This window comes from Gelidibacter maritimus (assembly GCF_014062315.1).
Classification (GTDB): Bacteria; Bacteroidota; Bacteroidia; order Flavobacteriales; family Flavobacteriaceae; genus Gelidibacter; species Gelidibacter maritimus.
Genome location: NZ_JACGLT010000021.1, coordinates 1 through 57671, shown reverse-complemented (window position 1 = coordinate 57671; position 57671 = coordinate 1). Strand labels below are relative to the sequence as shown.

The following is a 57671-nucleotide window of genomic DNA, read 5'->3' as shown; positions in this document are numbered from 1 at the left end:
TGCCCAAAAGATCTATTTGGCCGTTGCAGAAAAAGGCCATCAATCCGAAGAACTTTTTACAAAACTGGCCAACAGTTATTACTTCAACGCTCAATATGATCAAGCTGTAAAATGGTATGGAAACCTTTTTGAACTTAATCCAAACCCTGAAAATGACATTGTCTATCTCCGTTATTCCCAAGCTTTAAAAGCTATGGGTGATACTGATAAAGCCTCAGAATACTATGACGTTTTTGCTTCCAAAAACGACCACGTAACAGGAAAGAAAGCTCGAAATTACGCCGATATCATCGAGCAAAATTCGGGAAGATATGACATAAAGACCTTGCAAAAGGTGTACGATGAAGAGAAGATCTCATTCGGCTACTTCAAGACTGGAAACACCTTATATTACGCCTCAACAAACGATACGAAAACGCTTTTAAACAAAAGAAGCGCCTGGGACGGTCTTAGTTTTTTGTCACTTTACAGTATCGAGCTCGATTCGCTGAACCAAGCTCTTGGCCATTCCGAAAAGCTTACCGGGAGCCTGAACAGTAAGTTCCATGAATCGTCACCAGTTTTTACCGCAGACAATAATACGATGTACTTTACACGGAGCAATATCACAGCCAAAAACAGAAAGGACGATCAAAAATTAAAGATCTACAGATCAGAAAAAATCAACAACAAATGGCAGAAAGCTGAGGAACTGTCCATCAACAGTGATCATTTTTCCACCGCACACCCGGCATTGAGTCCAAATGGAACAAAGCTCTACTTTTCATCGGATAGACCTGGAGGCTATGGAGCGTCAGATCTCTATGTGTCTACTATAAATACCGATGGTAGCATTGGTGAGCCGGTAAACCTGGGCCCCGAAATCAATACCAGGGGTAAAGAGACCTTCCCGTTTGTTTCTGCTGACCATGAACTGTATTTCTCGTCCGATGGCCATTTTGGATTGGGTGGTTTGGATGTGTTTTATATAAAAATTAAAGAGGACGGTTTTGGCAATCTTTTAAATGTTGGTGCTCCGATCAACACTTATGCCGATGATTTTGCGTTTGGCATCGATCCGTCCACTCGTAGAGGATTTATAAGTTCCAACCGTGCAGAGACTGAAGGTACGTTTGTTTACGATAATATTTATACCTTTTTGGAAACAGCGCCAATCATTGATGTCTATTTTGCACAGATCCAAGGTTTGGTTACCGATAAACAAACCGGACAACCAATTGAAGGTGCCAATATCGTGTTGACCGATTCTGACAATAAGATCTATAAGCAGGTTCTCACCAATCACCAAGGCTTTTATACCGTTGAAACCGATAAGTTTGATTCATATTTCGTGAAAGCAACCAAGGAAAGGTATGATTCTGATGAACATTTGTCCAAGGCAAATTTGGCGCATCAGCGCATCGACTTCCAACTGCAGACTAATGAAGTTCCTTTAGCTACAGGAACCGACTTGGCCAAGGTGCTGAACATTCCAATCATTTATTTTGATTTTGATAAATCAGATATTAGAAAAGATGCCCAGGTAGAATTGGAGAAGGTTTTGGCTGTACTTGACCAGTATCCTAACATAAGACTGGAGATTAGGTCGCATACTGACAGTAGAGGAAATGATGCCTATAATCAAAAGCTTTCCCAACGTCGTGCAACCTCCACGCTTAAATACTTGGTTGATAATGGCATCCCGGAATCGAGATTGCAGGCCGTAGGATTTGGAGAAAGCAGATTGGTGAACAAATGTAGCAATGGCGTTCCATGTTCTGCTGAAGAGCATCAGGAAAACAGGCGCTCTGAGTTTATTATTATAGATTAGAAATAGTCCCGCAGATTTCGTAGAGATGAGAATTCTGATAGGATCATTTAAAAGATAGAGTGAACCACTGTTATTAAGCACAAATTAGAATTTTTGGAATATATCTTAGAAACCGAAGCAATGTCTTCGGTTTTTTTGTGAAACACTTGTCTTCCGATTGGCAGGCAAATCCCAAAAGCGATGCGCATTGGGTTTTGATGGTTGAACCATTCCCGTTTTTGGTCGGAATCCAAACCCCTGTCTACTGCGGCAGGCAAAACCCATAAACAAAGTACAACTGCGTTTGATGGTTGAACTAATTCTTATCTTGACCGAAGATATTTATTTTTGAGACACAATCAATTTTGCAATAAGCCCTATATTAGCAAATAAACCAATTTACCTTGAGTACTGTAAGCGTTTTTATTTCCGAGAATATTAAAGAGCTGTTACAGTTTTTAAGAAGCATCAGTTTTTCAAAAGCCATCCGGGTAGGTATCGCTGTTACTTTACCTGTACTTATAGGTCTTAGGTTTGGATACCTTGAAATTGGATTGGCACTGAGCTTTGGTGCCTTTTGGAGTTCGCCAAGCGATGTCATTGGCAGTTTTAGACATAAAAAGTTTGGCATTCTTATGTCTGCAACATTGATTATGATAGTCAGTTTCATTAAGGGTTATCTAGATGTCGAGCTCTGGCTGTTACTTCCCATATTGGGCTTGATCACTTTTGCTATTGCTTTAATTTCGGTATATGGTTTCCGAGCATCGCTTATCAGTTTCTCTGGTCTAATGGCTTTTGTATTGAGTTTTTCGCTCGAATCCGAATTGGAAATTTATCAGTATGCCTTGTTGTTGGGAGCTGGTGGACTTTGGTATTTGCTGCTTTCTAAGGTGTGGTATCGTATCAATCCAAAGGCTGAAACAGAAGAGTTTTTATCCGAAACATATTTACTTACCGCAGAATTTATAGAAACAAGGGGAAAATTGATGGATCCAAATGAGGACCATGAAAAATTACAGTCTCAATTACTTAAACTACAAAGTGATTTAACCACGAACCATGAAACCTTACGGGAAATTTTGATCCTTTCCAGAAAGGCCTCTGGTTGGTCAAATTATCAGAATAGACGCCTGTTGATATTTGCCCAATTGATAGAAATGTTGGAAACGGCCATTGCCAATCCGGTGAATTATGATCGGATGGATGCGCTCTTTAGAGCACATCCGCAATATGTTAAAAGATTTCAAGACCTGATCTTTGAAATGTCTGCTCAATTACGGCTAATGTTCGAAGCAGGCAATGATTCGCGGAAACTACCGAAGAATGCGACTATGAACCAGTGTTTTGAAAAGGTGAGACATGAGGTGGCCTTACTTCGGGAGACTGAGTATTACGAAGAATATCTTATGCTTCAAAATCTGCTCGGGTATCAAGAAAAACAATCGGAAAAACTTAAAAGAATAAAATGGCTTTTAGGAGACCATGAACTTGCAGAAACCGATTTAATAGATAGGAAAAAAGCCAGACGCTTTATCGTACCCCAAGATTATGATCCGTCATTATATTTTAGAAGCTTTAGTTTCAAATCGGCTATTTTTCGGCATTCCGTTAGATTGGCGGTTACCGTAATGATCGGATATGCGCTCGGGTCAATTTTTGCCTTTCAGAATCCCTATTCTATTTTATTGATTATTATTGTTATCATGCGGCCCAGTTACGGACTCACGAGAAACCGAGCCAAGGACCGTATGATTGGGACACTTATTGGTGGAGCAATTGCTTTTGGCGTGGTTTTTCTCATACAAGACCCCTATGTGTACGCCATTATGGGCATTATTTCTTTGGTAATTGCCATTTCCTTGGTGCAAAAAAACTATAAAGCTTCAGCAACTTTCATCACATTGAGTGTGGTCTTTATTTATGCCATTCTTATCCCTGATGTCTCAAGTTTAATAAAATTTCGCATCTTGGACACCCTGGTTGGCGCGGGACTGTCTTATGCTGCTCTGCTGTGGCTGTGGCCCACTTGGGAGTTTACGGACATCAAGGATAGTATCATAAAAAGTGTGAATGCCAACAAGGATTTTCTTAATAAAATCACCGCATATTATCAACTTAAAGGACATATTCCAACCTCCTATAATATTGCACGCAAACAAGCTTTTTTAGAAACCTCAAACCTTAGTTCTGCCTTTCAGCGCATGACCCAGGAACCCAAATCCAAACAGCGAAACATAGATAAAATCTACGAACTGGTGGTCTTGAACCATGATTTTTTGGCATCAATGGCCTCATTAAGTACTTATATAAAGCATTACGATACGACTGAGGCGTCCGAACGTTTCATAGCTGCTACAGAAAAAATAGAGTATAATTTAGAGCGAGTCGTCCAATGTTTACAAAACAAAACCTGCGATGGTATGATAATATCTCCTGAAAATAAACGTTTTTTTGAAGCTTCAAAAATTATTAACTTAACATCTAAGGATAAGGAAGCGTTACGTGGATTTCAAGAGGCCCATCTGGTTTGGGAACAATTGGAATGGCTTTATTCTACCAGTGGTCAAATGCTCAAATTAACCGAATCTATGGAGCTGAATTGATGACATTACAATTTTTAGTTCGTATTATATTAAATACCCATAAACATTTATTAAAAGTCTGAATCCAAGTTTTAGCTGAGCATTGGACTAATTTTGAATTACTTTTGTCACATCATTGTTAATATGCTTTTATATTTGAAACAATAATTCGTTCCATGATCCAAAATATACAATCAAAAATCAATTTGAGTTTATTCCTATTTCTGTTTTGCGTGGGATTTTCACAGCTTGTTTTTGCTCAAGAAAATAAGCCGAAAGTGGCGTTGGTTTTAAGTGGAGGAGGAGCAAAGGGGATTGCGCATATTCGCACGCTTCAAGTATTGGATTCTTTGCATATTGTGCCAGACTTAATTGTCGGCAACAGTATGGGGAGTATTGTAGGAGGACTTTATGCGATGGGATATTCAGGCGATAGTATTGCCAGCCTTACAAAAAATGCAAATTGGGAAAAATTATTGGGGGGAAGAGTATCACTGAATAAGGTAGGTGCTGAAGAAAAGAGCGAGTATAATAAGTACTTGATTGAATTGGATTTCAAAAACGGGAATATTAATACCGGTCTTTATATTCTTAACGATCAGAATTTAAGAGAGTTTATTTCGTTTCTTGCTGTTCCAAGTTACGAAATTGAAGAGTTTGATGATTTGCCCATACCTTTTAGAGCGGTTGCCACTGATATTATAAATGGAGAAGAGGTTATTTTGGACCATGGGTCTCTTGCAGTTGCCATGCGTGCCAGTATGTCAATACCAGGGGTTTTCTCGCCAGTACGACATAAAAATACACTTTTAGTAGATGGTGGATTGCTCAATAATTTTCCGGCAGATATTGCTAAAAACTTAGGTGCAGATATTATTATTGGGAGTGATGTTGGATCGGACCCCAAGACGATTGAAAGCTTAACTAGTATTAGTGCTTTATTGTTTCAAGGAACAATGATGAACAGCAATAAAAAACGGCCCGCAAATCGTGAACTTTGTGATATTCTCATTGATCATGCCCCATATTTGACCCATACTACATCAGATTTTTTCAAAGCGAATGCAATTTATGAAGAAGGAAAAATAGCTACAAATCAACAAATTGATGCGTTGGTTGCTTTATCTGAAAGACTGAAAAATTATGAACAAAGAAAACATGAGCTCCCAGCCACTAAAACTGAATTTGTATTTGATAGCATAGTCTATCAGGATATTAGTCAGTCAAATTTGGCGCTTGTTAAAGCCAGAACTGCCATACAGCCTCATAAGGCATATACAATTCAAGACATTGAAGATGGTTTAGGTAGAGCCATGGGAACTACAATTTTTAAAGATATTGAATTTACGCGGCTTAGGGAAGATGGTAAATTTGGCCTTATATTAAAAGGTGTTGAAAAATCAAAACATCAGCTTAAAGGATCTTTACATTTTGATGGTTATCGTGGTGCGGGACTTATCATGAACTATACCGGTAGAAATATTATAGGTGACGCGTCACGATCGCTCATAACCTTGGATATTGCCAAGCAGCCAAAAGCGAGAGTACAATACCAGAAGAATTTTGGTAGTGATCGGGATTGGTGGTGGAGAACTGAAGTTTTTGGTCAACTTCTTGAGCAAAAAATATTTCTTGAAGGAAAAACAGTTGATGAGGTCAAATTAAATTATTTTGAATTTGACAATCAGATTAATAGAAATTTAAGCTCATTGAAAAGTTATGTGGGCTTTGGTGTCAAACATAAATACACCCAATTAAAACCAACCATCGATCCTGAAGTTAAAAACAATATTCTTAGTTTAAAAAAATATAGGTTTTCAACTTATGAGTTCTATGCACAATTTAACTATAGCAATTTAAATGATGTGCTATACCCAACCAATGGCCGTCATATTCAAGCTGTTTTGTCAAGGGCACTGCACAATAATATCCATGTCACCTATATAGATCCTAATGTAATGGTATTAGATGTGCCTAGCAACAACTATACAAAATTGAGTCTTGGATTTGAAGAGCGGGTGCCACTTGCATCTAATTTGACAGGAATTGTCAGCCTGAATTCGGGTTTCCTATTTGAAGGTTATAGCAAACAAAATGAGTTTTTATTTTCAACCTTTGGTTATGGCGCTAAATATTTTTTAGGAGGAAATATTATCGATCCAAGACGCGACAATTATACATTTTCCGGATTGACGGAAAGCGAGTTGGCCGTAAGTCAATTTATAAAGGTTGGTTTTGGGCTTCAAATAAAGTCGATTAGGAATTTATTTTTTACGCCACATTTTGAAATCGCTTCTGTAGGTTACGGTACCTTTAATGATTATTTACCCAATGCTTTTTCTGCCAAAGGGAAGTGGGAAAACTACGATGATCCCAGTTTATTGGCTTCGGTTGGAACAATGGTTTCTTATAAATCAATTCTTGGGCCTGTAAACTTTGATCTGTCATGGGTGAATAGCACCAATAACCTCAGATTTTTTATTGGCATCGGATTTCCTCTAAATCGCTCTAATTGATAGGACCATTATAGTCTTCTCTGCAAAAGGATATAATTAGTGTCACATTTTTATCCGTCGTAGTGAAAGTGTTCATCTTAAACAATATTCATTTAAAACTCCGTTTCTTGGCCCACTAACTTCCATCCAGCCCGGGTAACTTCCAGTTTCATGATCAGATTGGTCACCAAGGTTTCCAATAAATTTTCTTGATTGCCAATGGTTGCTACCTCAACTTGAATAATAATCTCTTCAGGATTTGTTTCTATAATATCTCTATTGATCGAGCGAAGAAGTAATTGGTCATTGGTTTCAATATGGCTTAACACCCAAAACCGAACGTTTGATTCAATATTTAAAGAACACTGAATAGAAACTTGATAATAGGTTTCTTTAACTTTTGTTTTACGGTATGCTGAAAGTTTTGATAATCGCACACTTATAGGTCTGAGAATCAAATGGGACAAAACAACGGCAGTGGTAGTCACTATTGCTCCAGCGAAGAATCCCATCCCGGCTAGGGTTCCCACCGCAGCTGAACACCAGATAGTGGCTGCGGTATTTAGACCTCTCACACCAAATCCATCTTTCATGATAACGCCAGCACCGATAAAACCGATGCCGGTGACTATCTGTGCCGTAACCCTTCCAGGATCTCCTCCTGCCAGACTATGTAGATCTAAAGATAATAGTACATAAGATGCTGCACCGATGGCAACTAAGGTATTAGTCCTTAATCCGGCATCTTTTTGCTGCCACTGTCGTTCAAAGCCGATAATCCCACCCAACAAAAACGCGGCACCAATGCGAAAAATGTATTCGGTTATCTCCACAGATCCATCCATATAATTACTTTATTATTGTTCAAAACCGATATCATGTAAGGAATATGATGATGTCATCCATTTAAATTCCCAACACGAAAAACGAACCACAAACATAGTCATAAGGTGCCATAACTCAAATATCAACTCAATGACTTTTTAGCAAAAAATGAAATAATGATCCCCGGTATTGACAACGCAATGGCAAGGTAAACTAAACTCATTGGAGAGTAAATCCCGAGTAATAGTCCCGCAACAGAAGATGCTATCATAATGGACAGGTTGAAGACAGAAGACTGAACGGATGTGGCCACGTCTTTCGCCGTTTCTACCTGTCTACTTACCGCTGCCTGCAACAGAGTAACCAAAGGTCCAAAAGAAACTCCCCATAAAAAGAAAGCAAAATGTCCCATCCCGGTTGTGCTTCCGAACATTAGAAAAATAATCATAGAGATGATCAGCAAGGCAAACATGGCTATGGTAAGCAGTCTTAAGTATTTATCGGTATATTTTATGGCCAACAGTACAGAAATCAAAGAGCCTATGCCAAAAAACAATAAGGCACTTTCAACACCTCCTGCCAACTGAATTTCATCAACCAGACTTGTGATATACACATAAACGCCATAGTGTGCTATAACGCCAAGTAGGGTAAGCAATAAAACGATTAATACTTCTGGTATCTTTAAAAGTGCGAATGGCGATGAGCTTTTCGTCAATTTTTCACCTGGAATGGAGGGCAATGCAAAAAAGCTGATTAATGCGATAACAATAATAAAGACACCAAGTCCAATAAATTCGGTTCGCCAGCCATAATCATTTCCTATAGCGGTCATGATCGGCATACCCACACTGATACCCAAAGTTGTTCCTGCCATAATTACGGCGATGGCTTTTCCGTGGTCCTTTTCATCCACCAATCGCATCCCGTAGGCTGCAATCATTGGCCACATAACTCCGGCACAAATACCACCAATAACCCTCAAAATAATGATGATGGTGTAATTGTGGACAAGTCCGGCGATTATATTGGAAATGGCAAATCCTCCAAGCAAGATCATCAACAAATATTTACGGTTGACTTGCATGGTCAAAGAGATGAGTGGGATAGCAAAAATTGCAGATGCGATGGCATAATAACCCACTAAGTTTCCTGTTTGCACCTCGCTGATATTCAAATCGGACATCATTAATGGGAGGACGCCTGAAGGCATCAATTCAGACAGTATTCCTACAAAGGTAACTGACGACATTAAGAACATGATCAGCCACGGAAAAACACTTTTGGCTTGTTCCGTAATATGTTGTTTACTCATATAATTTATTTTGAATGAAATTAAAGTTGCCTTGACCTTTTGGTTTTTTCAATAATAACTAAGAGATCTCGGCAACAACCTTCTATTTAATTTTTATATCGCAGATTTAGAAGAGGTTGCATACTCTTTTGTAAACACACAATTGGTGGTTGTGTAAACGGTAAACATGCATTTATTACAATGAATACATCTTCCCTCAAGTTGTGATTTATCTTTTAGTTTATTTACTAAATCCGGCTCGCGTAAGAGTGCTCTTCCCAATGCCACAAAAGAAAAGTCATGTCCCATGGCAATTTGCAGGTGTGAATAGTCATTAATCCCACCGAGTAAGATTATTTGTGCATTTTTTACGATAGGCTGAAATTGTCTGGCTGACTCTAACATGTATAAATCTTCGTACGGATACTCACCCAGCATTTTTTTTCCGAATAGTTTTACGCCTAACTTGAATATACCTGTTTGAGTTGCTGCCATACCATCAATATCTGTATCCCCGCGGAAAAGGTACATTTGTTTATATACGGATGAACCCATTGTTAGTTCAAAAGCATCAACAGCTTTTGTTTGATCAAGAATTTTTACAGTTTCTGTTGCTTCATCCAGCCAGATAGATCCTTTAATACCGTCATCCATTGAGATTTTAACAATAATTGCAACGCGATCTTTAATGCGTTCTTTTACGGCAAGAAGAATTTCCTTTGCAAATCGGGTTCGGTTTTCAATAGATCCTCCATACTCATCTTTTCGCTTGTTAATCCATGGACTAAAAAAAGCAGAGACAATATATAGGTGACCAAAGTGAAGTTCTATGGCATCAAATCCAGCATCGGCGGCAACTTCGGCCGCATCAGCAAATTGCGTAATAAGTTTCGAAATTTCTTCTTTGGTAACTTCTCGACAAACTTGAAAACTTGTCGGATTCATAAACCGAGAGGGTGCTATCGGTTGCACGCCAGTGATACTCTTGTGTGCAACCGGCCCGGCGTGACCAAGTTGGGCAGAAACCATTCCGCCTGCATCATGCATTGCTTGGGTAAATTTCTGAAGACCAGGAATATTTTCACGAATCATTAAAATTTCTCCGGGTGCTGCAAATCCTTCAGAAGATATAGCACAGTAAGCTAAAGTAGTCATCCCGGTTCCGCCTTCGATGAAACCACGATGAAAATCAATGAGAGACTGTGTTACTTTTCCTTCAGGGCTTCTACCTTCACTTGTTGCTGCCTTTATGATCCGATTTGGTAATGTTATAGGTCCGAGTTTTGCAGGTGAGAAAACATCTGGAACCTCATTTGATTGTGATAAATTATTCATTTAAATAGTCTTAAGTTTATTTGTGAAAATAGATACAATTTTAGAAACAAAGCATTTTAAAAGCTCAACGGGATATCATAAGCCATCTCTTTACGACGGAATAGGAAATCACCATTTCTAACCGATGCCAAGACGTCTACTCGTTTACGAATTGCTTCATATACGGTTGATTCATTAAGAACAATAAAGTTGGCCGCTTTACCTACTTCTAACCCGTAACTATCATGTATGTTTAAACAACGGGCGCCATTGTAGGTGATCAAATCAAAAACGATCTCAATCTCTTTTGGAGACATCGTTTGCGCCAAGTGGATGCCATTGTCAAGAATGTTCATCATATTCCCATTCCCCATTGGATACCACGGATCGTTAATGGAATCTTGTGCAAACGCCACATTAATACCTGATTCCATAAATTCTTTTACTCTGGTCAATCCTCTACGCTTTGGGTACGTGTCCTGACGTCCTTGTAAATAGGCATTTTCTGTAGGACAGGAAATAAAGTTCATCTTACTTTTTTGGAATAAATCCATCATCCTAAAGGCATAGGAATTATCAGCTGAACCAAACGAACAGGTGTGACTTGCTGTGGTTCTGGTGCCATAGTCTTCCATAAGGACAAGAGCGTTCAATAACTCGACAAAACGCGAATGGGTATCATCAGTTTCATCACAATGCACATCAATCATTTTATCGTATTTTAGAGCAAGACGGACAATATCGTGCACCGATTTTTCTCCGAATTCTCGTGCAGGTTCATAATGTGGAATTCCTCCCACGACGTCAGCTCCCATTTTTAGCGCTTCTTCCACTAATTCAAGTCCGCCCTTATACATGTACATCCCTTGCTGTGGAAAGGAAACAATCTGAATATCAACAATGTCCTTCAGCTCTTCCTTCATTTCCAACATGGCTTTTAGTGCTGTAAAGTTTGGATCTGTCACATCAATATGGGTACGGATATGTTGTACACCTTGAGAAACTTCATCTTTAATTCCTTTCATCGCCAATCGTTTTACACTTTCTACTGTGAGCGTTTCCTTGAATTTAGGCCATAATTCAATGGCTTCAAACAGAGTGCCTGAGCCAGCTCCTGCCTGTCCAAGTTCAGATAAGGTATAGACATAATCCAAATGCAAATGCGGATCGACATAAGGTGGTAAAACTAGTTTGCCTCCAAGATCAATCTCTTCGTCGCATTTTGGTAAATTAGCCCCGATCTGGTTAATTTTTCCATTTTCCACGATCATTTCGGTTGCGGCATCATTGCGATAAATTTTCGCATTAAAGAATTTTTTTTTCATTTTATATTTATTTGAAGTGAATATTACTTTTTGTGATTAGGATTGGTTCAATCCCTAATCGGCTTCAGTTAAGAAGCTTCAGTGAATTGTTTGATAATCTACAGCTATAATTCCAATATAGAACTGATCTTGGTCAGTGAAACTAAGATTATCGAAAGGTTTTTGGGTTTTAACACACAATAGTAGGATTGGATTTTTCCCAGCAGTGAGTTTTAATGCCCCGAGGTTCTTATTCTATCTAAAAGAGATTTTCAAAAAATCAGTCAAATTGGAATTGACCGTGGCAGAATGATGATAATATGAGGTGGTTTGGGAATGAAAAGTGCCATCCTGCGAGTCCATATCATTGCTATTATTTAGATAACCGAGTAGAAGTGGTGGCTATAAGCTGTGACGAATAGAAATTCTTCGTCACAGCCTTAAATATAAAGTTAATTGGACATAAAAGTTGGTTGAATGTTTAAAGTGTGATGAAAACAGAACGTCTTTCAATATTCTGAAGATTTCTTGTTTTGTGGCCTTTACCTTCAGTATCATCCATTAACAAGATGTCGCCACCTTTAAATATTCTTTTCTTACCCAATGAGGTTTCAATTTCAATTTCGCCATCTAACAATATGATGTATTGCTTTTGAGGTGCATTATGAAAATCATAATCATAATCTGGCTTTACTGTCCTAAAAACAATGTCCTTAACGGGAATTTCATCAGAAAGGAAACCAATTTCACCATCATTCTTTAATGGCATTTCAATATCCTCAAATTGACTGTCTCCATTTTCATCGCTATAAACTTTGGTGATTTTAATCATGGCTTAAATTTTTAATAATATCAACTAAAAATTACGCGGTTGGCTTCTTCCACCTCATCTGGAGAGATGGTATGTGGACGTCCGTCGTGTACCTGCAGAAAAACCTTGGCATTCATTTCTTCCAAGATATGAACACTTTCATGGACGCGTGATAACGGGACGTGGGGATCTGGATTTCCAGTCCCGATAAACACCGGAGTGTCGTTAAAATCACCAGAGTAATTCTCCAGGTTTATCTTGTCGCCAATTAGTCCACCGGTAAATGCAGCAACACCACCAAATTTTTGAGCATGGCGCGTTACAAATTCCAAGGTCAGACATGCGCCTTGAGAAAAGCCTAGGAAGTAAATATTTTCTGCGGTTATACCTTGCGCTGTTATGTCATCAACCATGTCTTTGAGTAAATTAAGAGCAGAAGAAAGCCATGGTTCATTTTGCTCAGGATTGGCCATGAAGGAGTAGGGGTACCAGGTATTATTTGTGGCCTCCGGGGCAAGTAATGCATATTTGTCCACATTAAAATGCGATGCCAGACCTAAGATATCCCGAGCATCGGCACCCCGACCGTGGACCATAATTAAAGCTTTATCGGCATCTTTTAATGATTTTCCCGCTGACTGTATATTTTTCTTGTGCATAATTTTATTTACATTTTAAGTTCTGGAAGTGCCTTTTCAATTTTATCTCGCATTGCTTTATATTGATCGGGCAATTGGAGCGAGCTTCCAAGATTTTCTACCGTTTCATCCGTTGCAAATCCAGGATTGTCCGTTGCAATTTCAAACAGAACCCCTCCCGGCTCACGGAAATAGAGGGAAAAGAAATAGTCCCGATTAATTTTCTCGGTGATATGTAAACCCCTTGCCACAACTTTTTCTCTCATTGCCATCAATGTTGCTTCGTCTTTCACCCGAAAGGCCACATGATGATTGGTGCCTCCAGCATTTAAACCTCTCGGAGCTTGTGGCTCTTCCAACAGATCTACCAAAGCTGCATTTTCTACTGCATCGGTTTGATATCGGGTTAAATTTCCTTCGTTTTTGATCTTTTTATAACCAAATACTTCGGTCAGGATAGCGGCCGTGGCGGTGATATTATTTAAGGTCAAGGTCACCGTATGAAATCCTTTAATGGCAACATCGGTTGTAATATCAGAGGCTGCATAACCTTTTCGATCATCCTGGTGTTTTGTTTCGATTAAACTGAGATATAATCCATCTGGATCTTGAAAAGTCAGGTGTTTTTCTCCGAACCGTTCACTGAGTTCTTTATGATTTACATTATGTTCTTCAAAACGGGATTTCCAAAAATCCAGGCTTCCTTTTGGAACGGAGTAGCCGATCTCTGTGGCCATCCCAGCGCCGTTATGGCCTTGTCTAACATTTGCCCAAGGGAAAAAGGTGAGAATGGTTCCTGGGCTGCCTACTTCGTCTCCAAAGTAAAAGTGATAGGTTTGTGGGTCGTCAAAATTAACGGTCTTTTTGACCAATCGGAGCCCAAGCGTTTTGGTGTAAAAGTCATAATTGCGTTGAGCGTCGCCAGCAATGGCGGTAATGTGGTGTAATCCTAATATATTGTTCATAATTTTTAAATTGTTTCTTTGGTTAAAATTTCGGTGTTGGGTACGGAATATATTCATCCTCTTCGCCTTCAATTTTAGGGAAGGATTGATTCTTCCATTTCTCTTTGGCTTGTTCAATACGCTCTTTATTTGATGACACAAAGTTCCAATCTATAAAACGTTCTTCTTCAAATGGCTCGCCGCCAAAAATATAAATGGTGCTATTTTCCTGAATTATAAACTCACAAAGAGTACTGTCTTTTGCCACAAGCAATTGTTTCGGCTCATACACATTCCCGTCACTTTCAATAGCGCCTTCAAGAATATATAAACCCGATTCGCCAAAAAGCTCATGACCAATATTAACAGTCTGTTGTGTTTTGCTTTTTATCTCCAACATAAACAGTTTGCTAAAAACAGGCACTGGCGATTGTTTGCCGAAAGCTTCGCCTGCCACGAGTTTAAATTGTAAATCGCCTTCTTTCCAGCTTGGGATTTCTTTTTCTTCAATATGAGAAAACTGCGGATCCATCAGCTCAAATTCTTTTGGTAATGCCACCCAAATCTGTAAGCCATGCATGTATAATTGAGAGTCGCGTAAATATTCTGGAGTTCGTTCTGAATGAACAATACCCTTTCCAGCGGTCATCCAATTGACTGCACCTGGCTTTATTTCTACTGCATTGCCCAAAGTATCTCGGTGCATTATACTGCCCTCAAATAGAAATGTAAGTGTAGAGAGTCCGATATGGGGATGCGCCAGTACATCAAAATTTTCACGTTCACTTAATTTAACGGGCCCCATATGATCGATATAAATAAACGGTCCCACCATGCGTTTTTGTCTGAACGGTAATAGACGTCCTACCATAAATTTTCCTATGTTGGCAGCTCTTTCTTCTATTATCAGTTTGATATTTGACATAATTAAAATCTGTTAAAAGTTATTCCCATCAGTGGGTATCGAAACCCTGAGTCTTCGAATATACAATTTTCTGATGGAAATTTATACATATAATTTCCGACATTCAGGTTTTTGAATACTATAAAAAAAGTCACTTTGGGGTCCTGTTTGTAACACGCAAAAAACCCGACTAAACGCCGGTTTCAGTGACCGATTTATTGGAAAGTGAAAAGCTTATCAATAAGCCAATGCCTAATAAAACAATACCTGCCGTGTAGGTTCTGGGCCCTATCATATCTGGGGTATTGACATAGTAATCGCGGATAAACGCCGCAAGTTGCGGACCAACTATACCGCCTATTGACCAAGCAGTGAGAATGACACCATAAACAATAGGCATAAGTTTTGCGGGAAATACGTCTAAAATATATGATGGCATGGCGCCAAATCCACCTCCGTAGCAGAGAAGTACATAACACACTAAAAAAACAAAAATCCATGGACTACTCGTAAATATCATAAGAATGAAAACCAAGATTTGAGTCCCTAAAATCAGTCTAAAAACTTGAATTCGTCCAATTTTATCCGAAATTGCGCCCCATAAGAATCGTCCAACACCATTAAATAATGAACTGATGGCTATCAGGGTTGCACCTGCCGCTGCAAGATCTTCGGTACTCAATGCTGGATCTTTTGCCTTTAATAAATCCTGAATCATTGGGGATTGCAAGCCAATAAATAGTATTCCTGCCGAAATATTGAGGAAGAAAATGAGCCACATGCCCAAGAATTTGGTGGAGAGCAAACTTTTTTTGACCGTTAAACTATCTTCGTCAGTCTGTATAACTGCATCCTTTAGGGGAGGAGAGTAGCCTTCGGGAACAAATCCTGCTGGTGGGTTTTTCATACTCCAAGCAGCAGGAGCTCCAATAACCATTAGGATTATAGCAATAAAGAAAAATACCTTTACCATATTTCCATTGGTCATGTCCATCAATATTGGTGCAATAATTTTTGACATAATTAACGCACCCAAGCCAAAACCCATAACCACCATTCCGGTGACCATTCCCTTTTTTTCGGGAAACCATTTTGCGGCTGTCGCCACTGGAGTTACGTAGCCTAAGCCCAAACCAATACCACCAATAACACCATAGCCGAGATAAAAAAGAGTCAAACTGTTTATGTGCATAGCGTATGCACTGATCAAATAACCAGCGCCATAAAGTAGTGCTCCGAGCGTTGCTAATTTGCGGGGGCCATATTTTGGAAGTATAATCCCTCCAACAGCTGCAGATAGACCGAGAAAGAGAATAGCCAAGCTAAATATCCAAATAGTTTGGACGTTGCTCCAACCATAAGCAGTCATGATTGGTTTTTGGAAAAAACTCCATGCATAGATGGTGCCTAGTACCAGCTGAAGAAGAGTTCCCATAAAAACAATAAACCAACGATTCAAATTGATTCTCTTCCGCTGACTGAGATGTTCTTTGCGGGCATTGGTTGAAGTATCAATCTGCATATATTTCAGGTTTGGCGGCTTCTATCTTACGAGAACTGTTTCTTTTATCCCATTATCTGGTTTATCTCAGATTTTGAAAAGGTCTAGGAGGATGGTTGCTCGGGTTTGTAAATGGTAGGTAAATGCCAATGATATCTCACCGATAACAGTCGAAAAACTACGATGGAAACGAGACAAATGATTTCAACCGGCATTTTTGGCACCCCCAGCCATGACAAAATGAAAAAAATGAGGCCTCCAAAAATACAGGTGGTCGCATAAATTTCTTTTTGGAAAATAAGAGGGATATTGCTTAAGGATACATCTCTAATAACGCCACCAAAACACGCGGTAATAGTGCCTAATGAAATGCTGATAACGGGATGTAAATCGAGCGCAATTCCAGTATGAATACCAACCACCGTAAAAAATCCGAGTCCGATAGAGTCGAAAAACAGTAGCACATTATGATAATTTTTTATCACGCTTTTAAAAAAGAGGACTGTCACGGTGGTGATTAGCACAACCACTGCCGAGCTCAGGTCGAGCATCCAATTGACGGGGACTTTGCCAATGAGAACATCGCGTAGAGTTCCGCCTCCCAAAGCAGTTATAAAGGCAATGATAAAAACCCCAAACACATCCAGTTTTTTCTCCATGGCCGCAAACGCACCTGCAATACTAAAAGCCGCCGTACCGACAATTTCAATTATTCTGAGAGATTCCATTGTTTGGTTGATTTTAGAGTTAAGCTATCTATAATATGTAGGGTTTAAAAGTCCCGTTGTGTCCCAGATTTATTGAAAAGTAATTTGTGATGGATCTTGACGGAAGTAATTCTTTTGTAGTGAAGACACTTTATCTTCTCTCCAATTGTTTCTGTAACTTATCTTCTACGTCGGTCAACAGGGCATGAAAATCATCTCCATATTCGGAAGCGAAAGGATCCTTGCCTGGGATACCTAACCGGATGCTGACCTGTTTTTGTTTCGTGCTTTTTTCTTTTTTATCCTCCAAATAGATATCTGCCCATTCAATTCTGTCATAAAACCGACTCAAACGGGTGATAACTTTACGTATCGTATCTTTGACATCGTCTCCAATAGTGATATCTACCGCCTCAATGTTAATTTTTATTCCCGAAATGTGATCTGTGTGTTGCATATATATATATTTCTAAAGATTAGTAAATTTGAATACCTCGGGAAACTGCCCCGAGGTATTTTATTCAGAAATAGGACTGTAATACTTAAAACAACATGCGCATTAAACAATAGAAAGATGTTTTGAACATTGTTTTACATACGTATTTCAATCTTAGATCCATTTTCAGTCTCTCAAAACTGATGGCTGTTTAAATTATTTCAAATAGGCTGAATACATCCAAACCAGTTTCTCTTGTTCGCGAATATAATCGCTCATCAAGGCATTGGTACCTTCGTCTTCTGCGTCTGCAGATAATTCAAGAATTTCGCGTTGTAGAATGATAATGGTTTTAAAAGATTCAAGTGTATCTTTCATATCCTGAATACCATCAGCTACTTCAGAGCTTTCTTTAATCTTTGCGTCTTTCTGATAAATGGAGAACTTGTGATTTGGTGTGTGGCCTAACGTCCGAATTCGTTCAGCTACTTCGTCAATCTTTATAAACAAATCTTCGTAAAGCTCTTGGAACTTGTCGTGTAATTCGAAAAACTTATCACCTTTGATATTCCAATGATATCCACGTACGTTTTGATAAAAGATAGAATAATCGGCTAAAAGTTCATTGAGTTTTTCTGCAAGATTTTTGGATTTTTGGATGTCTAATCCAATTGAATTTAATTTTGTCATTTTTCTTAGTTTTTAAATTTATAATTTGATTTGTTTCTACAGGTTGGTTAATTATTTTATTCGTTTCTTAATTGAAAAATTAATGTTTTATAGTTCGTGCAATTGTTCATCCGAGGCTATTGGATAAAGTACAAAAATCTTGATTAATTAAAGGTTGATATCAACCAATATTTTTACTTCGGATGGGTCTTTGGTAAGTGCCTCAAAACCTTTTTCTACGATTTCAACTAAAGATATTACACTGGTAATTAACTTTTCTACAGGCAATCTGCCACTGCTAATCAGCGCAATAGTCTCTGGAAAGATGTTGCGATAGGCAGCTGTACCAATAATGGTCAACTCCCTCAAGGTTTGGTTTAGGGCGTCGTGAGTCACTTTTTCTCCAAAGAGAGCCACCAAGACAGCCGTACCACCGTTGCGTAAGCTGTTGATGCCCGTGTCAAAGGTGGCTTGCACGCCTGCAGCATCGATAAAAACATCAACACCATGACCCGTGATTTCCTTGATTTTTTGAGTAATGTCTTTGTCTTTGGCGTTAAAAGTATGGGTAGCTCCAATTTCCTTGGCCTTCTTTAATCTGTTTTCAGAAAGGTCTGAAACGAAAATTTGAGAAGCACCAGTTGCCAAAGCGACTTGAACGGTTAATAAACCAATGGGACCTGCACCGATGATGAATACGGTATCTCCCATTTTCATACCACTGCGTTGTACTGCGTATGCCGCCACCGCTGCAGGCTCCACAATAGCGCCTTGTTCAAAAGTCATGGAATCGGGCATTTTATGTACCATATAGTCTTCTACCACTACATGTTTTGCAAAGGCTCCATTGGAGGTCAATCCGACAAAACCGAGCGGTTCTGAAAGGTTGTATTCTCCGGTGACTATAAAAGGACTTTCTGGATTTCTAAAAATGGGTTCTACTGTTACTCGGTCGCCTTTTTTTATGTTTTTTACGTTGTTGCCTACGTCTTCAACGACGCCCGAAAATTCGTGTCCAAGGGTTGTTGTTCCCTGATGCCCGTTAAGAGCGTAGGGTTCTTCAACTGGGATTAGTTGTGGTCCGGCGTTGTATTCGTGCAAATCTGATCCGCAAATTCCGGCAAATTTTACTGCAATTTTTACTTGATTTTCTTTTGGTGAAGGCACTTTAGTTTCTTCTACTCTTATATCTTTTGCCTTATGCCAGCGTGCGGCTTTCATCATCTCCATAATTCTATCTTTATTATATTTTAAATACCACCTAATCGTCCAAATTAACCTTAATGAGTAATCTGTAAATTAGGAGTTCAGATTTTCGATGGTCCAAATAGAACCATTTTTTGTCGTATGCTTCTCTAATTTGCCATTTTCGGCAAGCTCATTTAATTGTTTTTCGCTCTCGCTTCTTGGGGTTCCTGATAATTTAGAAAACTCTTTTGCGGTAAGCGTTGGATATATAGAGAATAATGTTTCCCAATTCTTACTATATTCACTTTTCGTTGCGTTTGGATTCAATTTTAAAATGGCCATCTCATAAAAAGCGTAAGGTCTGGTGCCGTAAACGGTTTCTTGATTACCAGCATCATCAACAAAAAACATGGTTGGAAATCCTCTTACCCCCAATTCTTGTCCCAATTTTAAATCTTCTTGGAATAAGCTCTTGGCTTTACCTTCAAAATCCGTTTTTAATTGTTCTACATTTAATCCAACTTTTTTAGCGGCAATGGCCAAATTTTCCCATTTCGCCATGTTTTTCTTTTTTAAAAACATCATTTCGCGCATTTCACGCATAAATGAAATAGCCTTTTGATTATCTTGTAATTGTGCAGCTTTGAATGCAATGGATGAAGGGTAAGAAGAATCCATTGGATCTTCTAACCACAAATCTCCGTCTATGGGCATATCGTAATGAATACTCACTTCATCCCAATGGCTAGCAACATCTGAAGGAGAACTTATGCCCCCGCTATTATAATTCCAATCCGGTAATAAACCACCCATTCTGTAGTCGATTTCAACGGCATCTCCATACTCTAACTTAAGTTTTCGTAGTTGAGGTTCAATGCCCCAGCAAGAAGAGCAAATTGGATCCGTATAATAAATGATTCGGACGGATTTTTTATCTGAAGAAACTTTGTTTTCAGATGTGCTTTCAGACGTACTATCTGTGGTTTCGCACATTCCAGTTTCTATGTCGCATATAAGCGGGTTATTTTTTAAGGTCTCGTTGTTCATAATTTTAAGTTTTAAATATTCTTTTCATTCAACATTTCTTTCTTATTTCTTCGCTGTTGACTGATTATTACAAATATACGGAAAATAAGTGTATATTTGATATGTAATTTCTTTTAGAAAGCACTTTCCATTTGGATACTACCATTGAGGATTTTACGTTTAATTTAATACTTTCAAAAATAATTAGAACAATGAAAAAGAAAGCGGTCATAAATGACACTCCAGTTTGCCAGGTTAGAATGCAGGCCATCAGCGATACGATGAGCATCTTATCAGGAAAATGGAAATTCCATATTTTAGGTACGCTCATGGAAGGCCATAAACTTGGATTTATGGACCTGTTGAGAGAAATTGACGGTATTGGCAGTAAAATGCTTTCCAAAGAACTTCAAGATTTGGAAATGAACCATTTGGTCAGCCGAACCGTTATGAATACAAAACCAATAACTGTTGAATATGCAGTTACTGAATACGGTGCCACGCTCGCACCACTTATCGATGAGCTGACAAAGTGGGGCATTGCCTATAGACAGTCAATTCACGGTTCAAAATGAGTGGATCATTTTATAAAATCTCACTACCATTATATTTAAACTACAACAAATGGACTGTAGGGCGTTAAGCTTACGAGTAATTTAAATTCACTCATCACTCATAAATCTATTTCCACCAATAGGCTTGCTCCAAGGCTCGTTTCGCTTGAAAAAATCAATTTCTTATATATACCTCGTAGACCTGCCTTCCGTGCTGGGTGCATGGGTCCACGAGGTTATTGATCTTATTGTGCCAAATAGCCGCCATCTACGGGATAATATGCACCCGTGACAAATGATGCTTTAGAAGAAGCAAGCCACAGGATCAGTTCTGCTATTTCTTCTGATTTGCCTAATCTTCCGATGGGATGTAAACTTACGAGCCCATCCATGGTTTCGTCATCAAGAGCGTTGGTTACCAAAGGTGTTTTGACATACCCAGGACCAATGGAATTTATTCGAATATTTTGGTCAGCATAATCCAAAGCTGCCGCTTTTGTCAAACCTACTACACCATGTTTTGCGGCAACATAGGCTGGTGAACCTTGTGTACCTGCCTGGCCTAAAATAGAGGCTACGTTTATGATCGAACCGCCTTTTTGACGCATTGCTGGAATCTGGTAACGGAGTCCGTAAAACACTCCTGATAAGTTGATGTCAATTACCTTTTGCCATCCATCCAATGGATATTCTCCAGTAGGAGCAATGGGGCCACCTATACCGGCATTGTTTACCGCAATGTCCAGGCCACCATATTTCTTCAAGGTACCTTCAACCAATGATTCGTGACCTTCGGCCTTGGAAGAATCGGATTGAATAAAGAATCCTTCACCTCCCGCTTTTTCAATTTCACTTACTACCGATTTGCCATTTTTTTCATCGATGTCTGAAACGACAACCTTGGCGCCCTCTTTTGCTAGCAAGAGTGCTGTTGCACGTCCTATTCCAGAACCTGCTCCAGTGATAATAGCGATTTTATTTTCTAATTTTTTCATTTTATATTTTTTTCTTTTACCTCTTCCGAGGCTGCAAATTCTTCCATCTTCGTAATCAAATTATTTTCGACGGTATAGATTTGAACCCAATTCTGTTTCAATTCCCTGCCGGATCGTTTTACTTTTTGATGCTCTTTACCTATGACCACAACCATGTTGCCTTCAACAATATATTGTAGAGGTTTAAAGTTGATGATTTCGGTTCTTTCCATAATATTGGTAAAAAATGTTCTCACACCTTCCTTTTTTTCAAAAGACCCAGCAGGAATAATATGGGTGCCGTGATAAATCCAAACGGTGTCGTCGGAAACTGTGGCTACGAATTTTTCCACATCACCACTGCTGAAGGCAGAGAACATTTTTTCTACTACTGCTTTTGCTGAACTTTTCATTTCTAACAGTTTCAGTTTTATTGTTTTGCAAATTGCAGGTGCGCCACGATCTTTACATCTTTTCCAATACCGGCAGCGGCTGGGTCATAATTGATATTGTAATCAAAGCGATTAATGGTCGCTGTGGCTTTTAAGCCCAATTTTTGACCGTTGTCGCTTGTGACCGTTCCACCGTAATGCACATCAAATATCACATCTTTAGTAACATCTTTTATGGTCAGTTTCCCGTACAATAGGTATTCATTCGGCTTACCTGTTGCTAAAATTTTCGTGCTTTTAAAAGTCATGTTTGGGTATTTTTCTACCTCAAAGAAATCGGCACTTCTCAGATGATTATCTCTGTTTTCTACACTGGTGTCGATACTAGATACTTTGATATTGAAATCAAAATTGGCGTCCGTAAGCGCTTCGTCATTGGTAGTTAGATGACCTGTGTACTCCTGGAATTTTCCATTCACAATACTAATTCCAGAATGTGAAATGTTGAAGTTTAATGACGAATGGTAAGGGTCTACCTTCCATTGTGTTTGTGCAAATGCGCTTGCTGTAAATAAAACTAATGCAATTAATGTTAAGAATTTTCTCATGATTTTTAATATTTAAAGTTTTAAATTATTTTGGAGGAAACCATTTGGTTGTCCTCACGATTTATAGTTCCCTCGAATTCATTTCGAAGGTAATTTTTAATGTTTGCTCAAACTTCTTTGAGATATTCATGTACAAATTGAATGGCCATTGAACCTTCACCTACTGCAGAAGCGACTCGTTTCACGGAATTGGCGCGCACATCGCCCGCTGCGAAAACTCCTGGGCGGCTAGTTTCCAGCCAAAAAGGCTGTCGCTGCAATTTCCACTGTGAGGTGCGTGCCACTTCAGGTCCGGTAAGAACGAAACCATAGGCATCGGTTTTGATTTCGTCGGGCAACCAATTGGTACATGGTTTGGCTCCGATAAACGAAAACACCGCGTCGACCGGTAGATCGCGTTTTTCGTTACTGATATTATTGATGAGTTCCACATTTTCCAGATGCGTCGTTCCGTGCATTGAAGAAATTTCAGTGTGGGTTAAAACCTCGATGTTCTGGGTTTCTTCAATACGTTGCAGCAGATAGTGAGACATTGTTTCTGGCAGATTATCACCCCGAATCAATAAAAAAACTTGACGCACGTGCTCAGACAAAAAGATTGCCGCTTGTCCTGCCGAATTTCCACCTCCAATCACAGCCACCTGTCCGCCGGAGCACATCTTGGCTTCCATGGGAGTTGCGGCATAATATACGCCTGTACCGTCAAAACCTTCGCGCCCGGACACTGGCAACTTGCGATAATTGGCACCACTTGCTATTAATAGAGCCTTGGCGGTAATCTTCTCGTTTCCCTTTAGTTCCAATACCGGAAACTTGCCTTTGAAGTGCAGTTTTGTAACTTGGGCGGGCGTTGATAGCAACGCCCCGAATTTCTGAGCCTGAAGGGTAGCGCGTTCAGCAAGTTCAGCACCTGATAACCCCGTAGGAAAGCCGAGATAATTTTCAATTTTCGCACTTCCCGCTGCCTGCCCACCGGGTGCGATGCGCTCCAGGACAATGGTATTCAATCCTTCAGACGCAGCGTAAACCGCTGCGGCCAAACCTGCCGGGCCACCGCCAACAACGGCTAAGTCATAGAGCGTATCATAATTGCTAACACTTTTAAGACCGATTTTTTTAGCGAGTTCACTGTTGGTCGGGTTGCGCAACATCCAGTCATCGGCATAGCTTACAACTGGAGTTTCTTCGGGTTGAATCTGGAACTGTTTTAACAGCTCGTCCACCTGAACATCAGCCTCGACGTTAATCCAAGTGAACAGCACGCTGTTTTTGGATAGAAAATCGCGGATGCGAAACGTATCCCTTGAGTATTGCGACCCAATGACGCGAAGACCAGTAAAACCTTTACGCCCAACCAGCGCACCCGAACGGGAGATGAAAGTTTGTAAAATCAGGTCACTTAAGTTAGGGCGCTCACTGATAATCTGCTGGAAATTAGTCCTGGAAATTTCGTAAACTTCCACTTCACCCAAGGCTACTGCATCTACATTTGATGCTCTACCAGCCAGATTTGCTAAGTCGCCGGTAAATTCCCCAGGTTCGTGAATTAAAACCGTATGGACCGTACCCGATGAGCGGTCAACGATTTCGACACGCCCTTTTTTAATAACATGGAATTTGAATTCAGTACCGCCAGCATGAAGTAAATACTCGCCATCACCATACGTTTTACGCTGGGCAAACTCTTCGAGAACTGCCAGTTGATCTTCATCCAACCGCGGAAACGCCGTGGGATAACTGCGCTTATATTCTGCGCTACGCCGTTCACGATCATCTTTGCTATGCATGCGTGTCCATCCATTTTTCAAAAGCACCCATAAAGCTTTTCAAGAAGTCCTTGGTGGAATCGTTTATTAACTTTCCATCATCGTCAAAAAGTGCTGCCGCATTTCCAATGTAGGCCTCTGGCTGTGCCATGGCGGGTACATTAACAAAAGTTAACGACTGTCTTAGATGATGATTGGCTCCAAAACCGCTTATGGTACCAATGGAAACACTAACGATAGCAGCTGGTTTTCCATCCCACGAATTTTCTCCATAAGGACGGGAACCTACATCAATTGCATTCTTTAAAACCCCTGGAACCGAACGGTTGTATTCGGGTGTAGCGAAGAGAAAGCCATCTGCGGCTCTAATTTTTTCGCGCAAGGTTACCCATTCTTTCGGTGGATTTGCTTCTAAGTCTTCATTAAACATTGGAAGACCTGTTATATCCAAAAACTCCATGTTAAAGGACTCTGGTGCCATTGCCATCATTGCTTTGGCTGTTTTTAAATTGAAGGACTCTTTACGAAGACTTCCTACGATAACCGCGATGTTGTGTTTTTTCATAAAGTTAATTTTTAAAGGTGATATGTTTGGTTTCAGTTTCTCACTAAGATAAGAATTTCATTAACCACTAAATTTATTTAATTATAATTTATAAGTAGTTTAACATTTGATTTTTCCGTATCATTCCCACCAGAGTATTGTTATACCCCGAGGTTTCTGTTCTATCTCAAACACTACTAAAGTTTGAGAATCAAACGTTAATACCACTAATATAGGTTGCATCTCTCGCAATGGCAATGACCTACATCATTTGGGTTAATTTTAAAAATATAAATGTTGGGATGGCTGGGTGTCTATCAATTATAAAGCATTCTTGGCACCCTGTTGATGTCATACATGTAGCAGTACGACTTTAACTCTATAATCTCATGAAGGCAATAATCTTCAATGGAAGCTATACTTTTTGTGCCTATAGATGATTTTGAGTTTTTATGGTAAAATAATTAAAGGGGTTTGACCTTCGTAAACGAGCTCATTAATCAAAAATCGGCTAAAAAGTTGATCGGTCAATATTCGTGAGCCTTTTTGAACAATCAGGATTTCATCAATTTTGTTGTTGATAACAGCTTTTATACCGTATACCCGATTATTGGCTTCGTAAATAGCAAAGTTTGTAGTAAACTTATCGGCGTAAGTATCCGATAATTTCTGCAACTGTTCTTTTATAAGGTTAGTATCTTCGTTTGGTTTCGCCAAATGGAAAAAGGTTATGCTCGTGTTTTTATGGTCAATGAACTCAAGAAAATTATCCAATTGCTGTATATTGAGAGGTTTTTTCTCTCCCACGGCCACGAATATTTTTTCGTGTGAGAAGGAATTGATCCCTTTAGGCATTGCCACCACCGTGTTTTCTGTATTGCCAATGATCCGAAGGGCGACACTCCCAAGAAATAGTTTTTTTAGCATTCCCGTACCTTTTAGACCAATGAATACTAAATTCTCAAAAGGTTCTTCTAATAGTTTGGGCAAAGTTTGATGAAAATCGATTTCAGAAACATAGTACGCAACCTCAATAGTTTCTGGAATTAGGTCGTTGGCCAGCTTTGTAAGTTTTTCGAGTGCTTTGTCATTAGCTTGTCGAATAAGATATTCTCTTGCGTCATTTTCTGCAAATGCCGGTAAAAACGCATGAGTTTGATGGTGCAGAAGAATTTTGGCATTTATTTCTTGGCTCCAATCACAAGCATACTTGATCAGATTGCTCGAATATTCTGAAAAGTCTATGAGTACTATAAACCGTTTGTTCATTTCTTAAGATTTTATTGTGTTGTACAATTTGTTTTAGTTTATAAGTTTATAAAACTCTTCTACCTTACTTTGGGCACCTTGAATATAAATAATATCTCCTTGTTTTATTATTTCGTCCGGTTGTAAACTTTCCAATAATTTATCCTTTCTTTTGATGGCCAATATATTTATGCCATAAAGTCCTCTTAGGTTCATTTCTCTCAAAGGTTTACCTATAAATTTATTACTATCTGATCTCATGCGTAAACTTTTAATATTGAAATCGGCCATCTCACTGGTTCTATAGGTTTTCGGACCTTTTAAATCACCTTTAAACATTTGGTAATTGTCAGCTCTAACCTTATGGATAAGTTGGACAATGTCGCCTTCAGGAACAAGAAAGTTGTGCAGGATGTGTTCAAATATTTGTATGGATGTTTCAAATTCTTCCGGAATTACTTCATCAGCACCTAAGGCCAATAGTTCTGAAGTTTCTTTAACATATCTTGTCCGTACTACTAAATATAATGAATCAGAGATGGAGCGTATCTTTTTAATGATGTTTTGCGTATCCGTATTTCCAGAAATAGCAATTACAGCTGCTCTGGCTCTTGAAAGGTGGACGGTTTCAAGAATATGGTCATTTGTGGCATCCCCAAAAATGATGGGCAAACCTTTCGCTTTTTCTCGCTTGACAATTTCCGCATTGGTCTCTATGACAATAAAAGGAATGTTGCTGGACGTGGCTGCCTTAGCTAGATTGCTACCATTTATTCCGTACCCAATAATGACCAGATGATTTTCTAATTGTGGTTCTACAATGTCTTCAATACCACTTGATTCCAGATCTCGTTTTAGACCTAATCTTTTCTTAACACCCAAAACTTTGTCAGCAATAGGCTCTGAAAACATTATAACAAATGGCGTTAAAATCATTGATACAATAGAAACGGATAAAAAGTATTGGTTAGTTTGTGCTGTTAATAGATTAAACTTGATACCTATCTTAGAAAGTATGAAAGCAAATTCTCCAACTTGAAAAAGCGCCAAGCCCGTTAAGAGCGCAGTTTTGGTAGGATATTTAAGAATAGCGACGGCAATGGCCGCAACCAAAGATTTTAAGATAAGCACAATAAATACCAAAAGTAGGATGATAGGAATATTGTTTAGGAAAAAGCTTAAATCCAGCAACATTCCAACGGACACGAAAAAGAAACTGGTAAAAAGCTCACGAAATGGCAGAATTATACTTGTGGCTTGATGGCTATATTCCGATTCTGAAATAATAAGACCTGCAATAAATGCGCCCAATGCCAACGATAAGCCTATCCCTGCTGTTAAAAAAGCAATAGCAAAACAAAGGGTGATCGTGACCAAAAGAAAAAGTTCTTTACTGTTGGTTTTTGCCACGGCGTGCATCAGTCTCGGTACAATATATCGGGCACTGACATAAGTAAGTACAACCACAATGGCCGATTTAACCAATAACATTAAAATATCCATGGTAACGTCACTAGATTCACCTGCAATCATTGGCGTTACTAGCATCATAGGTACAACTATAATGTCTTGAAAAATTAAAATAGCTAAAGCATTTCTGGCGTGAGGAGCCGAAATTTCTTGACGGTCTTGTAATGTTTTTAAAACGATTGCAGTACTTGATAATGAAAATAGAAAACCAACAAATACAGACTCATTCCACGAATTTCCTAAAAAATAGTAAACAAGGCCAGCTACACCTACAGTAAGTCCTACTTGTAAAAAGCCACCTATAAAAACAGTTTTTTTAATGGATACCAACTGTTTAATGGACAGTTCCATTCCAATAACAAAGAGCAGCAGAATGACACCCACCTCTGACAGAATTTCTACTTGCTCAACCGCTTTAATAAGACTTAATCCATACGGACCAATAATGACGCCTGTTAATAGAAAACCGATAATAGAGGGAAGTTTTAACCGTTGCAGCACAAAAACAATGACGACTGAAAAGGCTAAAAGGATAAGTATATCTTGTAATAATGGCATACGTTTTAGCTATTCTTGTATTTAATTTGGTTGGCCTGATTTTTCAACAAACCTATTTTTGTTTAAAAAATTAGGAGCTGCTAAAGATAAACTAATGACAATTAAATATGAATAGATTGGATATTTAAAATGTCCTCAATTTTGAGTTTATTTTGTTGATAAAAGAAGTATCGGTATGGATTTGGTAGTAGAATTTCATAATTCCTGTTCTACTCAGTATGCGGAAATAGCGCCGAAACATTGTACATTGGCTATAGGCCAAGTGGCTCTATTGTGGTAGAGGTTTCAATTTGGACCGAATACCGACGCCAAAATGAGGGTTGATATCTGCCCCGATCATTACTTGCCCGGATCATTTCGTTTTTTCGACTTAAGTTCTTGGTTCTGTGAGCCAATTAACCTATTTAATCTTGCTATCCATCTCCGTGAAGAACCTTTTAGCCAGAACGATCTCAATATTTTAGTAATCTACCGAAGGAATTATGAGGGCATCATGCAAATACATATAAGTCAAAAAAGAATTTGGTCCGTCTGATATTTGATACTTATAAACCAGAAAAATTGTTTAGAGGTAACAAATAGTAATTTAGGAAGCGGTACACATGCGACGAACATTGCCATCAACCCTAGGTTTGAAAGATGGCAATGTATTTCGCATTAATTTATGGTTTTAGGAAAATTATCCGTTAGTAGGTCTTGGTGCCCATTTATCATAAGGTGTCATGTCAAAACTGTTGACTTCGTCCATGGTTAGACCGAGTGCTTTTGCTACACCTTCTCCATATTCTGGGTCTGCTTTATAGCAGTTTCTAATATGACGGATTTGAATAAACTTCTCTGCTCCACCCACTTGTGCCGCAGTGTTTTTGAACAATGCGTCATCCTTTCCATCCGCTTTAATGATGCGGAACAAATCGCCTGGCTGTGTGAAATAATCTTCATCATCGTCCCTAAAATTATGGGCATAGGCTGAGCCGTCCAATTCTAAAGGTGGTTCTTTTGCATCTGGTTGTTCTTGCCATTTACCATAGCTGTTAGGGTTGTAATGAATAGTGCCACCATGATTGCCATCTACGCGCATGGTTCCGTCTCTATGGTTGGAGTGGTACGGGCACGTTGGTTTGTTAACAGGAATTTGGTAATGATTGACTCCCAGTCTATAGCGCTGTGCATCTCCATAAGAAAAAAGTCGTCCTTGAAGCATTTTATCTGGCGAAAATCCAATGCCTGGAACAACATTTGTAGGGTTGAAGGCAGCTTGCTCTACATCTTGAAAATAATTTTCAGGATTATTATTTAGCTCAAACTCTCCAACAGGAATGAGTGGGAAGTCTTTTTTAGACCAAACCTTCGTCAAATCGAAGGGGTGGAAGCGGTATGTTTTAGCCTCTTCTTCTGTCATCACTTGAATAAACATTTTCCATTTTGGGAAATCTTTTCTCTCAATAGCGTCAAATAGATCTCTCTGGGAGGACTCTCGGTCAACTCCAACCAATTGCGCGGCCTCTTTATCAGTGTAATTTTCTATACCTTGTTGTGTTACAAAATGAAATTTCACCCAATGTCTTTTATTGTCATTGTTGATAAGACTATAGGTGTGACTTCCAAACCCGTGCATATTTCTATAGCCTTTTGGAATGCCGCGATCACTCATGATGATGGTCACTTGATGTAATGCTTCTGGGAGTAAAGTCCAGAAATCCCAGTTATTATTGGCACTTCTCAAATTGGTTTTTGGGTCGCGTTTTACAGCGCGGTTCAAGTCTGGAAATTTCATTGGGTCGCGAAAGAAAAATACCGGTGTGTTGTTTCCAACCAGATCCCAAATACCTTCTTCGGTGTAAAATTTAAGAGCGAAACCTCTGATATCCCGTTCAGCATCGGCCGCACCACGTTCGCCAGCAACAGTTGAGAATCGACTGAACATTTCAGTCTGTTTACCTACTTCACTGAATATCTTAGCTTTGGTATATTTTGATATATCATGCGTTACCGTAAACGTTCCAAAAGCACCTGAACCCTTGGCGTGCATTCTCCTTTCTGGGATGACTTCACGGTCAAAATTGGCCATCTTTTCGAGAAACCAAGCATCCTGCATTAACATCGGTCCACGTGGGCCAGCAGTTTGTACATTTTGATTATCACCAACCGGAGCTCCGGTCTGTCTTGTTAGCTTGGTGTCTTTATCTTCTTTTTTTGAGTGTTTATCTTCCATTGCTTTTTAAATTTAAATTAGTTGATTAGCGAATCAAGTTACAATTTTTCTATTACTTGAACGAGGACTTTAAAAATTTTAACGGCAGTTTAATTGGAAGCGACGATAATAGAGAAGAAGGTTATCACTTGGTCAGGGACTTCCTCTGCTAAGATTCAATAAAATAGGTGAGAAGTCAAATGAAATGACCTTGATAAATGCACCAAAATAATTATGTGAAAATTGATTGGAAGCATTGATTACAGACAACCGCATGACGACTCTAATGATAAAGGTTGGTTTGGGATTAGGAATATTTCATTACTTTAGCTGAAAACCTGACCAAGAATAATTCAATTGAAATAAATAAGGATTGGATTTATAATCGTGATAAGGTATTTTCAGTTAAATCATCTAACTTTTACAAATACAGTAAAAATGCAAGGATCTCAAAGTAATATGGGCGTTATATCCACATCAGATGGACAGATTACCCTGTACTATAATTCGACATCTCAAAAAGGTAAACAGACGTTGGCTTATGCCAAAACACACGGCCTCCCTTTAGAAAAAGTTGACATCTTAAAAACTCCATTGACAGGGACTCAAATTACTGAACTGGCAGAGCGTTTGGGCATTACTATTCCCGATATGGTCAATCAGGATCATTACAAATACAGAAGAAAGTTTACTGCACAATGTTTCGATTCTGAAGATTGGATCACTGTGATACAAAACCACCCTGAAATTATGAAACAGCCTATCGCTTTGCGGGGCAACAAAACTATTCTTGTAGAAACACCAACGGATATCATTCGCATATGATTCGCTGTTTCGTATAGTGTGATGATCAAAACTGCAGGTTGAGGGTATGCAATGGCCGTCTTTAATGATGAACCTTAATTTTTAAATCTACCGTAATCCTAAAATCTAAATGTTGCAGGAGTTGAACTTATTTTGGTGTTCTTGAATATTGTAGATAATGCCTTTGAATTAAAAGAAGTGCCAATTAAATAATGAACGTCATCTGGGAATGGCTTTTATAAGCCATTGTTATCAATATATTTAACACGCAGATCAATTCTTAACAGCTTCTGCTTGATAAAGTGCTTTTGATGCTTCTTCATATTTATCTCCTTCATTCCATCTCGGTGTCTGTATATCATTACCAATCTTACGACCTGCTAATACGTAAGCTTTAAAGAATTTCAGCAAATAATCATAATCTAAACTATCTGCTTCGTCCCCGGGTTGATGGTAATATTTGGTAACATCCCCATCAAACGAAGTAAAGCCCAAAGAGAAGGTGGGGGCTGGAATTCCTTTTTTGGCAAAGTTCACGTTGTCGCTTCTATCAAATAAGCCCTGCTCTTTTGCGGGGTCCTCAATTGCCTTTAACCCAACTGCTTCAGCGGCACTTATAATATTGTTTTCAGCAGAGGTTCTGGTCAACCCTATCACCGAAATTACGGAAGTGTCATTATAACCTGCATTATCACTATTAAAACAATATACCATCTGATGTAATGGTAAGACTGGGTTTTCTACATAATAACTGCTTCCCAATAGGCCTTTTTCTTCCGCTGTGAACAGTATAAATAAAGCCGAGCGTTTTGTTGGATATTTCGCTAGGTTTTTAGCCATGCTCAGCACCGTGGTGGTGCCTACTGCATTGTCTCTGGCTCCGTTATAAATACTGTCACCTGTTTTATCCGGCTGATCAATACCAAGATGATCATAATGGGCAGAATAAATTATGTATTCATTTTTAAGTTGAGGGTCTGTGCCTTCAATAACACCAATGACATTTTGGGAAATTACAGATTCTTCATGTTTATCGCCAATAACTATTTTTGAATTTAGGGTTTTGGCGGCACTAAATTGTTCGGCCATGGTTCCATCTTTATCTAAAACCAAAACATAAGCTGTTTCTTTGCTCGCACTTTTATCGCTCTCACCTAAGTCAATGGCTAACCTTGATCTATTAAAATTATGATCTATAAAACTCCAAGTTTCGTCGTCAGCGTCTAATAATTCTATGATAGCCGTTACCTCGTTGTCTTTGGCAAGCTTTTCTTTGGTTTGACGCAATCGTAATGCAGCTCTCGTATCGTTGGTTTGAGGGCCACCCGCCTTTATAATGGCTATTTTACCTTTTACATCCTTTCCTTTATAATCATCGGCAAGACCATGATTTAAAAATATAGCGTCCTGGTTTGCTGACATTGCATCAGCATTGAGTAGGACGTAATCCGTAAGTGTTTGGTTGTTTATGATGATCGACGCATCTTTTGAAGGCGCTATACGTTTAAGTTTAACCTCTTGATAGTACGTTCCTGTTTTTGGGTTTGGCTTCACACCATAACGACGAAAACTATTAGCTAAATAGGAAGCTGCGATTTTAAGTTCGGGGGTTCCTGTATCTCTTCCTTTTAAAAGATCGTCAGCCAAAAAATAAATATGACCTTCAATATCCGATTTGCTGGTCGTTTCAGATACTTTTTCAATTTCAGTTTGTGCAGTTAATGTAAAAACGCATCCAAATGCGAGTAATAATGCTAATTTTTTCATTTTGATCGTTTAAAATTTGTGTTAGTTATATTCTTGAAAACCAAATTCTTTTATGGCGTCTAAATCATCCTTGCTGACGGTTGCAATAACTCTATTGCCACTTAAACAATGACAGGCGTTACAAAATTGCGGCGTTCCTTTATTATCAATTTTTATATCGGCTATTCCAATATTTACTGACTCGAAATAATTCTTTATTCTGTCTATCAATTTATGCTTGTTTTCTACGGGTTCCCACGGATCACTACAATAGGTTTGATTATATAAAACAAAAACACGATCTGTTGCATCATCATCTTTTGAGCAGGCCAAAAAAGTTAGTCCAATAAATATATGTAAGATGAATTGTTTCATGACCATGTTTTTACACCTATAAAAAGCCACCTCATTCCCACCAATGGATTATTATGTTTTGAGATTCTAATTTAAATGTTGCATCAGATGAGCCCTAAGTTGATAATATTGGTTCAGGAGCCTGATTAAAAAGGGAATTTAGTAAAAATTAAATTGAAAGGAGAATCTGGGGGGCTTTGTGAAATATATATGGGGAAAATTGATCCGCGATGAAGAGCAATTTATTTAATCAAAAGTAAAAAACCTTGCTAAATTAAATTAGCAAGGTTTTGCAGTTTTGGCGCTTCCGCCGTGTGACCCGACTGGGGCTCGAACCCAGGACCCTAACATTAAAAGTGTTATGCTCTACCAACTGAGCTATCGAGTCATTTCCTCAATGAGGGTGCAAATATAAAAGGTTTTATTAATAATCAAACCCTTTCTTTGAAAAATTTTTTGTTTTTTTGTTGGGCCATTGGCTATGTTTTTAAGAATCAATTTATAAGCTGTTTTATGAATATTGTTTTAATTGGGTATATGGGGTCAGGAAAATCCTCTATTGGAAAGAAACTCTCAGAATTGGTCAATCTCGAATTCATAGATTTGGATGATTATATTCAGGAAAAGGAAAACTTGACCATTCCGCAGATTTTTGAAACCAAAGGTGAAATCTATTTTAGAAAAATTGAATACAGGTATTTAAAAGAGGTTTTGCAGCGTAATGATATTATTCTGTCACTTGGAGGTGGAACCCCTTGTTTTGGCAACAATATGGATACCATTTTGAATGCTGATGCTACACATAGTATTTATTTGAAGAGTTCAATCCCTAATCTGGTGTCTAGATTAACACCTGAAAAAGCACACCGACCTTTGATAGCGCATCTCAAATCTGATGACGAATTGACAGAGTTTATTGGGAAACATCTTTTTGAACGCTCATTTTATTATAACCAGAGCAATCAAACGGTTAATACCGATGGCAAGAATATTTCTGCTATTGCAGAAGAAATTGTGAGCCTTCTATTTTAAATAAGCTTCATAAGTCTTACCGGTTAAAACAACTTCCACATGCTCATGTAGCGAAGTGGACAGGGAGATGCCCTTGAAATCAGCTTTGACTGGGAACTTTTTATGATTCCTATTGACTAGTACCGCCGTTTTGAATTGTTGTAACGGCACATCCAGAAAATGTTTTACACCATAGATTAACGTGCTCCCAGAGTTCAGAACATCGTCAATAAGTACAATGGATTTATTCTTATAATCTGACGCCGCAACCGAAGTGGTAATAGGAGTGAGGGGGTTCTTCTTATCAATGGTTACTCTGCACAGTACCGATTTCAAATCGGAGATCTTATCCAAATTGGACTTTAGTTTTTCTGCAAGAATATAGCCATTGCTGTCAATTCCCGCTAAAATGACTTCAGTACCATCTACATTGCTCTCATAAATCTGATAGGCAATGCGTCTTATTTTATGATTGATCTCCTGATGGCTTAGTATGGTTTGTTTTGACGTTGTCATTTTTGGTTCTTGTTTTTTCAAAGATAAATAAAGCGTTCTTTTTAATCGTCATCATTGGTCTCATAAAAATCATCAATATCGCGTCGGTCTTTTTTGGTAGGTCGGCCTGTCCCTTTTTTTCGATAATAATCTTTGGAGTATTTTAATAGTTCTTGAGCTTCAAAGGCCTCTTTTGGTGTGGTGTCATTTATGTAGATATCCACTAATTTAGCCCCCACACGGCTTGGAGGAATATCGTTGACCGTAAGTTGGTAATTAATTTGGTTTTTTCTTAATTCAATCTGGTCGGTGGCATAAACTTCCCGGCTGGGTTTGGCTGCCTGCCCGTTAATTTTGATATGTCCTTTTTTGCACGCTTCTGTAGCAAGGGTGCGTGTTTTATAGTATCGGACACACCAAAGAAATTTATCGATTCGCATATTTTAATTTTTAAAACTACGTTAATGTTGTTGTGCAAACATATTATATTATCGTATCTTGCCGGCAAAAATAAGCAATATTGAATCATTCTCTGATAGCCCATTTTGTGAGCTCAATTTAATGATTTTTAAGTGTATTGTGTTTTGCTTTTGAAAATGAATAAAATTAAATTGATGAAATTAAAAACCTACGTCCTCTCCACTTTATGTTTTTTAGCGCTATTGTCTTCTTGTAAAAAAGATGACGATAATTCTATTGATCTGATTCCAGAAAGGGACCGTACCGAACAGCAAGTGGCAGATTTTGACTCTTTGCAAAAATATTTAACAACCCACTATTACAACCGTGGTAACTTTTTAGGGTCTGACGATCATAGTATTTCTGAGATTGTTATAACCGAATTACCTAAAGATGACAGTGGCAATTATTTGGATATGCCAGATCCTGATTACAACCAAATGTTGAGTGAGGCCGTGGATATTGACAATCCTAAGACAACAACATATCAAGAGATCGAATATCAGTATTACATTTTAGAACTTAATGAAGGGGGTGGCGAAAATCCGAATTTCTCAGATAATGTGAGAATGAATTATTTTGGAACTCTTCTTAATGGAACATCTTTTGACGGCACAGTTACGCCGATAGAGTTTGATTTAATGACTTTAATCCCTGGATGGAGGGAGGTAATTCCGGAGTTCAAAACAGCTGAAGGCTTTGTTGAAAACGGTGATGGTACGGTAACGTTTACTAATTATGGTTTGGGAGTGATGTTCTTGCCTTCAGGATTAGGTTATTATGGTGAACCTAAAGGCAGCATTCCTGCTTATTCCAATTTGATTTTTACCTTTGAACTATACCAATCTGAGGTTATGGATCACGATGGTGATGGGATTCCTTCTTATATGGAAGATCTGAATGGCAATAAGAACCTATATGACGACGATACCGATGGTGATGGTGTTCCAAATTTTTTAGATCCTGATGATGATGGTGACCGTGTATTGACTATAAATGAAATGACCAGACAGACTTATACAGTCGATACAAATATTGGCGAAGAAGAACCGGTGCTTGCAGAGCATGAGTTTTTAAGAAGTCGTACAGAAACTAATGGAGTCATTACTATTAAAACCTTGAAATATGTAGACTCTGATAATAATGGGGTCTTTGATCATCTGCAGGATGATGTTAAAATAGATTATAGTGTTGATGAATAAATCAATCTAAACCTGATAGTTCAGGTATAGATAAAAAAAAGGCTATCGGTTTATGCGATAGCCTTTTTTTATGTTATAGAGCAAACGATATGCCTAAGATTAATTGTTCAGGCCTTGTGTCGAGCCTGCTTTCAGGAATTCCAAATGTAGCTTGGTTCTTGTTCAAGCCCTTCTCGTATCTTAAATCAACGCCAAATCTGTTGAAATTAAGTCCGATACCAAAGTTAAGACCAACGGTAAAGTCGTTCTCAAGGTCGTTAATCGTGATGCCCTCAAACTCAGTGTCTATAATGTATTGTAACGATGGACCTGCAAATACACTAACAGGTCCTAAAACCTTAACGCCAATTAACATCGGTGCATCAATTTTTTTCATTTTAAAAGCATCATTGCCGTATTCACTTTTGGTTTGAGTATAGACCACTTCTGGCTTGAAATAAAATCGGTCACCAATTTTACCGTACAAGCCCACATGGAATCCAACGTTTTTGTCAGGGTTTTTCGCATTGGCCTCAATAGATTCAAAATATTTGCCATTCCCATTATAATTTAAACCCGCTTTGATTCCAAAGCCGTCGCCATTCTGGGCAGTAGTGGAAAAGGTAAATGCGGCTAAGGCAAAACCTGCCAATACCAAATTTTTGCTCATGCCATGTTTACTTTTGAACTGTTCCTGAATTTTTTTTAAGATTTTCATAATAATCGTTTTTAAGTTTGATGTTCGATATAATCAAAAACGTTGCCAAATGTATTTTATTTTGGCAATGGGGTTTTAAATTCATCCAACAAAAAAGGCTCTCTTTAAAATAAAGAAAGCCCAATATCGATATTAATGTGTTGACGAGATGTAATTATCGCTCTAAAAGTGAACTCATCCAGCAATCCATTTATTTTTTTCTCTGGACGACTTTTTGAGCTGCTTTAATGATAGAAGCACTGTTTAAGCCATACTTTTCCATTAACTGCGCTGGCGTTCCAGATTCTCCAAAAGTGTCGTTTGTAGCAACAAATTCTTGTGGTGTAGGATGGTTCAACGTCAAAACACGAGCAACGCTCTCACCCAAGCCTCCAAGATAGTTGTGTTCTTCAGCCGTAACCACACATCCGGTTTTTGTGACTGATTTTAAAATAGCCTCATCATCCAATGGTTTGATGGTGTGAATGTTGATGACTTCTGCTGAAATGCCCTGTTCGTGCAATTCCTTAGCAGCTTCAAGAGCTTCCCAGACTAAATGCCCAGTAGCAACGATGGTCACATCTGTACCTTCAGTTAATTGTACTGCCTTTCCAATTTCAAACTTTTGATCTTCAGCAGTAAAATTAGGTACTGAAGGACGTCCAAAACGTAAATAAACTGGACCTTGATGCTCAGCAATGGCAATCGTGGCCGCTTTTGTTTGGTTATAATCGCAGGTGTTGATGACGGTCATTCCCGGCAACATTTTCATCAATCCGATGTCTTCTAAAATCTGGTGGGTAGCGCCATCTTCACCAAGAGTCAATCCTGCGTGCGAGGCACATATCTTGACGTTTTTATCAGAGTAGGCCACGCTTTGTCTGATTTGATCGTAAACACGACCAGTTGAAAAGTTAGCGAAAGTTCCAGTAAAAGGAATTTTTCCACCAATGGTAAGGCCAGCAGCCATCCCGATCATATTGGCTTCGGCTATTCCTACTTGAAAGAAACGCTCCGGGTGGTTCTTTTTAAAATCGTCCATTTTTAGCGAGCCAATCAAATCGGCACAAAGCGCAACAACTTTATCGTTGGTTTGCCCCAATTCTGTCAATCCCGCTCCAAATCCTGAACGTGTGTCTTTATTTCCTGTATTTGTGTATGTTTTCATAGTAATGCCCACGAAAGTGGGGATCTGTTTAATTATTTTTTTGATTTTTTATAGCCCTTCCCATTTTGTGTTGAGCAACAATGGTAAGGGATTTATATAGGTGATATTAAATAGTCAATCCTATTTTTTGCTGCAGACTGTAACTGCCGACCGCCAACTGTTGACTTTTTTAATAATCCCCCAACGTCTCCGCATTCTGCTCCAATCCGATGGCCAATTGCTCATCGTTTGGTGCTTTTCCATGCCATGCATGAGTGTGCATCATAAAATCAACGCCATTCCCCATGACCGTTTTTAAAAGGACACAAACAGGTTTGCCTTGTCCTGTTTTTGATTTGGCAACCGCCATGCCTTCTAAGATGGCTTCTATATCGTTCCCTTGTTCAATTTCTACAACGGTCCATCCAAACGCTTGAAATTTTTCTTTTACACTGCCCAATGGCAATACGTCATCTGTTGCTCCGTCAATTTGCTGTCCGTTAAGGTCAATAGTAGAAATGAGGTTGTCCACCTTATTTCCTGCAGCATACATGATCGCCTCCCAGTTTTGGCCTTCCTGAAGTTCGCCATCACCGTGTAGACTGTAAATCAAATGAGAGTCGTTATTTAGTTTTTTTGCCTGCGCAGCACCAATGGCCACAGACATACCTTGTCCCAACGAACCTGAAGCTACACGAATACCAGGTAAGCCTTCATGTGTGGTTGGGTGCCCTTGTAAACGCGAATCAATCAATCGGAACGTATTTAATTCCTCTACAGGAAAATAGCCTGCTCTTGCCAATACGCTGTAAAATACAGGAGAGATGTGTCCGTTAGACAGGAAAAACAGGTCTTCGCCCATACCGTCCATGTCAAAAGTGTCCTTTCGGTCCATGATCTCATTATAAAGGGCTACAAAAAATTCTGCGCAACCTAATGAGCCTCCTGGATGCCCAGAATTCACCTTGTGTACCATACGGAGAATATCTCTGCGTACCTGTGTTGTTAAATCTTCTAATTGTTGTGTGTTTGACATTTTCTAAAAGTTAGTTTTACGCTGCAAAAGTAGTCTTTTTAACCCCCGAAACAAAGTTACAATTGGCGCACTTATTAACGATAACTGCTGTTTTGCTAACAATTGCAAAACTGGTTTTTATAAGGGCGCGTAGCCTTTGTAAGGATCGAAAATTATCCAACTGGAAAGAAACCTGCCATCGTCAACAGATTTTTTAAAGTTTTCTTAAGAGGTCCGTATCTTAATTGCTGCAATGTTTATCTTTGCCAATTATTCCAACTTATAGGAATTTAAATTTAAGACCTCACGGGATTGTCCCGAGGCTGTTGACAACAATAATTAAGATAATACTGACATCGTCCTTCAATTTGAAAATTTTTAATTTGAATTAAAAAAGATGTAGGTTTGCCGCGTATGAAATTTGAATTAAAAGGAAATGACCCTCAAAGCAAAGCGAGGGCAGGTGTACTTACTACCGATCATGGGGTTATTGAAACCCCTATTTTTATGCCGGTAGGTACAGTAGGTTCTGTAAAGGGTGTTCATCAAAGAGAACTTAAAAATGATATTAATGCAGATGTCATTTTAGGCAACACTTACCATTTGTATTTGCGTCCGCAAACGGAAATCTTAGAACAGGCTGGAGGCTTGCATAAGTTTATCAATTGGGACCGTAATATTTTGACGGATTCCGGTGGCTATCAGGTCTATTCGTTATCTGCCAATCGGAAGATTAAGGAGGAAGGCGTCAAGTTTAAATCGCATATTGACGGCAGTTACCACACATTTACCCCAGAAAACGTCATGGAAATCCAACGCATTATTGGTGCCGATATTATTATGGCATTCGATGAATGCACGCCTTATCCATGCGATTATAATTATGCCAAAAGATCCATGCACATGACCCATCGCTGGTTGGACAGATGCATCAACCATTTGGAGAAACTCCCGTTCAAATATGGTTACGAACAAAGTTTTTTCCCGATTGTCCAAGGCAGTACCTATAAAGATTTACGCAAACAATCAGCTGAATACATAGCTAATGCCGGTGCCGTAGGAAATGCTATTGGTGGACTCTCAGTAGGGGAGCCTGCCGATGAAATGTATGCCATGACGGAAGTAGTTTGTGATATCCTACCAGAGGATAAACCCCGCTACTTAATGGGTGTAGGAACCCCAATCAATATTCTAGAAAATATTGCGTTAGGTGTAGATATGTTTGATTGTGTTATGCCAACGCGGAACGCCAGAAATGGTATGTTATTTACGGCTCACGGTACTATCAATATAAAAAATAAGAAGTGGGAAGCAGATTTCTCTCCTCTGGATGAGATGGCCATGACCTATGTTGATACAGAATATTCCAAAGCCTATTTGCGTCATTTGTTTAGCGTTAATGAACGCTTGGCCATGCAGATTGCCACGATTCACAATCTCGGATTTTATTTATGGTTGGTCAGAGAATCAAGAAAACATATCTTAGCTGGAGATTTTAGAACATGGAAAGATATGATGGTAAAACAGATGGATAAACGCTTATAAAACTGGAACTCTACTAGGCACTTCGACAGTGCCCAGTGTAACAAGTTGAAAAACAGGCTTTAGTTTTAATTTCAGGAATAAACAATAGTTAATAAATCGAAATAACAGTCCGCAGACTTTGAAAATCCTTGATTGGTACATATTAAAACGCTATCTCTTCACATTTTTGATGATGTTGCTGTTGTTTATCCCTATTGGAATCACAGTAAACCTTGCCGAGAAGATTGGTAAAATTTTAGAGAACAAAGTGCCTTTTGGTGAAGTGGCGCTCTATTATCTCAACTTTACGATTTATTTTGCCAATTTATTGTTTCCCATATTTTTATTTTTATCTGTGATATGGTTTACTTCAAAGCTGGCCAACAACACTGAAGTTATCGCTTTTTTAAGCTCAGGAGTTTCCTTCTCTCGATTTTTGAGACCTTATATTATTGGTGCGACCATCATTTCTATTTTTGCCATGATATTGGGGTTTTATTTGGCGCCTATCGCAAGTCAGGGTTTTAATGAATTTACCTATAAATATTTGAAGAGTGCCAGACATCAAGATCCAGGTCAAAATATTTTTAGGCAGATTAATGATACAGACTTTATTTATGTGAGTAGCTTTGATAAGGTTCAGAACACTGGGTATAATTTCACATTGGAGCATATTGAAAATAACGAATTGATCTATAAGATTTTTGCAAATTCAATTCGTTATTCGGAAATCGACAGTACCTACAAACTTTTCAATTATTATAAAAGAACCATTACGGATAAAGGCGATGTTATTGAAACAGAACGGAGGCTCGATACAATTCTTCCTTTTGATTTGGAAGACCTAACGCCTGTTAACTACATTGCTGAGACTAAACCTTATTCTGAATTGGTAGATTTTATTGAAAAGGAAAAGGCTCGGGGCTCATCAAATATTGGACGCTATGAGATTGTAAAGTATAAGAAATGGAGTTTGCCTGTTGCCGTTTTTATTCTGACCATTATTGCCGTGTCGGTCTCTTCAATAAAGAGAAGAGGTGGTATGGGCGTTAATTTAGCATTTGGCATTACAACAGCCATGGTGTATGTGTTTTTTGATAAAGTTTTTGGCGTGTTGGCCGAACAATCTGATTTTTCACCATTAATAGCTGCATGGCTGCCAAATGTCGTTTTTGGTATCTTAGCGATCTTTCTTCTCTATAATGCAAAACGCTAAGCTCAAGAACTATTTACACCTTCATTTATTAGTCTTTATTGCTGGTTTTACTGCTATTCTGGGTCGGTTGATAACAATTGGGTCCATTCCTTTGGTGTGGTATCGGATGTTGATTGCTGGTTTGCTGATGTATCTTTATATAAGGTGGGCCAAAATTAACTTAAAGGTTGATAAACGGACAATGTTCAAATTTCTTGCAGCAGGGATCATAGTCGCTTTACATTGGATAACCTTTTTTGAATCCATCAAACAATCCAATATCTCCATTGCACTTGCCATGTTTTCTACAGGGGCGTTTTTTGCTTCGTTCATTGAGCCCTTGTTCTATAAAAGACGCATTATATGGTATGAAATTGTACTTGGGGTTATTGTGGTTATTGGCGTATTTCTCATTACTCACGGAGAGTTGAAATATATCAATGGTATCATTCTTGGCGTTGTTTCAGCTTTATTATCAAGTGTGTTTGCGGTTATTAATGGTGGTTTTATAAAGCAACATGCAGCAGCAGTTATCTCATTCTATGAATTTGTTAGCGGTGTCGTATTCTTATCGCTTTTTATAGTAGTATTTAAAGGCGGGTTTGACGCAAAATTCTTCACGCTTTCTGCGGCCGACTGGATATTCCTTTTCCTGTTGGCATCTATTTGTACAGCCTACGCCTTTATCGGATCGGTTAAAGTGATGAAATTTATTAGTCCATATACGGTGGTGCTTTCCTATAATTTAGAACCTGTTTATGGCATTGCTTTGGCCTTGCTGTTATTTCCTGATACAGAACTTATGGGGCCGCAGTTTTACTATGGTGCCAGTTTAGTTCTGATTTCTGTTGTGTTGGATGGTATCTTGAAAAATGTAAAATCCTATAGAGCTAAAAAAAGAAACACCTACAAAATGGATTAATTTATAAGAGTTACTTTGATTATTCTTACCTTTGTACGACGGTCTAATAAATACCTATTTTTTCAGATTGTAGTTTTACCTTAACGGAAAAAATTACGTAGGTTTGTAGGCTAACTAATAATTAAATCTTAAATCTCTATGGAGTATTTAGAATTTGAGCTTCCCATAAAAGAGCTAGAGGATCAGTTGTCAAAATGCCGAGTGATTGGTGAAGAGAGTGATGTTGACGTGACCCAAACTTGTGAACAAATTGAGAAGAAGCTCCTTGCTACAAAAAAGGACATCTATAAAAATCTAACGGCATGGCAACGTGTTCAATTGTCGCGCCATCCAAATAGGCCCTATACTTTAGATCATATCAGGGCTTTGTGCGGTGATTCTTTTTTGGAGTTACATGGCGACAGGAATGTCAAGGATGATAAAGCCATGATTGGCGGGTTAGGTAAAATTGGAGATCAGTCTTATATGTTTATAGGACAGCAAAAAGGTTACAATACCAAAACCAGACAATATCGTAATTTTGGGATGTCAAACCCTGAAGGCTATCGCAAGGCATTACGTTTGATGAAATCTGCTGAGAAGTTTAAACTTCCCGTAGTGACTCTAATCGATACCCCAGGCGCATATCCTGGATTGGAAGCTGAAGAACGAGGACAAGGAGAGGCTATTGCAAGAAACATTTTAGAAATGACCCGTTTAAAAGTTCCTATAATCTGCGTGATTATTGGTGAGGGAGCCTCCGGTGGTGCCTTGGGCATTGGTGTAGGAGACCGTGTTTTGATGATGGAAAATACGTGGTATTCTGTGATTTCTCCAGAATCTTGCTCATCTATATTGTGGCGCAGCTGGGAATATAAAGAACAAGCAGCAGAAGCATTAAAACTTACCGCACCTGACATGAAAAAAATGAAATTGGTGGACGGTATCATAAAAGAGCCCTTAGGTGGCGCACATACCAATCGTGAAGAAGCCTTTTTGGCCGTTCGAAAAGCAATCGAAAAATCTTATGATGAGCTTAAAAACTTATCACCAAAAGAATTGGTTGAAAAACGTATGGATAAATATGCTGATATGGGGGTCTATAAATAAACACCCCTTAATTCCCTTAACAAAAATTAAAACTGAAGTTAACGGCTTCGGTTTTTTTTGGCCTTATTAACAATATTATAAAGTTATCAACAGTTGTATTGTTGATGACTTGTTAAGATTGAGGTGCTAAAAAATGACCTCATTCTTTACAAATTATTTACTTTCGCATTCATGAAACAACCAAATCAAATACAGGGCTATAAAGTAGACAAAAGCACGATCATTAGCTTGGAGAAAGGTAAAATTCCGCCGCAAGCTATTGATTTGGAGGAGGTTGTTCTCGGAGCAATGATGATTGATAAAAAAGGTGTGGACGAGGTAATTGATATTTTAAGTCCCGATGCCTTTTATAAAGATGCACATAAACACATCTTCGAAGCGATTTTCAAATTATTTGAAAATAGCGAACCTGTCGATTTATTAACCGTTTCTAGTCAGCTAAAAAAGGATGCAAAGTTGGAATTGGTGGGGGGCGACTTTTATCTTATATCATTGACCCAACGCGTGTCTTCTTCGGCACATATTGAGTTTCATGCACGTATTATTCTTCAAAAATTTATTCAACGTAGTCTGATCAAGATTTCTAATGAAATCATTGAAGAGGCTTACGATGAAACCAAAGATGTTTTTGATTTATTGGACCAAGCGGAGGCAAAACTCTATGAAGTGACCCAAGGAAATATCAAGAAGTCTACGGAAACTGCACAGAGTTTGGTCATCCAAGCCAAAAAGAAAATTGAAGATATTTCCAATAAAGAAGGCTTGAGCGGTATTCCATCAGGTTTCGATAAATTGGATAAATTGACTTCTGGATGGCAAGAGAGCGATTTGATTATTGTGGCAGCCCGTCCAGGTATGGGTAAAACAGCCTTGACCTTGTCTATGGCTCGAAATATAGCCGTTGAGCATAATATTCCGGTAGCATTTTTCTCATTGGAGATGGCTTCGGTACAATTGATCACCCGTTTAATTTCGAGTGAAACAGGATTATCATCAGAGAAACTGCGAACAGGAAAGTTAGAGAAGCATGAATGGGAACAATTAAATGTCAAAGTAAAAGCTTTAGAAAAGGCACCTTTATTTATTGATGATACCCCTTCACTTTCTATTTTTGATTTGCGGGCAAAAGCGCGTCGACTGGCGTCGCAATACGGTATTAAAATGATCATCATCGATTATTTGCAGCTGATGACCGCTGGTGGTAGTCAGAAAGGAGGGAATAGAGAGCAAGAAATTTCTACTATTTCCCGTAACTTGAAAGCTTTGGCAAAAGAATTGAGCGTGCCGGTAATTGCGCTGTCGCAATTATCACGTGCGGTCGAAACCCGTGGCGGTAGTAAACGACCGTTGTTGTCTGATTTACGTGAATCTGGGGCTATTGAGCAAGATGCAGATATCGTATCATTTATTTATAGACCAGAATATTATAAAATTGACGAGTGGGATGACGAAGAACGATCACCTACTGAAGGTCAAGCCGAATTTATTGTTGCAAAACATAGAAATGGTGGTCTGGAGAATATCAGACTGAAATTTGTTGGCCATCTTGGTAAGTTTGATAATCTTGATGATTTTGATACACCTTTTGGGGAATTCCACTCCAAAATGAATGCTGCAGCCAGCGATAACTCTTTTAATTCCAGTAATTTCCCATCGGCATCTGATGCCTTTGATCCTCCTGCAATGGATGATGATCTGGATAATGAAGTGCCATTCTAAAATCTTGACTTTTCTTTATTTTCTTATGCAGTTTAAGATTATCTTTGCAAACTGTTAATAGGAATATACCCATGGATAAAATACGTACAACAAATTTATTATTACTGGTTATTGTTGTGCCGCTTGTTTTTTACTTGCTAAAAATCTTGTCGTTTATCTTCATACCATTGGTTTTTTCAATGTTTATTGCGCTCCTATTTTTGCCCCTGATGCGTTGGCTCGGTAAAAAAGGCGTTCCAAAATTTCTCAGTATTATTATTGTAATCCTTCTTATTCTGTCGGGTATGGCAATTACGGCAGAATTGATTCACCTTTCCAGTAAACAAATTATGTCATCTGATAGCACCTTTTTCCCCGAGGCAGAAATCAAGATTAGAGGATTAAAAGACTCCCTGGAAGCTTTTTTTGGGGTGCAACTTGGTAAAAATGGCAGTATCATGGCCCAATTGGCTGAAACCAAAAATATTGGCTCTGTGGTGGGCTTCCTTGGAAGCTTCATTAGTATGGCTTTAACAACTGCTTTCTTTACGGTACTTTGGCTTGCAGAGTCCATTAATGTGCAAAAGCTATTACATGTCACATTATTGAAAAGAAAACATACCGCGGTCAAAACCTTTCTCAAAATAGAGAATGATCTGATCACATTTATAAAGGTGAAGTTTTTGGTGAGTCTTGGAACAGGGATTTTTACCGGATTGGCCTGCTTGTATTTTGACGTGAGCTTTCCAATCTTTTGGGGACTTTTCGCATTTGTGATTAATTTTGTTCAAATGATCGGATCATTTATTTCCGTGATCAGTTTAACTATTTTTGCCTTTGTTGAATTGGATCCATCAAGCACTTTATTCTTCTTTATTTTAGCAATAACGTTGGTGCAAGTTATTTTCGGATCGATTTTAGAACCCATTTTTATGGGGAAATCCTTTTCAATTAACATTATTGCCGTCTTGGTCATGCTCATGTTCTGGGGCTATATTTGGGGTATTGCTGGCATGATTATGTCCATCCCCATAACAGTCTTTTTGAAAATTATACTCGAGCAGTTCCCAAACACAAAAATTGTGGCTAGTCTCCTTTCAGGAAAGAATCAGGATTTTTAGAAATCAGATTATCCAATATTTTCTTAAAGGATTTCAACGACGCTTAATTTTTGTTTATCTTTCCATTGATGAATATGCACTTTTAAAATGAGGGGCCATACATCATCACTAGTTCACATCGAATTGTAACCTACAACTATTTTGAAAAAAGCTGCACTTATTTTGTTTTTGGTTCTTACCAGTGCCTCATCCTTTGCATCATATATTCTTATACCTATGGATGCCGAAGGACAAAAGAATCACCTTAAAGCTTATGGTATGACCTATTGGACCCTCGAAAGGCAGCTCAAGGTAAAATGGCTGCTCAACTATAGAGGAGGCTCGTTTCTGTTTCCAAACAATGAAGAAATTCAACGAGAATGTCAGATTAGAGGTATTTCTTTTGAAGTGATTTCAGAGGCTAAGACCGAAGAAATTTTGGAGTTTATCAATAGTCCTTCCCAAAATATGGAGTCTGTCGTTCTTGAAAAGGCACCTAAAATTGCTGTTTATTCCCCAAAAGGAAATCCACCCTGGGATGATGCTGTGACTTTGGTATTGACTTATGCCGAAATTCCGTATGAAACCATTTACGATGAAGAAGTACTAAATGATGAACTCGTACTTTACGATTGGTTGCATCTCCATCATGAAGACTTTACTGGACAATATGGTAAGTTTTACAGAGCCTATAAATCGGCTGCTTGGTATATTGAAGAGAAAAAGCAAGCTGAAGCTTTGGCCGCCAAATTAGGTTATAATAAGGTGTCCGAACAAAAATTGGCGGTGGCCTTAAAAATTCGTGACTATGTGGTTGGCGGTGGGTTTATGTTTGCCATGTGCAGTGCCACCGATAGTTTTGATATCGCCCTAGCCGCAGAAGGAGTAGATATCTGTGAGCCGATGTTTGATGGCGACCCGAGTGAACCAAACTATCAAAGTAAAATAGATTATAGTAAAACCTTTGCGTTTAAAGATTTTATCTTAGAAAGGAATCCTAACATTTATGAGTTTTCATCCATTGATATGACTTCCAAGCGTCAAATTCCTATGTTAACGGATTATTTTACATTAATGGATTTTTCTGCCAAATGGGATCCTATTCCAACCATGCTATGTCAAAACCATACCGCATTGGTAAAAGGTTTTATGGGGCAGACGACTGCTTTTACAAGAGACGAAATTAAATCGAACGTTCTCATAATGGGAGAAAATAAAACCAATGGCGAAGCAAAATATATCCATGGTATTAAAGGAAAAGGTTTTTTTACATTCTATGGAGGTCACGATCCAGAAGATTATACACATAAAGTTGGCGATCCGAAAACAGAATTAGAACTACATCCCACATCCCCAGGATACCGATTAATCCTAAACAATGTTTTGTTTCCGGCGGCGAAAAAGAAAAAACAGAAAACTTAATTCATAGCTATTATGAAGTTACTGCGCCTTTCTTAGTCTAATCCTAGTTTTTGGATGCTCTTATTTTTGATATTATAAAGTAAAACCAGTTGTCATACTTGTTTGTAATCTAAGCCTGAGAGGACATCTCATTAACATGCCATCTTATGGATATTGCAGCAATACTATACGTTCATCTTTTAATTTTCTTTTGTTATCATATGAGCACTTATAGAAACGTAATATTTCTTATTTTTAAAAAAAATTGAAATAATGATTATTAAAGAAGCTGTTCTTAATAAACCCAAATCACCTATTTCTATAAAATTTACTAAAACCGAAAAACCTTTTGTGTTTTTAGACCAGGATTATGGGCGTTATCGCTGTAATCATGTAATGGCACAATTACAGAAAAAATTAAAAATCAACGGATTGCCTCAGAATGATTTCTTCAAGAAACATCTTGAAAATTGCGTTATTGCCAGTGAGGAATTTGTCGATAGGGAAGAATTCAAAGCTGTTATACAGAAACTAAGAAATAAACAATAACATCTACGTGAATGCTATACTATATTAAACAGTTTTTTAAACTCTTCTTTTCTTCAGTTTTATATTGGTCATTTGCGTTCTGCTTTTTTATTCTCATTAGATATTTGGGAAGGGAACAAGAGCGAGTGGAGACCGTTGAGCCGAGTACGGTATATCCGGTTTCCGAATATCTATTATTCGGAATTGCTTTAGGCATCATGGTGGCAATAGTTTATACCATTGTAGAATATGTATTTGATAAGTTCTTATCCAAAACTTTAAACTTGGGTTTAATTCTTCTTATCAAATCGATTATCTACCTTCTTTTTCTGATTTTCTCATTAAGTGTAATGGCGTTTTTAGCAGAGGACTATCTCAATATCAATTTTCCAAACCATAGGGGTTGGTGGATTTCCAATAAAATATTTTGGATGGTCACTGCCTATTTTATTATCTGTTCTTTGCTGTTTTCATTTATAAGACTGGCAAATGACAAGTTTGGAAAAGGTATCATCTTCAAAATGCTTATAGGTAGATATAGAAACCCCAGAGAAGTGGACAGGATATTCATGTTTTTAGACCTCAAATCGTCCACAGCACATGCAGAAAAACTAGGACATTTAAAATACAGCCAACTTATTCAGGATTGTTTCTTTTATCTCAATAAGATCATCAACAGATATGACGCTCAAATTTACCAATATGTGGGTGATGAAGCTGTGTTGAGTTGGACGCCTAAAAAAGGCATTAGAAGACTAAATTGTATCAGATTGTTTTTTGATTTTGAAAGAAAGCTAAAGAGACATTCTAAATACTACCAGAAAAAGTACGGGATCCAACCGGAGTTTAAAGCAGGTTTACATACCGGAAAAATCATTATTGCAGAAGTTGGTACTGTAAAAAAAGAATTGGCCTATCATGGTGATGTCATCAATTCCACTTCCCGTATTCAAGAGAAATGCAACACGTATAATGAATCTTTACTCATCTCTGATGAATTATTTAAACAACTCAATTTGAACAATAAGTACGATGCTATTTCCTTGGGAGATGAATTGTTGGAAGGTAAAACAGAAGAACTGAAAATTCATGCCATACATAAAAGATAGTTGTAACAACGTGAGGAAAGTGAATTAACAAAAATGGAACTATTTGAAACCAATAGATTACGGGTTAGGAGTCTAAAAAGTAAAGACAAACAGAGTTTCATTGAATTACTTTCGGACCCTAATATTATAGATCCAATTCCTCAACGACGCTTATCTGAAACTCAAATATTAAATAAATTCCAAGACCATCTTAATTTAGAATGGAAGGATATATACAGAGAAAACTACACTTGTGGAATCTTCGAAAAGGGAAATCTTGAGATGATTGGACTTTGTCTTTTTTTAACTAACGATGAAAATGATAAGGAATTAGGCTATCGATTTAAATCGAGATATTGGGGAAAAGGATACGGAACAGAAATCGTAGAAGGAACCTTAAAGTATTATTTTAATACCTTACATGCCAAAAAGGTGTCGGCTGATGTCAATACGGCGAATATTGGTTCGGTGAAAATTTTAGGAAAATTCATGAAACCCGTGAGGGAGTTTTTCAATGAAGAACGCCAGTGCACGGTGAGACGGTATAGTATCGAAAAAACTGATTGGCTCCAAAACATGCGTTAAACTTTGGCTTATTTTTTTTCCACTGCATTTCAGGAGTTATAAAATCCCTTCCACTTTTGCTGTTCTTTTGCTCGTCTTTTCTCAATACGCATTCGGTTTAAATATGGATAAAATCTACGTCAGTAATCCGTTAGAGATACGGATTACGAGTTAATTTCAGGTTCCGTGTAACCTTTTATAGTATATGTCAGGTTGAGCATTACCGACTTCAACATCCATTTTGAATAATGTTAGCTTACGCCATGGGTCGAAGCCGAATGTTTGCAGTTAAAAAAATCTCGGTTGCGCTCCAGCTAACAACGTCTTTTATCTTATTTACTGATTTCCCATTATTATGAATTCTATAAAAGGTGAGCAGCCATCTACTGATCTTTATATAAAGATTAATAGCATTATTAACGAAATATCTAAACGCTCACGTCAAATTAATACCGATAGTTTGCTAGATATAAACTGGCGGATTAACAAATAGCTCTTATTTTTAACAGTGTTGATAAAGTTGTCTCTGCAATGAACCTAAAGTGTAAATGCAGCTTTTCAGTAATGGCATAAAAAAAATCCGATTCAATTAAGAATCGGATTTTTTATAAGCGAATTGTGTTTGTTATTTTGGCGAAACGCCTATTTTTTAATTTTTTTGGCAATGGCTTCAAAAGCATCTGGGTGGTTCATTGCTAAATCTGCAAGCACCTTACGGTTCAATTCGATATTGTTAGCTTTGATTCCTCCCATAAATTTTGAATAAGACATTCCGTGTAATCTGGCTGCTGCGTTAATACGCGTTATCCATAAAGAACGGAAATTTCTTTTCTTTACCCTACGGTCTCTGTACGAGTATAACATCGCTTTGTCAACCGCATTTTTGGCTACTGTCCAAACGTTTTTACGTCTTCCAAAGTATCCTTTTGCTTGTTTAAGAACCTTTTTTCTTCTGGCTCTCTTTGCTACTGAATTTACTGATCTTGGCATTTCTTAATTTTGTTTTTGTAGTAGGCGGTCAATTACTGACACTTTGTCTGATTAATCTCGCAAATTAAAAATCGTCAATCTGCAAACGTTAATTTTTTGGCCTAACTCCAGGGTTTATAAATTTGTTTTAACCGATTAAAATCTTGTTACTTTATACGTAACATGAGTTTAATATTGTTTTCATCTGCTTTGTGGACTAAAGTCATTTTAGTCAAAGCACGTTTACGCTTTTTAGATTTTTTGGTCAAGATATGACTCTTAAAAGCGTGCTTTCTTTTAATCTTACCAGTGCCCGTTACTTTAAAACGTTTCTTTGCACTAGATATAGTTTTCATTTTTGGCATTTTCTCCTAAATTTTAATTTCCTTTTCGCTTATTATTTTCATGCACCTCAACTCTGGGGCGCGTTGTTTCTTAATCATGTTTGAACCATTGTACCAGCCTTTGTCCGGTAACTTAAATTGTCAAAACTACTTCTTTTTAGGAGCAATGAACATCGTCATTCGCTTCCCTTCCAGTCTTGGCATTTGTTCAACTTTACCGTACTCTTCAAGATCTTGGGCCAATTTCAATAATAATATCTGTCCCTGCTCTTTAAATACGATTGAACGTCCTTTGAAAAACACAAAAGCCTTAAGCTTTGCACCATCTTTTAGAAACTTTTCTGCGTGTTTCTTTTTAAATTCGTAATCGTGATCATCTGTTTGAGGGCCAAAACGGATCTCTTTAACAACAACCTTGGTCGCTTTGGATTTTAGAGACTTGTCACGTTTCTTTTGTTCATAAAGAAACTTCTTGTAATCCATCACCTTACAAACGGGTGGATCAGCTTTGGGTGATATTTCAACCAAATCTACACCTTGTTCTTCAGCTATGGCTAAAGCTTGTTTTGTGGTGTATACCCCGGTCTCAACATTATCTCCTACAAGTCTTACGTTTTCAGCTCTAATGTTCCTGTTAATTTTATGTTGCTCCCCTTTTTCAGTTCTTCTGAAGCTACCTCTGTTTCTACGAATTGCTATGGCTTATAAATTTTTAGTTAAACTTAATTTTTTTTTATTTAAAGGTTTTTAAAGTCTTTTTAACTTCTTTTTTGACAACCTCCGCGAAATCTACTGCACTAATCATGCCTAAATCTTCTCCGCCATGTTGTCGTACCGAAATCATGTCTTTACTTTCTTCTTGCTCGCCAACGATAATCATATATGGAATTTTAGCCATTTCCGCTTCACGGATCTTTTTGCCAACAGTCTCATTTCTATTATCTGCGAGGGCGCGAATTTCGTTATTTTCTAGCACATTTAAAACTTTTTCGGCGTATTTTTCATATTTTTCACTAATTGATAGCACAATAGCCTGAGTTGGCATTAACCAAAGTGGGAAATTTCCACCCGTGTGCTCTAACAAAATAGCTACAAATCGCTCCATACTTCCAAATGGTGCCCGATGAATCATAACAGGTCGGTGCAGCGCATCGTCACTGCCTTTATACGTAAGATCAAAGCGTTCCGGTAGGTTATAATCAACCTGAATGGTGCCCAATTGCCAGTTCCTTCCCAAGGCATCCTTTACCATAAAATCCAACTTAGGGCCATAAAAAGCAGCTTCGCCGGTTTCTACAATATAATCCAAGCCTTTATCCTTTGCGGCATTGAGAATGGCAGCTTCCGCTTTCTCCCAGTTTTCGTTACTTCCAATGTACTTCTCAGGTGTGTCAGGATCTCTTAATGAAACCTGGGCCTTAAAGTTTTCAAATCCTAAAGAACCAAATACATATAAAACCAAATCAATGACATCCTTAAACTCTTTGTCCAACTGATCGGGCGTACAAAAAATATGGGCATCATCTTGAGTAAAACCTCTTACTCGAGTCAATCCGTGAAGTTCGCCACTCTGTTCGTAACGATACACTGTGCCGAATTCCGCATAACGAATGGGTAGTTCTTTGTACGAATATGGTTTGGTATTGTATATTTCACAGTGATGAGGACAATTCATTGGTTTCAATAAAAACTCTTCGCCTTCGTGAGGAGTCAGTATTGGTTGAAAGCTATCCGCACCATATTTTTCATAATGACCTGATGTAACATACAACTCTTTCTGACCAATATGAGGGGTAACCACCATTTGATAGCCAGCTTTTTTCTGGGCTTTCTTTAAAAAGTCCTCAAGACGATCACGTAATGCAGCTCCTTTTGGCAACCACAATGGTAAACCTTGGCCTACTTTTGTTGAGAAAGTAAACAATTCAAGTTCCTTACCAAGTTTTCTATGGTCGCGTTTTTTTGCTTCCTCCAGCAATTGAAGATATTCGGTAAGATCCTTTTGTTTAGGAAACGAGATCCCATAAACTCGTATCAATTGCTTGTTGTTTTCGTCCCCTCGCCAATATGCACCAGCTACCGACATGATTTTAACCGCTTTTATAATCGATGTATTCGGAATATGTCCGCCTCTACATAAATCGGTAAACGTAGAATGGTCGCAAAAAGTAATTGTGCCATCCTCCAGATTTTCAATCAGCTCTACTTTGTATTCATTGTTCTGAGATTCATATAAGGATAAAGCATCTGCTTTTGAAACAGATCGCAGATTGAAGTCGTGCTTTCCTCTGGCAATTTCTAACATCTTAGTTTCAATTGCTTTAAAATCCTTATCAGAAATAGTATGGTCTCCTAAATCAACATCATAATAAAAACCATTTTCTATGGCTGGACCAATAGAAAGCTTTACACCAGGATATAACTCTTCAAGCGCCTGGGCCAAGACGTGTGCGGATGAATGCCAAAATGCTTTTTTACCTTCCTTATCATTCCAGGTGTACAATACCAACGCGCCATCTGTGGTTAAAGGTGTGTGGGTTTCTACAGTTGTTCCATTAAAGCTTGCAGAAATAACATTTCTAGCCAAACCTTCACTTATACTTTTGGCAACATCCATTGGTGTTGCATTGTTCGCAAACGGTTTAATAGTTCCGTCTGGTAGTGTTATATCAATCATATATTGCTCTTACTTTTTATAGGATGACAAAGATAAGATGTTAAATACTTACATACAATATATATATAGGTATAAATAATATCGATAATAAATTGCTGCGCAGGTAGGGGGGACTGCAACAAACGTTTATTTCTCACTGCTTATATATAGGAGTGTGTTGACGATTTATAATAAAGTACATCATATAAGATACGTTCAACTATTATATGTAGGGCTGATGTTTTTGTTTTTTTGGGCGTTTGTCCTGCCGAAGGGGGCAGTCCACCGCGCTCTCGCCCCTCACTTTTCCCGTCCGCTCGGGCGTCCGGCAAAGAGTTCATGCAAGGGCTCCATCGCTAACGCGGGGCCGGTCCACGCCGTCCGTGCCATAAGCCACCATATTTTTCGCCGTCTAAGGCATTCATTTCCAGCGTGAAGAAAAATAGTTCAAAAAAAGTACGATTTAATTTTGTCAGTAAGGGAAAAAGGGTTGTATATTTGCACCCCGCAAACGAGGGACCTTTGGTTCTGAGGGAGCGGAAAAAGTTCATTTACATCCTTTGAAATAGAGAGCGAAAAATTTTTTTAAAAAATGTTTTGCGTATTGGAAAAAGGTTGTATGTTTGCAGCCGCAAAAAACGGTAACGTTGGGAGCGGCGGGTTCATTGAAAACAGTGTTTGAGATTGCGGATTTGGAGGGTGAAAAAAAACTTTCAAAAAAACTTTCAAAAACATTAGGTGGATCTAAAAAAGGGTTGTATATTTGCACCCGCTTAGCGATTGAGTTCGCTGGGAGACAAGAGAAACAAGTTCATTAACATATTGGATTGACAGCGTAGCGAAGCATTGGAAACGATGTTTTGCACAAAAAAAAGAGAACAAGCCATTTTGAGTACCAAGAATTGGATTTCCTTTGGTCGTTGAAAAGTACTGAGTGCATCTGCACTCTAAAAGAACAACGATGAAGAGTTTGATCCTGGCTCAGGATGAACGCTAGCGGCAGGCCTAACACATGCAAGTCGAACGGGATTTATCAGCTTGCTGATAATGAGAGTGGCGGATGGGTGAGTAACGCGTATGCAACCTACCTTTTACAGTGGGATAGCCCAGAGAAATTTGGATTAATACCGCATAGTATGCACGACCGGCATTGGTTGTGCATTAAACATTTATGGGTAAGAGATGGGCATGCGTTCTATTAGTTAGTTGGAGTGGTAACGGCACCCCAAGACAGCGATAGATAGGGGCCCTGAGAGGGGGATCCCCCACACTGGTACTGAGACACGGACCAGACTCCTACGGGAGGCAGCAGTGAGGAATATTGGACAATGGGCGCAAGCCTGATCCAGCCATGCCGCGTGCAGGAAGACGGCCCTATGGGTTGTAAACTGCTTTTATACAGGAAGAAACATCCCGACGTGTCGGGACTTGACGGTACTGTAAGAATAAGGATCGGCTAACTCCGTGCCAGCAGCCGCGGTAATACGGAGGATCCAAGCGTTATCCGGAATCATTGGGTTTAAAGGGTCCGTAGGTGGACGATTAAGTCAGAGGTGAAATCCTGCAGCTCAACTGTAGAATTGCCTTTGATACTGGTTGTCTTGAATCATTGTGAAGTGGTTAGAATATGTGGTGTAGCGGTGAAATGCATAGATATCACATAGAATACCGATTGCGAAGGCAGATCACTAACAATGTATTGACACTGATGGACGAAAGCGTGGGGAGCGAACGGGATTAGATACCCCGGTAGTCCACGCCGTAAACGATGGATACTAGTTGTTCGGACCTCGGTCTGAGTGACTAAGCGAAAGTGATAAGTATCCCACCTGGGGAGTACGTTCGCAAGAATGAAACTCAAAGGAATTGACGGGGGCCCGCACAAGCGGTGGAGCATGTGGTTTAATTCGATGATACGCGAGGAACCTTACCAGGGCTTAAATGTGGATTGACAGGACCAGAGACGGTCTTTCCTTCGGGCAATCCACAAGGTGCTGCATGGTTGTCGTCAGCTCGTGCCGTGAGGTGTCAGGTTAAGTCCTATAACGAGCGCAACCCCTATTGTTAGTTGCCAGCGAGTAATGTCGGGAACTCTAGCAAGACTGCCAGTGCAAACTGTGAGGAAGGTGGGGATGACGTCAAATCATCACGGCCCTTACGTCCTGGGCTACACACGTGCTACAATGGTGGGGACAGAGAGCAGCCACTGGGTGACCAGGAGCGAATCTACAAACCCCATCACAGTTCGGATCGGAGTCTGCAACTCGACTCCGTGAAGCTGGAATCGCTAGTAATCGCAGATCAGCCATGCTGCGGTGAATACGTTCCCGGGCCTTGTACACACCGCCCGTCAAGCCATGGAAGCTGGGAGTACCTGAAGTCCGTCACCGCAAGGAGCGGCCTAGGGTAAAATTGGTAACTAGGGCTAAGTCGTAACAAGGTAGCCGTACCGGAAGGTGCGGCTGGAACACCTCCTTTCTAGAGAAAGACGGCCATGGAATGATATTGGAAAAGGGATGTTTTGTTCTCCCGCTGTTGATTTAATTGATATACTATAGTAGAGTCTCATAGCTCAGCTGGTTACCCGCCCGCGCCGAAAAGGCACGTTCGGACGGGGAGCGCAGCGCTCTTTAGGGCAATTGCCGTTGGCAGTTCCCTTCCAGGGGTTAAGGGCCTAAGTCAGTCTCATAGCTCAGCTGGTTAGAGCGCTACACTGATAATGTAGAGGTCGGCAGTTCGAGTCTGCCTGAGACTACTATCTACTATGGAAAGGAAATTCTGGAAGTTGGGATTCATAATTCAAGGTTCTGAATTCAAAGTTCTGAATTCAAACTGGGGGATTAGCTCAGCTGGCTAGAGCGCCTGCCTTGCACGCAGGAGGTCATCGGTTCGACTCCGATATTCTCCACAAAAAAAGTACAGAGTACGAAGTACAAAGTATCAAGA

51 protein-coding genes, 3 tRNA genes and 1 rRNA gene (1 of these 55 running past the window's edge) are annotated in these 57671 nt (G+C 38.7%); 21 read left to right on the top strand and 34 right to left on the bottom strand.

Annotated elements, in window-relative coordinates; genetic code table 11:
• From H3Z82_RS17990 to H3Z82_RS17980, 3 genes are all read left to right on the top strand, one after another.
• A protein-coding gene (locus H3Z82_RS17990) for an OmpA family protein (protein ID WP_182206886.1) crosses the window boundary here: on the top strand, nucleotides 1–1810 show its 3' portion. 131 nt of this gene lie to the left of the window's left edge; only the last 1810 of its 1941 coding nucleotides appear in the window; the start codon falls outside the window, past its left edge; it ends in the stop codon at nucleotides 1808–1810.
• 383 nt (nucleotides 1811–2193) lie between these two features.
• Nucleotides 2194–4395, top strand: coding sequence for an FUSC family protein (locus H3Z82_RS17985; RefSeq protein ID WP_182206885.1), 2202 nt, complete (start codon nucleotides 2194–2196; stop codon nucleotides 4393–4395).
• Nucleotides 4396–4550: 155 nt separating this feature from the next.
• Nucleotides 4551–6890: a patatin-like phospholipase family protein gene (locus tag H3Z82_RS17980; protein ID WP_182206884.1), complete on the top strand. Its 2340-nt coding sequence runs from the start codon at nucleotides 4551–4553 to the stop codon at nucleotides 6888–6890.
• Between the two features lie 92 nt (nucleotides 6891–6982).
• On the opposite strand, the gene H3Z82_RS17975 is transcribed toward H3Z82_RS17980, so the two are convergent.
• The 14 genes from H3Z82_RS17975 to H3Z82_RS17910 form a co-directional block, all read right to left on the bottom strand.
• A complete protein-coding gene (locus H3Z82_RS17975; protein ID WP_182206883.1) occupies nucleotides 6983–7714 on the bottom strand; it encodes an MgtC/SapB family protein in 732 nt (243 codons plus the stop codon).
• Between the two features lie 122 nt (nucleotides 7715–7836).
• Nucleotides 7837–9030 (bottom strand): MFS transporter, encoded by a 1194-nt coding sequence (locus H3Z82_RS17970; protein WP_394368120.1) that lies wholly within the window; start codon nucleotides 9028–9030, stop codon nucleotides 7837–7839.
• A gap of 72 nt (nucleotides 9031–9102) precedes the next feature.
• Nucleotides 9103–10323: an NADH:flavin oxidoreductase gene (locus H3Z82_RS17965; protein ID WP_182206881.1), complete on the bottom strand. Its 1221-nt coding sequence runs from the start codon at nucleotides 10321–10323 to the stop codon at nucleotides 9103–9105.
• A 56-nt stretch (nucleotides 10324–10379) separates the two neighbouring features.
• Complete coding sequence (locus H3Z82_RS17960; RefSeq protein WP_182206880.1) at nucleotides 10380–11627, bottom strand: amidohydrolase family protein; 1248 nt, start codon at nucleotides 11625–11627, stop codon at nucleotides 10380–10382.
• Nucleotides 11628–12087: 460 nt separating this feature from the next.
• On the bottom strand, nucleotides 12088–12438 hold the full coding sequence (locus H3Z82_RS17955; protein ID WP_182206879.1) for a cupin domain-containing protein: 351 nt from the start codon (nucleotides 12436–12438) through the stop codon (nucleotides 12088–12090).
• A 20-nt stretch (nucleotides 12439–12458) separates the two neighbouring features.
• Nucleotides 12459–13076: an alpha/beta hydrolase gene (locus H3Z82_RS17950; protein ID WP_182206878.1), complete on the bottom strand. Its 618-nt coding sequence runs from the start codon at nucleotides 13074–13076 to the stop codon at nucleotides 12459–12461.
• A gap of 8 nt (nucleotides 13077–13084) precedes the next feature.
• The gene (locus H3Z82_RS17945; protein ID WP_235982488.1) at nucleotides 13085–14020 is read right to left on the bottom strand and encodes a ring-cleaving dioxygenase; all 936 of its coding nucleotides are present in this window, start codon (nucleotides 14018–14020) and stop codon (nucleotides 13085–13087) included.
• Nucleotides 14021–14042: 22 nt separating this feature from the next.
• On the bottom strand, nucleotides 14043–14924 hold the full coding sequence (locus tag H3Z82_RS17940; protein WP_182206877.1) for a pirin family protein: 882 nt from the start codon (nucleotides 14922–14924) through the stop codon (nucleotides 14043–14045).
• Nucleotides 14925–15093: 169 nt separating this feature from the next.
• A complete protein-coding gene (locus tag H3Z82_RS17935) occupies nucleotides 15094–16425 on the bottom strand; it encodes an L-lactate MFS transporter (protein ID WP_182206876.1) in 1332 nt (443 codons plus the stop codon).
• A gap of 83 nt (nucleotides 16426–16508) precedes the next feature.
• A complete protein-coding gene (locus H3Z82_RS17930; protein WP_182206875.1) occupies nucleotides 16509–17132 on the bottom strand; it encodes a trimeric intracellular cation channel family protein in 624 nt (207 codons plus the stop codon).
• A gap of 130 nt (nucleotides 17133–17262) precedes the next feature.
• Entirely contained in the window at nucleotides 17263–17568 is a 306-nt protein-coding gene (hpf, locus tag H3Z82_RS17925; RefSeq protein WP_182206874.1) for a ribosome hibernation-promoting factor, HPF/YfiA family, read from the bottom strand.
• Between the two features lie 195 nt (nucleotides 17569–17763).
• Entirely contained in the window at nucleotides 17764–18237 is a 474-nt protein-coding gene (locus H3Z82_RS17920) for a Dps family protein (RefSeq protein WP_182206873.1), read from the bottom strand.
• A gap of 147 nt (nucleotides 18238–18384) precedes the next feature.
• Entirely contained in the window at nucleotides 18385–19446 is a 1062-nt protein-coding gene (locus H3Z82_RS17915) for a 2,3-butanediol dehydrogenase (RefSeq protein ID WP_182206872.1), read from the bottom strand.
• A 69-nt stretch (nucleotides 19447–19515) separates the two neighbouring features.
• Complete coding sequence (locus tag H3Z82_RS17910; protein WP_182206871.1) at nucleotides 19516–20451, bottom strand: DsbA family protein; 936 nt, start codon at nucleotides 20449–20451, stop codon at nucleotides 19516–19518.
• Nucleotides 20452–20642: 191 nt separating this feature from the next.
• Between H3Z82_RS17910 and H3Z82_RS17905 the strand changes: the two genes are divergently transcribed.
• Nucleotides 20643–21005, top strand: coding sequence for a winged helix-turn-helix transcriptional regulator (locus tag H3Z82_RS17905; RefSeq protein WP_182206870.1), 363 nt, complete (start codon nucleotides 20643–20645; stop codon nucleotides 21003–21005).
• 224 nt (nucleotides 21006–21229) lie between these two features.
• Here H3Z82_RS17905 and H3Z82_RS17900 read toward each other — a convergent pair whose 3' ends face one another.
• The 8 genes from H3Z82_RS17900 to H3Z82_RS17865 form a co-directional block, all read right to left on the bottom strand.
• Nucleotides 21230–21979 (bottom strand): SDR family NAD(P)-dependent oxidoreductase, encoded by a 750-nt coding sequence (locus H3Z82_RS17900; protein ID WP_182206869.1) that lies wholly within the window; start codon nucleotides 21977–21979, stop codon nucleotides 21230–21232.
• On the bottom strand, nucleotides 21976–22371 hold the full coding sequence (locus H3Z82_RS17895; RefSeq protein ID WP_182206868.1) for a nuclear transport factor 2 family protein: 396 nt from the start codon (nucleotides 22369–22371) through the stop codon (nucleotides 21976–21978). Before H3Z82_RS17895 ends, H3Z82_RS17900 begins: the two co-directional genes overlap by 4 nt.
• Before the next feature lie 17 nt (nucleotides 22372–22388).
• Entirely contained in the window at nucleotides 22389–22958 is a 570-nt protein-coding gene (locus H3Z82_RS17890) for a YceI family protein (protein WP_182206867.1), read from the bottom strand.
• Between the two features lie 107 nt (nucleotides 22959–23065).
• Nucleotides 23066–24745 carry an FAD-dependent oxidoreductase gene (locus H3Z82_RS17885; RefSeq protein WP_182206866.1) on the bottom strand — a complete coding sequence of 560 codons (1680 nt, stop codon included), beginning with the start codon at nucleotides 24743–24745 and terminating at the stop codon, nucleotides 23066–23068.
• Nucleotides 24738–25289, bottom strand: coding sequence for an NADPH-dependent FMN reductase (locus tag H3Z82_RS17880; protein ID WP_182206865.1), 552 nt, complete (start codon nucleotides 25287–25289; stop codon nucleotides 24738–24740). Before H3Z82_RS17880 ends, H3Z82_RS17885 begins: the two co-directional genes overlap by 8 nt.
• A gap of 429 nt (nucleotides 25290–25718) precedes the next feature.
• Nucleotides 25719–26537 (bottom strand): universal stress protein, encoded by an 819-nt coding sequence (locus tag H3Z82_RS17875; RefSeq protein ID WP_182206864.1) that lies wholly within the window; start codon nucleotides 26535–26537, stop codon nucleotides 25719–25721.
• Between the two features lie 33 nt (nucleotides 26538–26570).
• Nucleotides 26571–28544, bottom strand: coding sequence for a monovalent cation:proton antiporter family protein (locus H3Z82_RS17870; RefSeq protein WP_182206863.1), 1974 nt, complete (start codon nucleotides 28542–28544; stop codon nucleotides 26571–26573).
• 679 nt (nucleotides 28545–29223) lie between these two features.
• The gene (locus H3Z82_RS17865; RefSeq protein WP_182206862.1) at nucleotides 29224–30759 is read right to left on the bottom strand and encodes a catalase; all 1536 of its coding nucleotides are present in this window, start codon (nucleotides 30757–30759) and stop codon (nucleotides 29224–29226) included.
• A gap of 417 nt (nucleotides 30760–31176) precedes the next feature.
• Between H3Z82_RS17865 and H3Z82_RS17860 the strand changes: the two genes are divergently transcribed.
• Nucleotides 31177–31563: an arsenate reductase family protein gene (locus tag H3Z82_RS17860; protein ID WP_235982487.1), complete on the top strand. Its 387-nt coding sequence runs from the start codon at nucleotides 31177–31179 to the stop codon at nucleotides 31561–31563.
• A 252-nt stretch (nucleotides 31564–31815) separates the two neighbouring features.
• Here H3Z82_RS17860 and H3Z82_RS17855 read toward each other — a convergent pair whose 3' ends face one another.
• From H3Z82_RS17855 to H3Z82_RS17845, 3 genes are all read right to left on the bottom strand, one after another.
• Nucleotides 31816–33309, bottom strand: a complete 1494-nt coding sequence (locus tag H3Z82_RS17855) for a M28 family peptidase (RefSeq protein WP_182206861.1) — start codon at nucleotides 33307–33309, stop codon at nucleotides 31816–31818.
• A gap of 21 nt (nucleotides 33310–33330) precedes the next feature.
• A complete protein-coding gene (locus tag H3Z82_RS17850; RefSeq protein ID WP_182206860.1) occupies nucleotides 33331–33663 on the bottom strand; it encodes a hypothetical protein in 333 nt (110 codons plus the stop codon).
• A 294-nt stretch (nucleotides 33664–33957) separates the two neighbouring features.
• A tRNA-Lys gene (locus H3Z82_RS17845) sits at nucleotides 33958–34030 on the bottom strand.
• Between the two features lie 125 nt (nucleotides 34031–34155).
• Here H3Z82_RS17845 and H3Z82_RS17840 point away from each other — a divergent pair.
• On the top strand, nucleotides 34156–34674 hold the full coding sequence (locus H3Z82_RS17840; protein WP_182206859.1) for a shikimate kinase: 519 nt from the start codon (nucleotides 34156–34158) through the stop codon (nucleotides 34672–34674).
• Here H3Z82_RS17840 and H3Z82_RS17835 read toward each other — a convergent pair.
• Nucleotides 34666–35169, bottom strand: a complete 504-nt coding sequence (locus H3Z82_RS17835; protein WP_182206858.1) for a phosphoribosyltransferase family protein — start codon at nucleotides 35167–35169, stop codon at nucleotides 34666–34668. The genes H3Z82_RS17840 and H3Z82_RS17835 overlap by 9 nt on opposite strands.
• A 41-nt stretch (nucleotides 35170–35210) precedes the next feature.
• On the bottom strand, nucleotides 35211–35588 hold the full coding sequence (locus H3Z82_RS17830; RefSeq protein ID WP_182206857.1) for an RNA-binding S4 domain-containing protein: 378 nt from the start codon (nucleotides 35586–35588) through the stop codon (nucleotides 35211–35213).
• Nucleotides 35589–35762: 174 nt separating this feature from the next.
• Between H3Z82_RS17830 and H3Z82_RS17825 the strand changes: the two genes are divergently transcribed.
• On the top strand, nucleotides 35763–36809 hold the full coding sequence (locus tag H3Z82_RS17825) for an FKBP-type peptidyl-prolyl cis-trans isomerase (protein ID WP_182206856.1): 1047 nt from the start codon (nucleotides 35763–35765) through the stop codon (nucleotides 36807–36809).
• 73 nt (nucleotides 36810–36882) lie between these two features.
• Here H3Z82_RS17825 and H3Z82_RS17820 read toward each other — a convergent pair whose 3' ends face one another.
• The 3 genes from H3Z82_RS17820 to H3Z82_RS17810 all read right to left on the bottom strand — a co-directional run bounded on the left by H3Z82_RS17820 (nucleotide 36883) and on the right by H3Z82_RS17810 (nucleotide 39668).
• Nucleotides 36883–37458: an outer membrane beta-barrel protein gene (locus H3Z82_RS17820; protein WP_182206892.1), complete on the bottom strand. Its 576-nt coding sequence runs from the start codon at nucleotides 37456–37458 to the stop codon at nucleotides 36883–36885.
• A 238-nt stretch (nucleotides 37459–37696) separates the two neighbouring features.
• Nucleotides 37697–38653 (bottom strand): transketolase family protein, encoded by a 957-nt coding sequence (locus H3Z82_RS17815; protein WP_182206855.1) that lies wholly within the window; start codon nucleotides 38651–38653, stop codon nucleotides 37697–37699.
• 169 nt (nucleotides 38654–38822) lie between these two features.
• Nucleotides 38823–39668 (bottom strand): transketolase, encoded by an 846-nt coding sequence (locus H3Z82_RS17810; RefSeq protein WP_182206854.1) that lies wholly within the window; start codon nucleotides 39666–39668, stop codon nucleotides 38823–38825.
• 393 nt (nucleotides 39669–40061) lie between these two features.
• Between H3Z82_RS17810 and tgt the strand changes: the two genes are divergently transcribed.
• The 10 genes from tgt (at nucleotide 40062) to H3Z82_RS17760 (ending at nucleotide 50777) form a co-directional block, all read left to right on the top strand.
• Nucleotides 40062–41192, top strand: coding sequence for a tRNA guanosine(34) transglycosylase Tgt (gene tgt / locus H3Z82_RS17805; RefSeq protein WP_182206853.1), 1131 nt, complete (start codon nucleotides 40062–40064; stop codon nucleotides 41190–41192).
• A 118-nt stretch (nucleotides 41193–41310) separates the two neighbouring features.
• Nucleotides 41311–42387, top strand: a complete 1077-nt coding sequence (locus H3Z82_RS17800; RefSeq protein WP_182206852.1) for an LptF/LptG family permease — start codon at nucleotides 41311–41313, stop codon at nucleotides 42385–42387.
• Complete coding sequence (locus tag H3Z82_RS17795; RefSeq protein ID WP_182206851.1) at nucleotides 42374–43288, top strand: DMT family transporter; 915 nt, start codon at nucleotides 42374–42376, stop codon at nucleotides 43286–43288. The genes H3Z82_RS17800 and H3Z82_RS17795 overlap by 14 nt, the downstream gene beginning before the upstream one ends.
• Before the next feature lie 138 nt (nucleotides 43289–43426).
• The gene (locus H3Z82_RS17790; protein WP_182206850.1) at nucleotides 43427–44377 is read left to right on the top strand and encodes an acetyl-CoA carboxylase carboxyltransferase subunit alpha; all 951 of its coding nucleotides are present in this window, start codon (nucleotides 43427–43429) and stop codon (nucleotides 44375–44377) included.
• 171 nt (nucleotides 44378–44548) lie between these two features.
• Nucleotides 44549–46096, top strand: coding sequence for a replicative DNA helicase (dnaB, locus tag H3Z82_RS17785; RefSeq protein WP_182206849.1), 1548 nt, complete (start codon nucleotides 44549–44551; stop codon nucleotides 46094–46096).
• Nucleotides 46097–46167: 71 nt separating this feature from the next.
• Entirely contained in the window at nucleotides 46168–47196 is a 1029-nt protein-coding gene (locus H3Z82_RS17780) for an AI-2E family transporter (protein ID WP_182206848.1), read from the top strand.
• Between the two features lie 216 nt (nucleotides 47197–47412).
• A complete protein-coding gene (locus H3Z82_RS17775; protein ID WP_235982490.1) occupies nucleotides 47413–48597 on the top strand; it encodes an asparagine synthetase B in 1185 nt (394 codons plus the stop codon).
• Between the two features lie 252 nt (nucleotides 48598–48849).
• Complete coding sequence (locus tag H3Z82_RS17770; RefSeq protein WP_182206846.1) at nucleotides 48850–49125, top strand: hypothetical protein; 276 nt, start codon at nucleotides 48850–48852, stop codon at nucleotides 49123–49125.
• Nucleotides 49126–49136: 11 nt separating this feature from the next.
• Nucleotides 49137–50213 carry an adenylate/guanylate cyclase domain-containing protein gene (locus tag H3Z82_RS17765; RefSeq protein WP_182206845.1) on the top strand — a complete coding sequence of 359 codons (1077 nt, stop codon included), beginning with the start codon at nucleotides 49137–49139 and terminating at the stop codon, nucleotides 50211–50213.
• A 33-nt stretch (nucleotides 50214–50246) separates the two neighbouring features.
• Nucleotides 50247–50777, top strand: a complete 531-nt coding sequence (locus tag H3Z82_RS17760; protein WP_182206844.1) for a GNAT family N-acetyltransferase — start codon at nucleotides 50247–50249, stop codon at nucleotides 50775–50777.
• 621 nt (nucleotides 50778–51398) lie between these two features.
• Here the strand turns inward: H3Z82_RS17760 and rplT are convergent.
• The 4 genes from rplT to thrS all read right to left on the bottom strand — a co-directional run bounded on the left by rplT (nucleotide 51399) and on the right by thrS (nucleotide 54746).
• Nucleotides 51399–51746 (bottom strand): 50S ribosomal protein L20, encoded by a 348-nt coding sequence (gene rplT, locus H3Z82_RS17755; protein ID WP_182206843.1) that lies wholly within the window; start codon nucleotides 51744–51746, stop codon nucleotides 51399–51401.
• Nucleotides 51747–51892: 146 nt separating this feature from the next.
• Nucleotides 51893–52090, bottom strand: coding sequence for a 50S ribosomal protein L35 (gene rpmI / locus H3Z82_RS17750; RefSeq protein ID WP_182206842.1), 198 nt, complete (start codon nucleotides 52088–52090; stop codon nucleotides 51893–51895).
• 126 nt (nucleotides 52091–52216) lie between these two features.
• Entirely contained in the window at nucleotides 52217–52708 is a 492-nt protein-coding gene (gene infC, locus H3Z82_RS17745) for a translation initiation factor IF-3 (protein WP_317172474.1), read from the bottom strand.
• Between the two features lie 94 nt (nucleotides 52709–52802).
• On the bottom strand, nucleotides 52803–54746 hold the full coding sequence (gene thrS / locus H3Z82_RS17740; RefSeq protein WP_182206841.1) for a threonine--tRNA ligase: 1944 nt from the start codon (nucleotides 54744–54746) through the stop codon (nucleotides 52803–52805).
• A gap of 602 nt (nucleotides 54747–55348) precedes the next feature.
• Between thrS and H3Z82_RS17735 the strand changes: the two genes are divergently transcribed.
• The 4 genes from H3Z82_RS17735 to H3Z82_RS17720 all read left to right on the top strand — a co-directional run bounded on the left by H3Z82_RS17735 (nucleotide 55349) and on the right by H3Z82_RS17720 (nucleotide 57633).
• The gene (locus H3Z82_RS17735; RefSeq protein ID WP_182206840.1) at nucleotides 55349–55543 is read left to right on the top strand and encodes a hypothetical protein; all 195 of its coding nucleotides are present in this window, start codon (nucleotides 55349–55351) and stop codon (nucleotides 55541–55543) included.
• A gap of 140 nt (nucleotides 55544–55683) precedes the next feature.
• A 16S ribosomal RNA gene (locus H3Z82_RS17730) occupies nucleotides 55684–57203 on the top strand.
• A 203-nt stretch (nucleotides 57204–57406) separates the two neighbouring features.
• A tRNA-Ile gene (locus H3Z82_RS17725) sits at nucleotides 57407–57480 on the top strand.
• A 79-nt stretch (nucleotides 57481–57559) separates the two neighbouring features.
• A tRNA-Ala gene (locus H3Z82_RS17720) sits at nucleotides 57560–57633 on the top strand.
• The last annotated feature ends 38 nt before the right edge of the window (nucleotides 57634–57671 follow it).

Excerpts from the sequence above, each read along its gene's own strand:
- H3Z82_RS17975 (WP_182206883.1), bottom strand. The coding sequence starts at position 7,714 with ATGGATGGATCTGTGGAGATAACCGAATACATTTTTCGCATTGGTGCC.
- H3Z82_RS17850 (WP_182206860.1), bottom strand. The coding sequence starts at position 33,663 with ATGAAACAATTCATCTTACATATATTTATTGGACTAACTTTTTTGGCC.
- tgt (WP_182206853.1), top strand. The coding sequence starts at position 40,062 with ATGAAATTTGAATTAAAAGGAAATGACCCTCAAAGCAAAGCGAGGGCA.
- rplT (WP_182206843.1), bottom strand. The coding sequence starts at position 51,746 with ATGCCAAGATCAGTAAATTCAGTAGCAAAGAGAGCCAGAAGAAAAAAG.
- H3Z82_RS17900 (WP_182206869.1), bottom strand. The coding sequence starts at position 21,979 with ATGAAAAAATTAGAAAATAAAATCGCTATTATCACTGGAGCAGGTTCT.
- H3Z82_RS17905 (WP_182206870.1), top strand. The coding sequence starts at position 20,643 with ATGAAAAAGAAAGCGGTCATAAATGACACTCCAGTTTGCCAGGTTAGA.
- H3Z82_RS17790 (WP_182206850.1), top strand. The coding sequence starts at position 43,427 with ATGGAGTATTTAGAATTTGAGCTTCCCATAAAAGAGCTAGAGGATCAG.
- dnaB (WP_182206849.1), top strand. The coding sequence starts at position 44,549 with ATGAAACAACCAAATCAAATACAGGGCTATAAAGTAGACAAAAGCACG.
- H3Z82_RS17810 (WP_182206854.1), bottom strand. The coding sequence starts at position 39,668 with ATGTCAAACACACAACAATTAGAAGATTTAACAACACAGGTACGCAGA.
- H3Z82_RS17910 (WP_182206871.1), bottom strand. The coding sequence starts at position 20,451 with ATGAACAACGAGACCTTAAAAAATAACCCGCTTATATGCGACATAGAA.
- H3Z82_RS17890 (WP_182206867.1), bottom strand. The coding sequence starts at position 22,958 with ATGAGAAAATTCTTAACATTAATTGCATTAGTTTTATTTACAGCAAGC.
- H3Z82_RS17775 (WP_235982490.1), top strand. The coding sequence starts at position 47,413 with ATGGATGCCGAAGGACAAAAGAATCACCTTAAAGCTTATGGTATGACC.
- H3Z82_RS17870 (WP_182206863.1), bottom strand. The coding sequence starts at position 28,544 with ATGCCATTATTACAAGATATACTTATCCTTTTAGCCTTTTCAGTCGTC.
- H3Z82_RS17825 (WP_182206856.1), top strand. The coding sequence starts at position 35,763 with ATGAAATTAAAAACCTACGTCCTCTCCACTTTATGTTTTTTAGCGCTA.
- H3Z82_RS17815 (WP_182206855.1), bottom strand. The coding sequence starts at position 38,653 with ATGAAAACATACACAAATACAGGAAATAAAGACACACGTTCAGGATTT.
- H3Z82_RS17950 (WP_182206878.1), bottom strand. The coding sequence starts at position 13,076 with ATGCACAAGAAAAATATACAGTCAGCGGGAAAATCATTAAAAGATGCC.
- H3Z82_RS17960 (WP_182206880.1), bottom strand. The coding sequence starts at position 11,627 with ATGAAAAAAAAATTCTTTAATGCGAAAATTTATCGCAATGATGCCGCA.
- rpmI (WP_182206842.1), bottom strand. The coding sequence starts at position 52,090 with ATGCCAAAAATGAAAACTATATCTAGTGCAAAGAAACGTTTTAAAGTA.
- thrS (WP_182206841.1), bottom strand. The coding sequence starts at position 54,746 with ATGATTGATATAACACTACCAGACGGAACTATTAAACCGTTTGCGAAC.
- H3Z82_RS17835 (WP_182206858.1), bottom strand. The coding sequence starts at position 35,169 with ATGACAACGTCAAAACAAACCATACTAAGCCATCAGGAGATCAATCAT.
- H3Z82_RS17930 (WP_182206875.1), bottom strand. The coding sequence starts at position 17,132 with ATGGAATCTCTCAGAATAATTGAAATTGTCGGTACGGCGGCTTTTAGT.
- H3Z82_RS17860 (WP_235982487.1), top strand. The coding sequence starts at position 31,177 with ATGCAAGGATCTCAAAGTAATATGGGCGTTATATCCACATCAGATGGA.
- H3Z82_RS17840 (WP_182206859.1), top strand. The coding sequence starts at position 34,156 with ATGAATATTGTTTTAATTGGGTATATGGGGTCAGGAAAATCCTCTATT.
- H3Z82_RS17965 (WP_182206881.1), bottom strand. The coding sequence starts at position 10,323 with ATGAATAATTTATCACAATCAAATGAGGTTCCAGATGTTTTCTCACCT.
- H3Z82_RS17875 (WP_182206864.1), bottom strand. The coding sequence starts at position 26,537 with ATGAACAAACGGTTTATAGTACTCATAGACTTTTCAGAATATTCGAGC.
- H3Z82_RS17865 (WP_182206862.1), bottom strand. The coding sequence starts at position 30,759 with ATGGAAGATAAACACTCAAAAAAAGAAGATAAAGACACCAAGCTAACA.
- H3Z82_RS17945 (WP_235982488.1), bottom strand. The coding sequence starts at position 14,020 with ATGAACAATATATTAGGATTACACCACATTACCGCCATTGCTGGCGAC.
- H3Z82_RS17920 (WP_182206873.1), bottom strand. The coding sequence starts at position 18,237 with ATGACAAAATTAAATTCAATTGGATTAGACATCCAAAAATCCAAAAAT.
- H3Z82_RS17830 (WP_182206857.1), bottom strand. The coding sequence starts at position 35,588 with ATGCGAATCGATAAATTTCTTTGGTGTGTCCGATACTATAAAACACGC.
- H3Z82_RS17770 (WP_182206846.1), top strand. The coding sequence starts at position 48,850 with ATGATTATTAAAGAAGCTGTTCTTAATAAACCCAAATCACCTATTTCT.
- H3Z82_RS17935 (WP_182206876.1), bottom strand. The coding sequence starts at position 16,425 with ATGCAGATTGATACTTCAACCAATGCCCGCAAAGAACATCTCAGTCAG.
- H3Z82_RS17780 (WP_182206848.1), top strand. The coding sequence starts at position 46,168 with ATGGATAAAATACGTACAACAAATTTATTATTACTGGTTATTGTTGTG.
- H3Z82_RS17980 (WP_182206884.1), top strand. The coding sequence starts at position 4,551 with ATGATCCAAAATATACAATCAAAAATCAATTTGAGTTTATTCCTATTT.
- H3Z82_RS17855 (WP_182206861.1), bottom strand. The coding sequence starts at position 33,309 with ATGAAAAAATTAGCATTATTACTCGCATTTGGATGCGTTTTTACATTA.
- H3Z82_RS17885 (WP_182206866.1), bottom strand. The coding sequence starts at position 24,745 with ATGCATAGCAAAGATGATCGTGAACGGCGTAGCGCAGAATATAAGCGC.
- hpf (WP_182206874.1), bottom strand. The coding sequence starts at position 17,568 with ATGCAACACACAGATCACATTTCGGGAATAAAAATTAACATTGAGGCG.
- H3Z82_RS17820 (WP_182206892.1), bottom strand. The coding sequence starts at position 37,458 with ATGAGCAAAAATTTGGTATTGGCAGGTTTTGCCTTAGCCGCATTTACC.
- H3Z82_RS17915 (WP_182206872.1), bottom strand. The coding sequence starts at position 19,446 with ATGGAGATGATGAAAGCCGCACGCTGGCATAAGGCAAAAGATATAAGA.
- H3Z82_RS17765 (WP_182206845.1), top strand. The coding sequence starts at position 49,137 with ATGCTATACTATATTAAACAGTTTTTTAAACTCTTCTTTTCTTCAGTT.
- H3Z82_RS17795 (WP_182206851.1), top strand. The coding sequence starts at position 42,374 with ATGCAAAACGCTAAGCTCAAGAACTATTTACACCTTCATTTATTAGTC.
- H3Z82_RS17955 (WP_182206879.1), bottom strand. The coding sequence starts at position 12,438 with ATGATTAAAATCACCAAAGTTTATAGCGATGAAAATGGAGACAGTCAA.
- H3Z82_RS17940 (WP_182206877.1), bottom strand. The coding sequence starts at position 14,924 with ATGTCAAATATCAAACTGATAATAGAAGAAAGAGCTGCCAACATAGGA.
- H3Z82_RS17880 (WP_182206865.1), bottom strand. The coding sequence starts at position 25,289 with ATGAAAAAACACAACATCGCGGTTATCGTAGGAAGTCTTCGTAAAGAG.
- H3Z82_RS17895 (WP_182206868.1), bottom strand. The coding sequence starts at position 22,371 with ATGAAAAGTTCAGCAAAAGCAGTAGTAGAAAAAATGTTCTCTGCCTTC.
- H3Z82_RS17760 (WP_182206844.1), top strand. The coding sequence starts at position 50,247 with ATGGAACTATTTGAAACCAATAGATTACGGGTTAGGAGTCTAAAAAGT.